The 56,801-nt window shown below is 73.5% G+C and carries 51 protein-coding genes and 2 pseudogenes (1 of these 53 running past the window's edge); 34 read left to right on the plus strand and 19 right to left on the minus strand.

Features of this window, described 5'->3' with window-relative positions:
• The first annotated feature begins 340 nt into the window (after nt 1-340).
• Nucleotides 341-2,677 (plus strand): SpoIIE family protein phosphatase, encoded by a 2,337-nt coding sequence (locus IE286_RS19055; protein WP_189798027.1) that lies wholly within the window; start codon nt 341-343, stop codon nt 2,675-2,677.
• Between the two features lie 162 nt (nt 2,678-2,839).
• Here the strand turns inward: IE286_RS19055 and IE286_RS27670 are convergent, their stop codons facing one another.
• The 6 genes from IE286_RS27670 to IE286_RS19080 all read right to left on the minus strand — a co-directional run bounded on the left by IE286_RS27670 (nt 2,840) and on the right by IE286_RS19080 (nt 9,765).
• A complete protein-coding gene (locus IE286_RS27670; RefSeq protein ID WP_267969701.1) occupies nt 2,840-2,974 on the minus strand; it encodes a hypothetical protein in 135 nt (44 codons plus the stop codon).
• A 64-nt stretch (nt 2,975-3,038) separates the two neighbouring features.
• Nucleotides 3,039-3,974, minus strand: a complete 936-nt coding sequence (locus tag IE286_RS19060) for an AfsR/SARP family transcriptional regulator (protein ID WP_189797972.1) — start codon at nt 3,972-3,974, stop codon at nt 3,039-3,041.
• Between the two features lie 230 nt (nt 3,975-4,204).
• Nucleotides 4,205-6,016, minus strand: coding sequence for a helix-turn-helix transcriptional regulator (locus IE286_RS19065; protein WP_189797973.1), 1,812 nt, complete (start codon nt 6,014-6,016; stop codon nt 4,205-4,207).
• A 262-nt stretch (nt 6,017-6,278) separates the two neighbouring features.
• The gene (locus IE286_RS19070) at nt 6,279-7,673 is read right to left on the minus strand and encodes an MFS transporter (RefSeq protein WP_229863143.1); all 1,395 of its coding nucleotides are present in this window, start codon (nt 7,671-7,673) and stop codon (nt 6,279-6,281) included.
• A 77-nt stretch (nt 7,674-7,750) separates the two neighbouring features.
• Complete coding sequence (locus IE286_RS19075) at nt 7,751-8,212, minus strand: hotdog fold thioesterase (RefSeq protein ID WP_189797975.1); 462 nt, start codon at nt 8,210-8,212, stop codon at nt 7,751-7,753.
• Nucleotides 8,209-9,765, minus strand: coding sequence for a class I adenylate-forming enzyme family protein (locus tag IE286_RS19080; protein WP_372462536.1), 1,557 nt, complete (start codon nt 9,763-9,765; stop codon nt 8,209-8,211). Before IE286_RS19080 ends, IE286_RS19075 begins: the two co-directional genes overlap by 4 nt.
• 333 nt (nt 9,766-10,098) lie before the next feature.
• On the opposite strand from IE286_RS19080, the gene IE286_RS19085 reads away from it, so the two are divergent.
• The 14 genes from IE286_RS19085 to IE286_RS19150 all read left to right on the plus strand — a co-directional run bounded on the left by IE286_RS19085 (nt 10,099) and on the right by IE286_RS19150 (nt 24,118).
• Complete coding sequence (locus IE286_RS19085) at nt 10,099-11,871, plus strand: AMP-binding protein (protein WP_189797977.1); 1,773 nt, start codon at nt 10,099-10,101, stop codon at nt 11,869-11,871.
• Complete coding sequence (locus tag IE286_RS19090; RefSeq protein WP_189797978.1) at nt 11,868-12,995, plus strand: beta-ketoacyl synthase N-terminal-like domain-containing protein; 1,128 nt, start codon at nt 11,868-11,870, stop codon at nt 12,993-12,995. The genes IE286_RS19085 and IE286_RS19090 overlap by 4 nt, the downstream gene beginning before the upstream one ends.
• 31 nt (nt 12,996-13,026) lie before the next feature.
• The gene (locus IE286_RS19095; RefSeq protein ID WP_189797979.1) at nt 13,027-13,998 is read left to right on the plus strand and encodes a beta-ketoacyl synthase N-terminal-like domain-containing protein; all 972 of its coding nucleotides are present in this window, start codon (nt 13,027-13,029) and stop codon (nt 13,996-13,998) included.
• Nucleotides 13,999-14,029: 31 nt separating this feature from the next.
• Nucleotides 14,030-14,290 carry an acyl carrier protein gene (locus IE286_RS19100; RefSeq protein ID WP_189797980.1) on the plus strand — a complete coding sequence of 87 codons (261 nt, stop codon included), beginning with the start codon at nt 14,030-14,032 and terminating at the stop codon, nt 14,288-14,290.
• Nucleotides 14,287-15,051, plus strand: coding sequence for a 3-oxoacyl-[acyl-carrier-protein] reductase (gene fabG / locus IE286_RS19105; protein ID WP_189797981.1), 765 nt, complete (start codon nt 14,287-14,289; stop codon nt 15,049-15,051). Before IE286_RS19100 ends, fabG begins: the two co-directional genes overlap by 4 nt.
• A 49-nt stretch (nt 15,052-15,100) precedes the next feature.
• Nucleotides 15,101-16,285 carry a 3-deoxy-7-phosphoheptulonate synthase gene (locus tag IE286_RS19110; RefSeq protein WP_189798028.1) on the plus strand — a complete coding sequence of 395 codons (1,185 nt, stop codon included), beginning with the start codon at nt 15,101-15,103 and terminating at the stop codon, nt 16,283-16,285.
• A gap of 26 nt (nt 16,286-16,311) precedes the next feature.
• Complete coding sequence (locus IE286_RS19115) at nt 16,312-17,082, plus strand: 2,3-dihydro-2,3-dihydroxybenzoate dehydrogenase (RefSeq protein ID WP_189797982.1); 771 nt, start codon at nt 16,312-16,314, stop codon at nt 17,080-17,082.
• Between the two features lie 36 nt (nt 17,083-17,118).
• Nucleotides 17,119-17,742 (plus strand): isochorismatase family protein, encoded by a 624-nt coding sequence (locus tag IE286_RS19120; protein WP_189797983.1) that lies wholly within the window; start codon nt 17,119-17,121, stop codon nt 17,740-17,742.
• Nucleotides 17,739-19,697, plus strand: coding sequence for an anthranilate synthase family protein (locus tag IE286_RS19125; RefSeq protein WP_189797984.1), 1,959 nt, complete (start codon nt 17,739-17,741; stop codon nt 19,695-19,697). The genes IE286_RS19120 and IE286_RS19125 overlap by 4 nt, the downstream gene beginning before the upstream one ends.
• Before the next feature lie 4 nt (nt 19,698-19,701).
• The gene (gene fabI, locus IE286_RS19130) at nt 19,702-20,481 is read left to right on the plus strand and encodes an enoyl-ACP reductase FabI (RefSeq protein ID WP_189797985.1); all 780 of its coding nucleotides are present in this window, start codon (nt 19,702-19,704) and stop codon (nt 20,479-20,481) included.
• A 153-nt stretch (nt 20,482-20,634) separates the two neighbouring features.
• Complete coding sequence (locus IE286_RS19135) at nt 20,635-22,191, plus strand: sodium:solute symporter family protein (RefSeq protein ID WP_189797986.1); 1,557 nt, start codon at nt 20,635-20,637, stop codon at nt 22,189-22,191.
• 95 nt (nt 22,192-22,286) lie between these two features.
• The gene (locus IE286_RS19140; protein WP_229863148.1) at nt 22,287-22,814 is read left to right on the plus strand and encodes a SigE family RNA polymerase sigma factor; all 528 of its coding nucleotides are present in this window, start codon (nt 22,287-22,289) and stop codon (nt 22,812-22,814) included.
• The gene (locus IE286_RS19145; protein WP_189797988.1) at nt 22,811-23,095 is read left to right on the plus strand and encodes a hypothetical protein; all 285 of its coding nucleotides are present in this window, start codon (nt 22,811-22,813) and stop codon (nt 23,093-23,095) included. The genes IE286_RS19140 and IE286_RS19145 overlap by 4 nt, the downstream gene beginning before the upstream one ends.
• Before the next feature lie 609 nt (nt 23,096-23,704).
• The gene (locus IE286_RS19150) at nt 23,705-24,118 is read left to right on the plus strand and encodes a Zn-ribbon domain-containing OB-fold protein (RefSeq protein WP_189797989.1); all 414 of its coding nucleotides are present in this window, start codon (nt 23,705-23,707) and stop codon (nt 24,116-24,118) included.
• A gap of 29 nt (nt 24,119-24,147) precedes the next feature.
• On the opposite strand, the gene IE286_RS19155 is transcribed toward IE286_RS19150, so the two are convergent.
• From IE286_RS19155 to IE286_RS19175, 5 genes are all read right to left on the minus strand, one after another.
• Nucleotides 24,148-25,488, minus strand: a complete 1,341-nt coding sequence (locus IE286_RS19155) for a glycosyltransferase 87 family protein (RefSeq protein ID WP_229863158.1) — start codon at nt 25,486-25,488, stop codon at nt 24,148-24,150.
• A gap of 430 nt (nt 25,489-25,918) precedes the next feature.
• Entirely contained in the window at nt 25,919-26,104 is a 186-nt protein-coding gene (locus IE286_RS19160; protein ID WP_125498309.1) for a hypothetical protein, read from the minus strand.
• Nucleotides 26,105-26,481: 377 nt separating this feature from the next.
• On the minus strand, nt 26,482-27,111 hold the full coding sequence (locus IE286_RS19165) for an MBL fold metallo-hydrolase (protein ID WP_189797990.1): 630 nt from the start codon (nt 27,109-27,111) through the stop codon (nt 26,482-26,484).
• The gene (locus IE286_RS19170; protein WP_189797991.1) at nt 27,111-28,196 is read right to left on the minus strand and encodes an S-(hydroxymethyl)mycothiol dehydrogenase; all 1,086 of its coding nucleotides are present in this window, start codon (nt 28,194-28,196) and stop codon (nt 27,111-27,113) included. Before IE286_RS19170 ends, IE286_RS19165 begins: the two co-directional genes overlap by 1 nt.
• A 110-nt stretch (nt 28,197-28,306) precedes the next feature.
• Nucleotides 28,307-29,215 carry a helix-turn-helix transcriptional regulator gene (locus IE286_RS19175; protein WP_189797992.1) on the minus strand — a complete coding sequence of 303 codons (909 nt, stop codon included), beginning with the start codon at nt 29,213-29,215 and terminating at the stop codon, nt 28,307-28,309.
• 118 nt (nt 29,216-29,333) lie between these two features.
• Between IE286_RS19175 and IE286_RS19180 the strand changes: the two genes are divergently transcribed.
• The 4 genes from IE286_RS19180 (at nt 29,334) to IE286_RS19195 (ending at nt 32,139) form a co-directional block, all read left to right on the plus strand.
• Nucleotides 29,334-29,924: a UbiX family flavin prenyltransferase gene (locus IE286_RS19180; protein ID WP_229863159.1), complete on the plus strand. Its 591-nt coding sequence runs from the start codon at nt 29,334-29,336 to the stop codon at nt 29,922-29,924.
• Between the two features lie 110 nt (nt 29,925-30,034).
• Complete coding sequence (locus IE286_RS19185; protein WP_189797993.1) at nt 30,035-31,459, plus strand: non-oxidative hydroxyarylic acid decarboxylases subunit C; 1,425 nt, start codon at nt 30,035-30,037, stop codon at nt 31,457-31,459.
• A 40-nt stretch (nt 31,460-31,499) separates the two neighbouring features.
• Nucleotides 31,500-31,745, plus strand: a complete 246-nt coding sequence (locus tag IE286_RS19190; RefSeq protein ID WP_189797994.1) for a non-oxidative hydroxyarylic acid decarboxylases subunit D — start codon at nt 31,500-31,502, stop codon at nt 31,743-31,745.
• Nucleotides 31,746-31,977: 232 nt separating this feature from the next.
• Nucleotides 31,978-32,139, plus strand: a complete 162-nt coding sequence (locus tag IE286_RS19195) for a hypothetical protein (protein WP_189797995.1) — start codon at nt 31,978-31,980, stop codon at nt 32,137-32,139.
• Between the two features lie 356 nt (nt 32,140-32,495).
• Here IE286_RS19195 and IE286_RS19200 read toward each other — a convergent pair whose 3' ends face one another.
• On the minus strand, nt 32,496-34,010 hold the full coding sequence (locus tag IE286_RS19200) for a sodium:solute symporter family protein (RefSeq protein ID WP_189797996.1): 1,515 nt from the start codon (nt 34,008-34,010) through the stop codon (nt 32,496-32,498).
• 480 nt (nt 34,011-34,490) lie between these two features.
• On the opposite strand from IE286_RS19200, the gene IE286_RS19205 reads away from it, so the two are divergent.
• From IE286_RS19205 to IE286_RS19235, 7 genes are read left to right on the plus strand one after another with little or no spacing between them, the layout of a single operon-like run.
• Nucleotides 34,491-34,994: a (2Fe-2S)-binding protein gene (locus tag IE286_RS19205; protein ID WP_189797997.1), complete on the plus strand. Its 504-nt coding sequence runs from the start codon at nt 34,491-34,493 to the stop codon at nt 34,992-34,994.
• Nucleotides 34,991-37,366, plus strand: a complete 2,376-nt coding sequence (locus IE286_RS19210; protein WP_189797998.1) for a xanthine dehydrogenase family protein molybdopterin-binding subunit — start codon at nt 34,991-34,993, stop codon at nt 37,364-37,366. Before IE286_RS19205 ends, IE286_RS19210 begins: the two co-directional genes overlap by 4 nt.
• The gene (locus IE286_RS19215; protein WP_189797999.1) at nt 37,363-38,217 is read left to right on the plus strand and encodes an FAD binding domain-containing protein; all 855 of its coding nucleotides are present in this window, start codon (nt 37,363-37,365) and stop codon (nt 38,215-38,217) included. The genes IE286_RS19210 and IE286_RS19215 overlap by 4 nt, the downstream gene beginning before the upstream one ends.
• 33 nt (nt 38,218-38,250) lie before the next feature.
• Complete coding sequence (locus tag IE286_RS19220) at nt 38,251-39,108, plus strand: AAA family ATPase (RefSeq protein WP_189798031.1); 858 nt, start codon at nt 38,251-38,253, stop codon at nt 39,106-39,108.
• Nucleotides 39,105-40,313 (plus strand): vWA domain-containing protein, encoded by a 1,209-nt coding sequence (locus IE286_RS19225; RefSeq protein WP_189798000.1) that lies wholly within the window; start codon nt 39,105-39,107, stop codon nt 40,311-40,313. The genes IE286_RS19220 and IE286_RS19225 overlap by 4 nt, the downstream gene beginning before the upstream one ends.
• The gene (locus IE286_RS19230) at nt 40,306-41,412 is read left to right on the plus strand and encodes an XdhC family protein (RefSeq protein ID WP_189798001.1); all 1,107 of its coding nucleotides are present in this window, start codon (nt 40,306-40,308) and stop codon (nt 41,410-41,412) included. The genes IE286_RS19225 and IE286_RS19230 overlap by 8 nt, the downstream gene beginning before the upstream one ends.
• Before the next feature lie 44 nt (nt 41,413-41,456).
• Nucleotides 41,457-42,194, plus strand: a complete 738-nt coding sequence (locus IE286_RS19235; protein ID WP_189798002.1) for an SRPBCC family protein — start codon at nt 41,457-41,459, stop codon at nt 42,192-42,194.
• Nucleotides 42,195-42,520: 326 nt separating this feature from the next.
• Here IE286_RS19235 and IE286_RS19240 read toward each other — a convergent pair whose 3' ends face one another.
• From IE286_RS19240 to sigJ, 4 genes and pseudogenes are all read right to left on the minus strand, one after another.
• Complete coding sequence (locus IE286_RS19240) at nt 42,521-43,030, minus strand: metallophosphoesterase family protein (RefSeq protein ID WP_189798032.1); 510 nt, start codon at nt 43,028-43,030, stop codon at nt 42,521-42,523.
• Between the two features lie 132 nt (nt 43,031-43,162).
• The gene (locus IE286_RS19245) at nt 43,163-43,627 is read right to left on the minus strand and encodes a cupin domain-containing protein (protein ID WP_189798003.1); all 465 of its coding nucleotides are present in this window, start codon (nt 43,625-43,627) and stop codon (nt 43,163-43,165) included.
• Complete coding sequence (locus IE286_RS19250; protein ID WP_189798004.1) at nt 43,624-44,556, minus strand: NADP-dependent oxidoreductase; 933 nt, start codon at nt 44,554-44,556, stop codon at nt 43,624-43,626. The genes IE286_RS19245 and IE286_RS19250 overlap by 4 nt, the downstream gene beginning before the upstream one ends.
• Before the next feature lie 200 nt (nt 44,557-44,756).
• Nucleotides 44,757-45,656, minus strand: a pseudogene (gene sigJ / locus IE286_RS19255) (RNA polymerase sigma factor SigJ).
• Nucleotides 45,657-45,789: 133 nt separating this feature from the next.
• Here sigJ and IE286_RS19260 point away from each other — a divergent pair.
• Together IE286_RS19260 and IE286_RS19265 are read left to right on the plus strand one after the other, a co-directional pair.
• Nucleotides 45,790-46,251, plus strand: a complete 462-nt coding sequence (locus tag IE286_RS19260) for a MarR family winged helix-turn-helix transcriptional regulator (RefSeq protein WP_189798005.1) — start codon at nt 45,790-45,792, stop codon at nt 46,249-46,251.
• A gap of 56 nt (nt 46,252-46,307) precedes the next feature.
• Nucleotides 46,308-46,892, plus strand: a complete 585-nt coding sequence (locus IE286_RS19265; protein WP_189798006.1) for a hydrolase — start codon at nt 46,308-46,310, stop codon at nt 46,890-46,892.
• Nucleotides 46,893-47,058: 166 nt separating this feature from the next.
• Here IE286_RS19265 and IE286_RS19270 read toward each other — a convergent pair whose 3' ends face one another.
• The 3 genes and pseudogenes from IE286_RS19270 to IE286_RS19280 all read right to left on the minus strand — a co-directional run.
• Nucleotides 47,059-47,424 (minus strand): DUF6479 family protein, encoded by a 366-nt coding sequence (locus IE286_RS19270; protein WP_189798007.1) that lies wholly within the window; start codon nt 47,422-47,424, stop codon nt 47,059-47,061.
• A 103-nt stretch (nt 47,425-47,527) separates the two neighbouring features.
• On the minus strand, nt 47,528-47,863 hold the full coding sequence (locus tag IE286_RS19275; protein ID WP_189798008.1) for a hypothetical protein: 336 nt from the start codon (nt 47,861-47,863) through the stop codon (nt 47,528-47,530).
• Between the two features lie 239 nt (nt 47,864-48,102).
• Nucleotides 48,103-48,414: pseudogene (locus tag IE286_RS19280) on the minus strand (pentapeptide repeat-containing protein); the annotation flags it as partial.
• A gap of 582 nt (nt 48,415-48,996) precedes the next feature.
• Between IE286_RS19280 and IE286_RS19285 the strand changes: the two are divergent.
• From IE286_RS19285 to IE286_RS19310, 6 genes are all read left to right on the plus strand, one after another.
• Nucleotides 48,997-49,212: a type A2 lantipeptide gene (locus IE286_RS19285; protein WP_189798009.1), complete on the plus strand. Its 216-nt coding sequence runs from the start codon at nt 48,997-48,999 to the stop codon at nt 49,210-49,212.
• Nucleotides 49,213-49,344: 132 nt separating this feature from the next.
• Nucleotides 49,345-50,151, plus strand: a complete 807-nt coding sequence (locus IE286_RS19290; RefSeq protein WP_189798010.1) for an HlyD family efflux transporter periplasmic adaptor subunit — start codon at nt 49,345-49,347, stop codon at nt 50,149-50,151.
• 22 nt (nt 50,152-50,173) lie between these two features.
• Entirely contained in the window at nt 50,174-52,408 is a 2,235-nt protein-coding gene (locus IE286_RS19295) for an NHLP family bacteriocin export ABC transporter peptidase/permease/ATPase subunit (RefSeq protein WP_189798011.1), read from the plus strand.
• Between the two features lies 1 nt (nt 52,409).
• Nucleotides 52,410-55,226, plus strand: a complete 2,817-nt coding sequence (locus IE286_RS19300; protein WP_189798012.1) for an NHLP bacteriocin export ABC transporter permease/ATPase subunit — start codon at nt 52,410-52,412, stop codon at nt 55,224-55,226.
• Between the two features lie 68 nt (nt 55,227-55,294).
• Nucleotides 55,295-56,317, plus strand: coding sequence for an iron-containing redox enzyme family protein (locus IE286_RS19305; RefSeq protein ID WP_189798013.1), 1,023 nt, complete (start codon nt 55,295-55,297; stop codon nt 56,315-56,317).
• A 54-nt stretch (nt 56,318-56,371) separates the two neighbouring features.
• Nucleotides 56,372-56,801, plus strand: the 5' portion of a protein-coding gene (locus IE286_RS19310; protein ID WP_229863160.1) for a HemK2/MTQ2 family protein methyltransferase. 221 nt of this gene lie beyond the right edge of the window; the window shows 430 of its 651 coding nt (coding positions 1-430); the start codon lies at nt 56,372-56,374; its stop codon lies off the right edge, out of view.

Here is a 56,801-nt window from a genome sequence, read left to right on the forward strand (position 1 = left end):
GCCGGCCCGGACGGTGCCCCCTCGGACCGAGGAGCACACGACGTCCCGGATCGGACAGAGGCCGGTGGATTCCCGGACCAGGCCCTCATCGGTCCCGGGGCGGGCCCTCATCGGTTCCGGAGCGGGTCTTCGCCGGGTCCCGGACCGGGCGCAGGGTGCATGGGCCCTGCCCCGGCGCGCTTCCGTCTCACACACTCCGATACGCCGATGACGTGATCCGACCGCCCGTGTGTGCGATGCTCGTCCCGTGGCGAGCGAACGGTGCTCCTCCTCGGCGTCGGGCGACGCGGTACCCGGTCTGGCGGAGCTCGCCGAGGTGGTGGCCAGACAGCGGGCCGAGATGGACCGGCTGCAGGAGCAGGCGGCCATCTCCGCCGTGGTGGAACGCGCCAAGGGCGCTGTGATGGCACTCACCGGCTGCACGTCCGAGGCCGCTCACGAGGAACTGGTCCAGCGGGCCAAGACCGCACGTCACACTCTGGTGGAGGAGTGCTGGATCACCCTCGGCAGCCTGGTCCCGCCGCCGGACTGGTCCCCCTCTCGTGCGTCCCCGGCGCAGGCCTCCGGCCCGGACGACACCCAACCGGCCGGTCACCGGCCGGCTCCCGTCGCGGCGCCGGCACCGGCGTCCGACGGGGACGACAGCGACGATTTCGCCGCCCTGGCCCTGCTCGGGCGGGCGCTGGTGCATGTCGGCAGCCCTCACGATCTGGCCCGCTGTGTGCACAGGCACCTGGCCGGGCCCGTCGGGGCGGACGCGGTGCTGCTGTACCGGCGGCTGCCGGGCGGAGGACTGGACCTGATCGGGCACGCCGGCATCGACGAGACACTGGCGCACCAGTGGCATCACATACCGCCCCTCAGCGATGTCGCCGCGTTCGAGGCCCTGGAGGCCCACGAGCCGCGCTGGCTGGAGGATCGCGTCCGGGACGGCAAGCGGTACCTGCTGATCAACTCCCCCGGACGGCACTGGTCGTCCCGGGCCTGGCTGCCCATGCGCGGCGACGGCCGGGCGGACGTGGCCATGGGGGTGCTGCGCACCCGCGACGGGCCGTTCGACCGGCACTCCCGTGCACTGCTGCGCGGCGCCGCGCGGTTGTGCGCCGGCCGGCTGCGTGCCCTGGACACGCGTCCCGAGCACGCCACGGGCGCACCTGAGGAGGTCCGTGCGCTGTTCTCCGGCCTGCCCGTGCCCACCGCGCTGCTGACCCCCCTGCGCTCCCCCTCGGGCGAGGTGGACGACTACCGCGTCGACGCCGCCACCCCGCAGACCGTGGACGTACTGGGGCGCAGCGGCCCCGACCTGGTCGGGCGGCGCGCCCTGGAGTGCTGGCCGACGCTGGCGGAGGAGCCGCTGTGGCAGGGCCTGCAGGGCACCCTCGACGACGGTGAGCCGTACGAGAGCGAGCCGTACGCGCAGCAGGAGGTCGCCGCCGGCGGACGGGAACTGTCCCTGTACTCGGTGCGGGCCTCGCGGGCCGGCGACGGGCTGCTGGTCACCTGGCTGCGCCAGGAGTCCTCGGACCGCCAGGTGCAGCGTCTGGCGGACGTGCAGCGCCTCGGGCGGCTCGGCTGGGCCACGTGGAACCTGGTCACCCGTGAGGCCGCCTGGTCCTCGCAGGCGTACGAGCTGTGCGACCGCTCCCCCGAGCAGGGCCCGATGCGTTTCGAGGAGCTGGCCCGCCTCCCCGTGTCCGACGACGCACCGGCGCTGGCCCGCGCGGTGCGCGCACTGCTCGACCACGGCGAGCCCTTCAGCGTGCTGTTCCGCAAGAAGTCCGGGTCCGGCCTGCGGCATCTGCGCATCGTCGCGGAAGCCGTCCTTGACGCCGACGGCACTCCGGTCCAGGTCCACGGCTTCGTGCAGGACCTGACCGCGCAGCGCAGCGCGGAACTGGCCCTGCGGGAGAGCGAGCGGGCGATCGCGGCGCAGCAGGGCGTCCTGCATGCCGAGCGGATGCTGGCGGGACGGCTGCAGCACGCGCTGCTGCCGATGCCGCGCCGGCCGCTGCGGCTGGCCGGACTGCGGGTCGACCTCGCCTACCTGCCCGCCCAGTCGGGCCTCCATGTCGGCGGTGACTGGTTCAGCGCGATCGACCTGCCGAACGGCGACGCCCTGTTCGTGGTCGGTGACGTGGCCGGGCACGGTCTGGACGCGGTGGCCACGATGGCCCAGCTCCGGTTCACCGCCAAGGGCATGATCCTCACCGGTTCCTCGCTGACCGACGCACTGGTTCGGCTGAACACGCTGCTGCTGCACTCCCTGGACACCAGGGGCACGGCCACGCTCGTCCTGGCCCATTACCAGCCCGCCGAACACCGGCTGGTGTGGGCGCAGGCAGGGCATCTGCCGCCGCTGCTGCTGCGGGAGGGCCGTCCGCGCTATCTGAAGCGTCCGCTGGGCATGCTGCTGGGCGCGACCGAGGAGCCGCCGTTCGAGGAGGCGGAGTGCCGGCTGCAGCCCGGTGACCGGCTGCTGCTGTTCACCGACGGGCTGGTCGAGCGGCCCGGCGAGGGCATCGGGACGGGCCTGGCACGGCTGGCGAAGACCGTGGCGGAGCACCACCGCACGGACGCGGCCGGCTCCCTGGATCCCCTGCTCACCGCCATGCTGCAGGGCGAACGCCGCGACGACGTGTGCGTGCTGGACATCCGGGTGCCGCGGGAGACGGCCTGACGCTCTCCCCTTCGACGGGAGGATTCCCGCCGTGCCGCCGCTGCGTCCAGGCGTCAGGCCGGGGGTGATGCGCTCGTCGTCGGTGCCGAGCACGGTACGGGCGATCCAGCAGGCGGAGAAGCGGTGGCCGCTCGCGTACGTGCGCAGCGCGGCCGGCAACAGTCATGCGGCGCCGATGTGTTCACCGCGGGAGAGGGCGAGCACCGCCCATCCCGCGGTCCCCGCGCTCATCACGCCGGTCCACAGCGCGGTACGGCGTACAGGGCTGCCGCGCAGGCGCCGCCCCTGGAGGATCATGCATGCACTGCTTCGGATGCGCGCCGGACGCCGCGGTGCTACGTGCCGGTGTGCTCAGCAGGTGCTACGTGCCGGTGTGCTCAGGAGCGGACGCGGAGGTCGCGCCGCCGCATGAGACACACCATGAGGTGGCGATCTGCTTCCGTTCCGCACGGAGTGAGGCGTTTTCACGTTGCAGCGCGGCCAGCCGGATGTAGGCGTCCTGCGGCAGCACGGTTTTGTGACCGCCGAGTTCCGGACGCTGTTCCAGAATTCTCTGTTCCAGGGCCCGAAGACGCTGCGACGGATCTAATCCGAGTTCTTCGGCGAAACGCCGTTTGACATCCCGGTAGACATTCAGCGCGTCCGCCTGCCGGCCCGCGTGATAAAGAGCCCTCATGAGCTGGGACTGGAGAGTCTCCCGGAAAGGATGCTCCGCGGCGCTCGCCATCAGCTCCGGAATGATGCGATGATGCCGGCCCAGTCGCAGCTCCAGTCCGAAGCAGCGCTCCAGTGCGCTCATGCGCTCCTCGTCGAGCCGGGCCGCAGCCGCCCGGACGAGCGGCCCGGTGAGCCCCTCGGCGGCGGGACCGCGCCACAGGCCGAGCGCCGAGCGCAGCAGCCGTACCGCCTCCGCATCGTCCCCTGCGGCCTCGGCCCGGGCGGCCCGGTCCACCAAGGCGGTGAAGCGCCGCACGTCGACACGGTCTTCGGGAACGGTAAGGCGGTAGCCCTGACTCTCGGTGCTGATCACATCCGGCAATCCGCCCTCGGCCAGCACGCGCCGCAGCCGGGAGACGCAGATCCTCAGCTGCACCTCCGCGGTCTGCGGAGCCCGGCCGCCCCAGATGCCGTCGATCAGCCGCGCGCCGGTGATCGTCTTGCCGACGTCCAGCAGGAGCAGCGTGAGGAGCGTCTGCTGGCGGGCCCCCGCGACAGCGATCTCCTTACCTGCCGCAATGATTTCCAGCGGGCCAAGGATATTGCAGGAAAACTCGCCGTCAGCGATGTCCGGTCGCATTCCACTCCCCCTCCTTGGCGATGCTTCGGGCGACGCAACGCTACCCTGCTACCGGTCAGTAACAGCCTGTGACGAGCGCCATGAAAGAAAGTTGCGTGGCACGGTAAACCAGAGGGGCGGGTCGGGCAACGTGAAGTCGGGTGAGGTGCAGGAAGAGCAATGCGCCGGTTGCCGAAATCCATATTCTGTGGACATAGTGTGCCGGTTCGGAAAAGGTGCCCGGCCGCGACTCAGCCCAGCAGCCGGGCCAGCTCGACCCGGGAGGCCACGCCCAGCTTCCGGAAGATCTGCCGCAGGTGGTAGTTGACGGTGTGCGGCGAGCACGACACCCGCGTCGCCACCTGCTTGTTGGTCAGCCCCTGCGCGACCAGCCGCGCGATCCGGTGCTCGGCCGCCGTCAGCGTGCTTCCGGCCGGTGCGCCGGCCTGCTCCGGGCGGGCCGCGGGCTCGGCACCGGCGGGCCGCTGCCGGCCCTGCGCGCTCTCCCGGAGCAGCGCTTCCAGGCGGGCCACGGCGGCGTGCGCGCCGATCGCGTGGTATCGCTCGGCCGCGGCCCGCAGATGGCGGCGCGCCATGCCGGTGTCGCGTCCGCGCCGGCCGAGCAGCAGCGTCCCCAGGTCCTCGCTCGCCGCGGCGGCGGCCCAGGGCGCCCGGTGCTCGGCCGCCGCGTGCTCCAGGGCGTCGGGGTCCTCGTGCAGCAGCCCCCGGGCATGGGTCGCGGCGGCGGCCAGGCCCGGGTGCGCGGGGTTCCGCTCCGCGAGCCGCTCGACGCGCCGGGCGACCGCGGCGGCCAGGGAGTTCTCCTCCGCGGCCAGGCTCAGCCGCACCAGCTGGGCCGCGGCTGCGGGGTCGCGCACGAACAGCGACGGCCTGGTGAGCAGATCGGGGTAGCGCTCCACCAGCAGGCCGACGGCGCCGCGCGCGTCCATGCCGGCCGTGGCCACCTGGAAGTCGGCCCAGGTGTGCCGCAGGGAGAGGAACGAGCCGGGCTGGGCGACGAGTTCCATCCGGGCCCGCCACACCTGGTCGGCGGCCTCGCCCCGCCGGCCGCGAGCCAGTGACAGCAGCGACAGCAGGGACAGGCCTTGCGAGGCGGTCAGCCGGGCGTGGGTGCGCTGGGCGAGCGAGACCCCGGAGGAGATCTCGGCCTCCGCGGCCTCGGTGCGGCCCGCCCCGAGCAGCAGCCGGCCCCGTACGATCGCCGCCTCGGCCCGGGCCCGCTGGTGCCCTGGGCGCTCGGCCAGCTCGCTCGTCCGTGTCAAAGCCGCCTCCGCCTCGGCGAACCGGCCGAGCTGGGTCAGCTTCACGGCCAGCGCGAGCGAGGAGTACGGGCGCCAGCCGGGCGGCAGGACGGCCTGGTCCGCAGCCAGCGCCTCGCGGGCGCACCGGAGCGCCTCGTCCAGATGTCCCGCCGCCCACTCCAGGTTGGACAGCACCACGGCGGCGACGACCGGGACGGCCCCCGGTCCGCCCGCCCGGACCATGGCCCGGGCGCGCTCCCGCCGCCCCTGCTCGTCAGGGCCGAACAGCGAGAGGACCCGGGACGCCTCGGCCTGGGCGGACGCGGGGTCACCGGTGAGGGAGAAGCTCTCGGCCAGGGCCTGGTGGGCCGCCTCCGCGGTCCGCGGGTCCAGTGGGCCGCTCGGGTTGTCGTGCGACAGGAACAGGGCGGACACCAGGGCGTCCGGGGTCGCGTGCGCCTCCGTGGCCGGCTGCCCCGACGGCCGGGCGGCCTGTGCCCCGCGCAGCAGAGTCCGGCGCACCGGTGCCGGGATCCGGGCGTGCAGCGCCATACGGACGTCGCGGGACCGGAAGGCGAGGCGGTCACCGGAGAACCGGATGAGCCCGGCCTCGACCGTCTCCTCCAGGGCGGGCAGCATCGACAAGGTTGTCACCGACTGCAGCCGGGCGATCTCCTGCAAGGTGAACACATCGCCGACGAGCGCGGCTGCCTGGGCGAACTGCCAGGCGGACTCGGACAGTTCAGCGTAGACCGAGGCCGCCTCGAGTGGTGCTTCGTGGGGGACTGCGTGGTCCAGCATGCGGGTTCCATCAGCTTCGCTCGGCCGAACTCCTGGGTCGTCCCGAGAGTCTGCGGGCCGGCGGGGAAGCCGGACAAGCCGGAACGGCCGTACCGGGCGCCGCGGATGCCGCGGTGATACGCCCGTGATACACGGCGGATACACGATCGTCACTGCGCACGGGCCACCGTGGTCACCCGATGCCGGCAGCACGGGGAGAACGACACGGTGGCCCGGCGGGTTCGTATACGAACAGGCGAACGGACGGACGGAGGAGCCCGTCTCACGCCTCGGCGGTCTTCTCCTGAGCGGCGATCCGCCGGAAGACCCCCATCATGCCCATCACGACCAGCACCATCGCCAGGCACACGGAGGTGGCCGTCACCATCGCGTCCGGGTAGCCGGTACCCGGCCTCTCGTCCCCCGCGACGGCGAAGAACACCGCACCGACGGCCGCGACGCCGGCCGAACTCGCGAACTGCTGCGCCGTGGTCAGCGCACCCGACGCCATGCCGGCCTTCTGCGGCGGCACGCGCAGCAGGGCCGCGCCGATCAGCGAGGGCAGGACGACACCGTTGCCGAGGCCGACCAGGCACAGGCAGCCGCAGATCCAGGCGACCTCGGAGTCCGCGCCGGCCGCCTGCACCCGCAGCAGCAGCGCCAGCAGCCCCAGGGCGATCACCGCAGAGCCCCCGATCAGAGCGTTCATGCCGAAACGGGCCGTCAGGCGCTTGCCCACCAGCGACGACACCATGTAGCTCGCCCCCATCGGCGTGAACGTCAGACCGGCTTCGACGGGGCTGAGCGAGAGGCCGCCCTGGAGCAGCAGTGTCAGCGTGAAGATGAAGCTGCCGAAGTAGATGTAGAAGGCCGCGCTCGCGATGATGCCGGCCCGGAACGACGAGCCGTGGAACAGCGTCAGGTCGAGTACGGGGGAGCCGCCGCGCGTCCCCAGCGCCCGCTCCCACCACAGGGTCAGCGCGCCGAGCAGCACACCGCCCGCCATGGACAGCCAGGTCCACACCGGCCAGCCTGAGGAGTGACCGAGCGCCAGCGGCACCAGAAGCAGGGCGAGGGCGGCACTGAGGCCGACCGCGCCCACCGGGTCGAGGCCGGCGCCCCGGCCGGAGTGCGCCGGGGGCAGCACCCGCGGGGCACACAGCGCGACCAGCGTGCACACCGGCACGTTCACCAGGAAGATGACGCGCCAGCCCAGTCCCGCGATGTCGGCGTCGAGCAGCAGCCCGCCGAAGAGCTGCCCGGCGATCGAGCCGATGCCCGCCGTCACGCCGTAGGCGGCGATCGCCCGGGGCCGCTCCGCCGGGGCGAACGTCGCCGTGATGGTCGCCAGCACCTGGGGCGCCATCAGCGCCGCGGTCAGCCCCTGGAGCAGCCGGGCCGCGATGAGCTGCCCCGGGCTCACGGCGATGCCGCACAGCAGCGAGGCGAGGCCGAACCCGGCCATACCGATCGTGAACAGCCGCCGGTGACCGTACAGGTCACCGAGCCGGCCGCCGGTGACCATGCCGCTGGCGAGGGCGAACGCATAGCCGCCTACGATGAGTTCGAGGGCCGTGGCACCGGCCCCGAGGTCGCTTTGTAACGACGGCGCCGCCACGTTCACGACGAAGAAGTCGAACTGGGTGACGAAGGTGCCCGCCAGCAGAACGGTGAGCATGGCCGCGGTGGACGCTCTGCGCGGTGACGTCCCGTCGGGCGTGTGGGTGTGCGCGCGGGTGGATGGAGCCGCTTCGGTCATCTTTTTCCTCGTTGCATGCGCTGAGCGGTGTTGGGGGCAACGGTGATCCGCGCGGTGCACGTACGCCGGCCCGCCTCATCGGTGATCACCACATCGTACGAGGCAAGGGTCGGCCCGAGGGCCAGTGCGGTCGCCACCGCGGTCACCACACCGCTGCGCACCGGCCGGTGGTGCGTGGCGTTGACATCGACCCCGAGGGCGATATGGCCACCGCCCGCGTGCATGGCCGCGCCGATGGACCCGAGGGTCTCGGCGAGCACCACGGACGCGCCCCCGTGCAGCATGCCGTACAACTGCTTGTTGCCGTTCACCGGCATGGTGGCGACGAGCCGTTCGGGCGACGCCTCGACCAGCTCGATGCCCATGCGCGCGGCGAGGGTCTCGGGGCCGCCGGGCCGGGTGATCCACGCCGACAGGTCGGCGCTCTCGTCCGGCCCGGCGGCGGAGGACTGGGTCATCGGGCCGCCGCTTCCTTCGTCTCGGTGGCGAACCGGCCGGTGGCCGAGGCCGTGTAGGCGTCGAGGTCCGCGTACTTCTCCCGTAGCTTGCGCTTGAGCACCTTGCCGGTGGGGCCGGTCGGGATGGCGGCCTCGTCGAGGGCCGTCTCCAGCAGCGCCAGCGGCGGCTGGCCGGCTTCGCGCAGCGCCGCGTTGGCCCGTGCCAGCAGCTCGGCCGGGTCCGCGTCGGCGGGCGCCCGGACCACCGCCACCGGCACCTGGACGCCCGCGCGCCCTCCCGCGGCCACCGCGCAGTCCGCCGCCTCCGGCAGGGCGAGCAGCAGGATCTCCTCCATCAGCACCGAGTAGCCGGCGCCCTCGGGGGTGTGGATCGTGTCCACCGCGCGGTCCACATGGAAGAAGTCCTCGCCCTTCCGGTAGGCGAGATCACCCGACAGCCAGTAACCGGCAAGCTTGCTGCGGTAGTACGTGTCGGCGTCGTTCCAGTACCCCGGGATGACGGACTTGCTGCGCAGCCCGAACAGGCCGACCTCGCCGTCGGCGGCCGGGGTGCCGTCCTCGCGCAGCACCGCGACCTCGCCGGCCGGCACCGGGTTGCCCAGGAAGCGGGGGCGCGGCGGGGTGTCCTGGGTGACATAGCGGCGCAGCGTCGCCCAGCCCAGCTCCGACGATCCGAGGCCGTCGCTGAAGACCGAGCCCGGCCGGCGCTCGCCGTCCACCACATGGTGGCCGTACCGGATCAGCTTGCGGATGTGCGCGTCGTGCGCCGAGTCACCGGTGTTCTGCCACTCCCGGACCGAGGCGAAGTCCTCCGGGTCCAGCTCCATGGAGGCCAGCTCCGAGTACGTCTGGTTGAACGCCAGGATGCGGGTCGGACGGTGCTCCCGGGCACCCCGCGCCACCCCGGGCCCGGTCTGGTCGGAAAAGGAGATCAGCGGCAGGCCGCACAGCAGCGAGTAGAAGGTGTACGCGATCGCCGACGAGTGCGACTGCGGCACCGCCGACAGCATCACCGTCGGGTCCTCCGGCACGGACAGCCGCCAGCCCGGACCGGCCAGGCTCTGCCGGTGCGCCCAGATGACCGGCTTCGGGGTGCCGGTGGTGCCGGAGGAGTGGCACAGGAACACCGGGTCGTCGTCGCCGTGCCGGTACAGCGCCCGGTCGGGCAGGCTCCGCCGGCCGAGGACCCGCACGTCGTCGGCGGTGACGGTCCAGCGCAGCGTCCCCAGCTTCTCCTGGCGGCCGTCCAGCAGTGCCAGGTGAGCCGCGTCGGTGTACAGCCCGACCGGGTCGGTGCGCGCCATCAGACCGAGGGCCGGCTCCGGGTCCATGCGCCCGTTGACGAGCAGCGGTATCGCGCCGATCCGGGCCAGGGCCGCCAGATGGACCTGGTCGTCGAAGGAGTCCTCGATGTAGACCGCGACCCGGTCGCTGCGCCGCACCCCGCGGTCCCAGTAGAACGACGCCCAGGACTCGGCCAGTTCGTCGAGCTGCCGCAGATTGAATTCCGACTGCGGCACACCGTCGACATTCATGACCGGGCGATCGGCCACAAGGCAGGTCAGGTCCGGATGCGGACTGAATTCGAGCGCCTTTCTCCACGCATTCCCGCCGCCCACGGACGTGTCTTCGTAAATGCGCCGGCGGGCGTCCTGATCGAGCATGGATCGCGTCGTGAGCGGCATGTTCACCTGGCCTTGGTCGGGTGCAGGGAGACGCGCGGCGAGGGGGCGCGCCACGTCGGTGACGACGGTAGACGCCGGCCCTTGGCGGCCGTAACTACTCGAACGAGTAGGTGAGTCGGTGGGGCGCCTACTCGTTCGCGCGGTGTGCGGGCACCAACTGCCGGGCTAGCTTCTCGGACATCGGCAGAAGGGAATCCGCCAGTGACCACGCAGAGGAACCTCGCGAGCGAAAAGCTACGCGAGATCGTGGCGACAGTTCTGGAACTGGAACCGTCCGAAGTGGGCGAGTCCGCCCCCTGGGTGGATGAACTCGGCATGGCGTCCCTCGAAAAGGTCGAGGCCATCACACGCATTCAGGAGACCTTCGGCACCGCCCTGACACCGCAGCAGGCGGCGGCGATCGGCTCGGTGGCCGACGCGCTCGCCGTCCTCGCCCCGGAGGACGCCGCGGCCGGGCAGGCCGCCCTGGTCGGGCGTCTGGTGCGGCACCGGATCGACGCCGGAGAGGGTGACCGGACAGCCTACATCGACCCTGACGTGGGCCGGGTGTCATACACCGGGCTGTACGCGGCGGCCCGTGACTACGCCGCCGAGCTGCGTGCGACGGGCGTCCGGCCCGGGGAGCGCGGCGTGGTGATCGCCGAGGACTCCGTGGCCACGGTGGCAGCGGTCCTCGGTCACTGGTGGCTCGGTTCCGTGCCGGTCGTGGTGAGCCCGCTCCTCGACGACGCCGACATCGCCTTCGCGGTCGAGGACTGCGGGGCCCGCGTGGTGCACGTCGACGGCTCCGACGCCAAGCGCGCCGCCCTGCATGAAACGCTCGCGCACCTCCCGCGCGTCGACGGCGAGGACACCCGCCGCAGGATGTCGGAAGGCCGCGCGCCCGCCGACGACATCCCGCCGCCGCACACCGGGCCCGCCGACGCCGAGGCCCTCGTGCAGTACACCTCCGGCAGCACCGGCACCCCCAAGGGCGTACGGCACTCGGCGGCCGGTCTGCTGGCCATGATCGACGGCTTCGGCGGCGTCCTGGGGCTGCGCCCCGACGACACGCTGTTGACCACCGCCCGTCTCTCCTTCGGCTACGGCTTCGGCAACGCGGTGCTCTGTGTCCTCGCGGCCGGCGCGAGCGCGGCCCTGATCCGCGGAGCCGTCGACCCGTACACCGCGGCCGAGGCCCTCGCCACCCACCGGCCCACCGTCTTCTGCTCCGTACCCCGGCTCTACGCCGCCCTGACCCAGCTGCCCGGCCAGGACAGCGCCGCGTACGACGCCGTACGGCTGTGCACCACGGCCGGGGAGAACTGCCCGCCGGCGCTCGCCGAGCGCATCCGGGCGGCCTTCGGCGCCCCGCTCGTGAACTGCTTCGGCGCCACCGAACTCATGCACGTCGCCCTGGTCGCACCGGCCGACCGCACACCCGAGGGTGCGCTCGGCTTCCCCGTCCCCGGGGTCCGGGCCACCGTCCGCGACACCGACGGCACCGAACTGCCCGACGGGCAGGAGGGCCGTCTGCACATCGCCGGCCCCACCGTCGCCCTCGGCTACGTCAACCGGGCCGAGGCCGAGCGGGCGGCCTTCGCCGACGGCGGCGCCTACACCGGCGACCTGGTACGGCGCGCCCCGGACGGCTCCTTCGCCTACCTGTGCCGGACCGACGACATCCTCAACATCGGCGGCTACAAGGTGGTTCCGGCCGAGATCGAGGGCGTCCTGCGCGCCGTCGAGGGTGTCGCGGCCTGCGCGGTCGTCGCCGGCCGCGACGCCGACGGCCTGGAGCAGGCGGTGGCCTGCGTCCAGCCGGCGGACGGTGCCGACCCGGCCCGGGTGCGCCGCGCCGTGATCAGCGCCGCGCGGCGCGGGTTGCCCGCGCACAAGCGGCCCTCCCGGGTGGAGCTGTTTCCCGAACTGCCGACGACCGCCAGCGGCAAGACCGCGGCCCACACCCTGCGCACCCGGGTGGCCGAGATATGACCTGGGACATCATCGGCCTGGGCGCCGTCAGCAGCGTCGGCGCCGACGCCCGCGCCACCTACGACGCGCTGTGCGCGGGCCGCGACGGCCGCGCCCCGGTCCGCGTCTTCGACCCGGCCTTCTACCAGGCCCGGTACGCCTACGAGATCGACGACCGCGGCCCCGGCGGCGACCGCCCGCTGCGCGCCACCGGCTGGCTCCTCACCGCGGTGGAGCAGGCCCTCGCCGACGCCGGACTCGACGACGACCTCAGCGATGTGCCTGTGCTCGTCGGCACCACCCTGCGCGAGCAGCGCAGCGTGGAGCTGTGGTGGAGCGAGGGCGCTCGACTGGCCACCGACGAGCTGCACTTCGGCAACGCGCTGCGCCGCCGCTTCAACGCACGGACCAGCTACACCTTCGCCAACGCCTGTGCCGCCTCGCTGTACGCCCTCGGCATGGCCGCCGACCTGATCTGCCTCGGCCAGGCCGACACCGTCGTCGTGGCCGGCACCGACTCCATCGCGGAGTCCACCTTCGCCGCCATGGACCGGGCACAGACCCTGGTACCGGATGCCGCACGTCCCTTCGACCGCGGCCACAAGGGCATGGTCATGGGCGAGGGCGCTGTGGCCGTGGTCCTCACCCGGGCCGGAGCGCGGCGCACGGGCGTCGCGGCCCGGCTGCGCGCCGTCGGCCTCAACTGCGACGCGGGCCACCCCACGGCGCCGGACCCGGCGGGAGTGGAGGCCGGCATCCGCGACGCCCATCAGCGGGCCGGGGTGCGCCCCGGCGACATCGACCTGGTGATGCTGCACGGCACGGGCACCGCCCGCAACGACGAGACCGAGGCGGCGGTCATGTCGCGGCTCTTCACCGACGCCCCGGGCCCGCTCATGACGGCCGTCAAGTCGGGCGTCGGGCACACGTTGGGCGGCTCGGGGCTGCTGAGTCTGGTGACGGCCGTGCTGAGCATGCGGCACGGCGCCGTACCGCCGGTCATCGGACTGACCGACCCCATCGAACAGGCGGCGGAGCTGCGTCTGGTGCAGGGCGCCGCGGCGCCCGCCCGGATCGCGCTCGCCCAGGTCAACGCGTTCGGGTTCGGCGGGATCAACGCCGTCGCGGTAGTGGAGAAGGCGTGAACAGCGAACCGACAGCGGGGGTGGAACAGGCGTGAACAGCGAATCGACGGCACACCCGACCTCGGTGGTGGTCACCGGAGCCGGGCTCGCCGTACCCGGCATCGCGGGCCCCGCTGACCTCCTGCACCGCGACCGCGGCGGCACGCCGTTCGACCCGGAGACCGGCCTGAAGGGCCGCGAGCTGCGGCACAAGGACCGCGCCACCCGCCTCGCGCTGCGCGCCGTCGAACCGGCGCTGCGCGACGCGGGGCTGTACGGCCCGAACGGCCCGGACCTCGACGGCGCCCGCGCCGCCACCGTCGTCAGCTCCAACACCGGCAACTACGACAGCGTCTGCGCCTACGTCGACACCGCGGCCCAGCACACTTCGCGGGCCATCAGCGCGACCGGTCTGCCGCAGACGTCCACCAGCGCCATCGCGGGCTGGATCGCGGCCGGCTACGGGCTGCGCGGGCCCGCGGTCACGCTGTGCAACGGAGCGACGAGCGGACTCGACGCCCTGCACTGGGGCCGCAACCTGATCGCCGCGGGCCGCGCCGACACCGTCGTCGTGACCGGCGTCGAACCGGCCAACGAGGTCGTGGCCGAGCTGCTGGGCGCCGATCCCGTGGACGGCGCCGCCACGATCGTCCTGGAGTCCGCCGCGCACGCGGCCGGGCGGGGCGCCCGCGTCCGCGCCCGGTGGCGGGGATACGACCGCGGGCACGACCACGCGGAGGTCCTGCGCGCCGCGGCCGACCCGCGCGCCGAGCCGATCGGCCTGTGGCTGAGCGGAGCCCCCCGGGCCGACCGGCCGCACCTGCCGGAACGGGCCCGACTCACCTGCCTGGCCGACCGGTTGGGTGAGTGCGGCGGAGCCCTCGGGGTGCTCCAGTGCGCCGCCACGGTCGCCTACTACGACGACGGCGGTGACGGCCTGGTGCTGGCCACGGCCCGCGGCACGGACGCGTCGGCCGCGGTGGCCTTCCTGCCGCCCCGGGCGGCGGCCCGCACCGCCCTGTGACCCCACAGCCTCCCGAGAAAGGAACACGACCGTGCCCGACAGCACCTCCGTCTCCGTCGACCTGGAAGAGCTGCGCGCCCTGATGGCCGTCACCTTCGAACTGGCGCCCGAGGAGGTCACCGACGACGCCCACTTCACCCAGGACCTGGGCATGGACTCCCTCATCACGCTGGAGATCGCCACCCGGCTCGAGGACCGCTACGGCATCGACGTCACCGACGACGAGCTGAAGACCATCAACACTCTGGCCGGCGTGCACGAGCTGGTCCGGCAGAAACTCGCCGCCGCATGAGCGCGCCGACCGCCCCGGAGGGCACCGGCCGGCCCGTGGCCCTGGTCACCGGCGGCTCCCGCGGGATCGGGCGCGCCGTCGTGGCACGGCTCGCCCGGGAGGGACACGACGTGGCCTTCTGCCATCGCTCCAACGAGTCCGCCGCGAAGGAGGCGGCGGACGCCGCGGCCGAGGCCGGCGCCCGCGTGCTGCACCGCACCCTCGACATCGCCGACCCCGAGCAGGTCCGGCGGTTCGTGACCGAGACCGAACGCGAACTCGGCCCGGTGCGCACGCTCGTCAGCGCCGCCGGCATCACCCGGGACCGGCCCCTCGCCCTCATGTCCGACGACGAGTGGCACGACGTGCTGTCCACCAACCTGGACGGCACCTACGCGGTCTGCCGCGCCGTGATCACCCGCATGATGCGCCGCAAGGCCGGCTGCGTCATCACCCTGTCCTCGGTCGCCGGGGTTCACGGCAACGCCCACCAGACCAACTACTCGGCGTCGAAGGCCGGGATCATCGGCTTCACCCGGGCCCTGGCCAAGGAGTGCGGCCCCTACGGCGTCCGCGCCAACGTCGTGGCGCCGGGCTTCATCGACACCGACATGACCGCGGCACTGACGGACACGGTGCGCGAGCGGCTCAGGGAGCGGATCCCGCTCGCCCGGTTCGGCCGCCCCGACGACGTCGCCCACCTCGTCGCCTTCCTCGCCTCCGACCGCGCCGCGTACATCACCGGCCAGGTCCTCGGCGTCGACGGCGGACTGGTCGTGTGACCGGCCCCCCGACCGCAGTACGCCCGCACCTCGCATGGGAGTTACATCAGTGGACAACGCCCTGCTCGACCTCCGTCACCAGGAGGCCCGGCAGCAGCCACCCTGGGAGGACCTGGCCCAGCTGGCGCGGGTGCGCCGGGCCCTCGCCCAGCGCCCCGCCCTGGTCCGTGCCGAGGACGTCGCCGTCCTGCGCACGCTGCTCGCCGACGTCGCCGCGGGCAAGGCCGAGATCGTCCAGGCCGGCGACTGCGCCGAGGACCCCGACGACTGCACGGCCCGGCACGTCGCCCGCAAGTGCGCCGTCCTCGATCTGCTGGCCGGCGCGCTGAAACTCACCACCGGCCGGCCCGTGGTCCGGGTGGGGCGGATGGCGGGACAGTTCGCCAAGCCCCGCTCGCAGCCCACCGAGACCGTCGGCGGACGGGAACTGCCCGTGTACCGGGGCCACCTGGTCAACGGACCGGAACCCGACCCGGAGAGCCGCCGCCCGGACCCGCTGCGCCTGCTCACCGGGTACATGGCCGCCGCCGACATCATGGGGCACCTCGGCTGGACAGCAGGCCCGCGGCCGGCCGGCGGCGCCGAGGCCGTGGTGTGGACCAGCCACGAGGCGCTGCTGCTCGACTACGAACTGCCCCTGCTGCGCCGCACCGAGGACGGCGCCCTGCTGCTCGCCTCCACGCACTTCCCGTGGATCGGCGAACGCACCCGCGGGCTCGACGGCGCCCATGTCGCCCTGCTCGCTGAAGTGGTCAACCCGGTGGCCTGCAAGGTCGGTCCGGGCATGACCCCCGACGAGCTGGTCGCCCTGTGCGAGCGGCTCGACCCTCTGCGGCAGCCGGGCCGGCTCACCCTCATCGCCCGCACCGGCGCCGACCGGGCCGCGGCCGTGCTGCCCCGCCTGGTCGCCGCCGTCCGGGCCGAGGGCCACCCGGCGATCTGGCTCACCGACCCCATGCACGGCAACACCGTCACCGGCCCCGACGGGCGCAAACGGCGGCACACGGACACCATCCGGCGGGAGATCGAGGCGTTCCAGACGACCGTGCGCGAGGCGGGCGGTGTGGCCGGCGGGCTGCACCTGGAGACCACCCCGGACGACGTCCTGGAATGCCTGCCCGGCGACCCGTCCACCGCCACCGGCGCGCCGGCCCGCGGCCCGTACACCAGCCTGTGCGACCCCCGGCTCAACCCCGCCCAGGCGCTGGCCGTCGTGGCCGCCTGGCGGCCCTGAGACATCCCGGCAGCGAAAGGAAGAACATGCAGGACAAGACAGCCATCGTCACCGGAGCCGCAGGCGGGATCGGCGGCGCGGTCGTCGCCGCCCTGGTCCGGGCCGGCGTCCATGTCGCCGCCGTCGACCGCGAGGCGGACCGGCTGCACAAGCGCGCCGACGAGGTGACCGGGGGACCGGGCACGGTCACGCCGTACCCCGCGGACGTCACCGATTCCGGCGCCGTCCGCGACCTGGTCGACTCCGTCGAACGGACGCTGGGCCCCGTGGACTTCCTCGTCAACGCCGCCGGGGTGCTGCACGTGGGACCCGTCGTCGGATACGGCGACGAGGAGTGGGCCCGTACGTTCGCGGTGAACGCCACCGGTGTCTTCCTCATGTCCCGTGCGGTGGCCGAGCGGATGGTGCCCCGCCGCTCGGGCGCCATCGTGACCGTGGCCTCCAACGCGGCCCGCACTCCGCGCGCCGAGATGGCCGCCTACGCCGCCTCCAAGGCCGCCGCCGCCCACTTCACCAAGTCGCTCGGCGTCGAGCTGGCGCCGTACAGCATCCGCTGCAATGTGGTGGGCCCGGGCTCCACCGACACGCCGATGCTCACCTCGATGTGGCGGGACGAGTCGGACCGCGAGGCCACCCTGCGCGGCCGCCCGGAGACCTATCGCCTCGGCATCCCGCTGGGCCGCATAGCCCGGCCCGAGAACATCGCCGACGCCGTGCTGTTCCTGCTGTCCGACGCCGCCGCGCACATCACGCTGCACGACCTGACGGTCGACGGCGGAGCCACCCTCGGCGCCTGACGCCCTGCTCCCCGCCCGCCCTTCGAGAGGACCGCCATGCCAGGCATCCCGCCCATCACGCCCTACCCGATGCCGACCAGCGGCGAGCTGCCCGCCCGTATCCCTCGCTGGACGATCGACCCCGCCCGCGCCGTGCTCCTCGTGCACGACATGCAGCGGTACTTCCTGCGCCCGCTGCCCGACGCGCTCCGCGCCGAACTGGTCCGCGGCGTCGCCGCGTTGCGCGACCACTGCGCCCGGGCCGGCATGCCCATCGCCTACACCGCGCAGCCCGGCGGGATGACCCCCGAGGAGCGCGGACTGCTCAACGACTTCTGGGGGCCGGGCATGCAGGTCAGCCCGGCCGACCGGGAGATCGTCGAACCGCTGGCCCCGGCCGGCGCCGACTGGGTGTTCACCAAGTGGCGCTACAGCGCCTTCTTCAAGTCCGACCTGTTGCAGCAGATGCGCGGGGCCGGACGCGACCAGCTGATCGTCTGCGGTGTGTACGCGCACGTGGGCGTCCTGATGAGCGCCGTGGAGGCCTACACCCACGACATCGAGACCTTCCTCGTGGCCGACGCCGTCGCGGACTTCAGCGCCACCGACCACCGCATGGCCCTGGAGTACGCGGCCCGCACCTGCGCCGTCGTCACCACCACCAAGGAGGTCCTCGGATGACCGGTGTGCCCCCAGCCGATCCGCTCGGCCGCGTCCTGTCGCCCGAGCCCGGACCCTTCGCGCTGCTGCACCGTCCCGGCTCGGCCGGCCCCGGTGTCGTGGATGTGATCCTCGGCAAGGTGTCCACCCCCGGCACGCTCGCCGCACTGCCGCTGCCCACGACGCCCCGGCAGCCCGGAGCCCACCACGAACTGCTCACTGTCGTGCCCTTCCGGCAGGTCGCCGAGCGGGGCTACGCCTGCGCCGACGACGGGGCACCACTCATCGCGCTGGAGGTGCGCGAGCAGGCGGCCGTAGCGCTCACCGACGTCCTGACCCGCGTCCCCGACCGGGGGATCCAGCTGTCCGGCGGGGACTTCGACGTGTCCGACGAGGCGTACGCCGACATCGTGAGCAGGGTCGTCGCGGACGAGATCGGCACCGGCCAGGGCGCCAACTTCGTCATCAAGCGGTCGTTCGTCGCCGAGATCGCCGACTACGGCGTGGCCGACGCACTGACCCTGTTCCGGCGGCTGCTCGAGCGCGAGTCGGCCGCGTACTGGACCTTCGTGATCCACACCGGTGAGCGCACCTTCGTCGGTGCCTCGCCGGAGCGGCATGTGAGCCTGCGCGACGGCACCGCCGTGATGAACCCGATCAGCGGCACCTACCGCTATCCGGCGGGCGGACCCACCCTCTCCGGCGTCCTGGACTTCCTCGCCGACCGCAAGGAGGCCGACGAGCTGTACATGGTCGTCGACGAGGAACTCAAGATGATGAGCCGGGTCTGCCCGGACCAGGTGCGCGTCGTCGGCCCTCATCTCAAGGAGATGTCCCGGCTCGCGCACACCGAGTACTTCATCGAGGGGCGTACGACCCGAGCCCCTCAGGAGATCCTGCGCGAGACGCTGTTCGCCCCCACCGTCACCGGCAGCCCGCTGGAGAGCGCCTGCCGGGTGATCGCCCGGTACGAGCCCGGCGGCCGCGGTTACTACAGCGGCGTCGCCGCGCTGATCGGCCGGGACGCGCAGGGCGCCCGCACCCTGGACTCCGCAATCCTCATCCGGACCGCCGACATCGACCGCACCGGACGGCTCGCGATCGGCGTCGGCGCCACCCTCGTCCGCCACTCCGATCCGGCCTCCGAGGTGGCCGAGACCCGGGCCAAGGCGGCCGGTCTGGTCGCCGCGCTGCGGGACGCCGCGCCGACGGGCTTCCGGGACCACCCGCAGGTCCGCTCGGCGCTGCTCCGGCGCAACGACCCCCTCGGCAGGTTCTGGCTGGCCGACCGCGCGGAGCCGGCCGCCGAGGGCGCCCTGCTCGGCGGCCGGCGGGTCCTGGTGGTCGACGCCGAGGACACGTTCACCTCGATGATCGAGAAACAGCTGCGGTCGCTGGGCCTGGAGGTGACCGTACGGCGCTTCGACCAGCCGTACGCCTTCGACGAGCACGACCTCGTCGTCATGGGGCCCGGCCCCGGCGATCCACGCGCCACGGCCGATCCGAAGATCGCCCACCTGGACGGCGCGGTGCGTGAACTCCTGGGCAGCGGGCGGCCGTTCCTCGCCGTCTGCCTCAGCCACCAGGTGCTCAGCCGGGCGCTCGGCCTCGAGCTGATCCGCAGGGCGGTGCCCAACCAGGGCGTGCATCGGGAGATCGACCTCTTCGGCCGCCGTGAACACGTCGGCTTCTACAACACCTTCGCCGCCCGCAGCACCCGCGATGTCATCGACGGGCCGTACGGCGCCCGGGTGGAGGTCAGCCGGGACCCGCGCACCGGCGAGGTGCACGCGCTGCGCGCGGAACGCTTCGCCTCGATGCAGTTCCACGCGGAGTCGGTGCTCACCCGGCACGGCCCGCGCATCATCGGCAGCTTCCTGGCGGGCCTCGTGCGGGACACCGCGCCCGCCTCCCGCCGGACCCCCGTATCCCTGGCCGTCGCAGCCGCCGACGGCGTACCGAGCAAGGACCGTTGAGGACATGAGCGGAATACTCCACGGCAAGAACATCCTGATCACGGGGATGCTCAGTGAGAAGTCGATCGCCTTCCACGCGGCACGGCTCGCCCAGCGGGAGGGCGCGCGGGTCGTCCTGACCGCCTTCGGGCGGCGCAGCCTCGTCGAGCTGACCGCCAAGCGGCTGCCCGAGCCCGCGCCCGTCGTCGACCTGGACGTGCAGAACCAGGAGCACTTGGACACCCTCGCCGACCGGGTCGCCGAGCACCTCGGCGAGGAACCGGCGCTGGACGGCGTTGTGCACTCCATCGCCTTCGCCCCGCAGGACGCACTGGGCGGCAACTTCCTGAACACCGGCTGGAGTTCGGTCGCCACCTCGCTGGAGGTGTCGGCGTACTCGCTCAAGGCGCTGACCATCGCCGTGCTGCCGCTGCTCGAGCACCGCGGCGGAGCGGTCGTCGGCCTGGACTTCGACGCCCGGCAGGCCTGGCCGCACTACGACTGGATGGGCGTCAGCAAGGCGGCGCTGGAGGCCGTCAACCGCTATCTGGCCCGCTATCTGGGCGGCCGGAGCATCCGCTGCAACCTCGTCTCGGCGGGCCCGATCCGCTCCATGGCCGCCAAGTCGATCCCCGGCTTCGCGGAACTGGCGGAGGCGAGCACCTCGCGCGCGACGCTCGGCTGGGACCTGGAGGACCCCGAGCCGGCCGCCCGCGGGGTGGTCGCTCTGCTGTCGGACTGGTTCCCGAGGACCACCGGCGAGATCGTCCACGTCGACGGAGGCACCCACATGGTGGGGGCGTGAGCGCGGACTCCCCGCGCGATCCGGTGCGACCTCCCCCACACGCCCGGCGACACAACGGCCGCGACCGGACGACCGACAGAATGTCCGCGATGCGGAGATCTCGTCCCGGAGCCGCTTGCGCCGGGTGCAGAGGAACCCCTAGCGTCAACCGCCATGGCGTCTGTGAGTGGCAGTCCGTTGCCCTTCTTCGCCTTGGTGGTGACGGGCGTCGCGGTCGCGGCACGGGCGCTCTCCGGCCGCCGGGACCGCGAGGAGCTGCCCGATCCGGCCGGCTGGGCCCTGGCCCGGCGCGGCCTGGGCCTCGGCGCCACGGTGGTAATCCTCGGCGGCACGGTGTACACGGCGTACACAGTCGTCGCAGTGCCCGGACTGACGTACGCCACCGGCGGGTTCGGGCTCTACGCCCTCACCTACACCCTGCTGCTCACACCCGCCGCCCTCTTCGTGCTGCCGCGCCTGCACGCCATGGCGCGCCGGTACGACCTGCTCACCACCGCGGACTTCGCCCTCGCCCGGTACCGCTCGCACGCCCTGGCCCTGGCGGTGGTGCTGTCCGGGCTGCTGGCCACCATGCCGTATCTGGCGCTGCAGGTCGTGGGCCTGGGAGCGGCGTTGCGGGCGATGGGTGTCGACCTCGCGGACCCCCGGGTGGTGCTGGGGATCGTGCTCCTGTTCGCCCTGGTGACCGCCGCCCTGCTGCCGCGCGGCCTGCGGGTGTGCGTGCGCGTCGCCGGGTTCAAGGCGGTCCTCATGGCGGTGCTGCTGGTCGTCTCGCTGACGCTGGTGGCGCAGGGCGGCGCGGGCGCCGGACGGGTCTTCGAGGAGGCCGGACGGCGCCTGGCCGGCCAGGGGATGAGCCTGGTGCCGCCCGTGGGAACCCGTACCGCCTATGTCACGCTCGCCTGTGGCAGCGTGCTCGCCCAGCTGATGTACCCCCAGGTGCTCACGGTCGCCCTGGCTGCCCGTGGAGCGGACACCGTCCGGCGGGCGGTCCTCGCCCTGCCGATGTGGACCTTCGCCCTCGGCCTCTTCGCCTACCTGGGCTTCGCCGCGCTCGCCTTCGGCGTGACCACCCCGCCCGGCCACGCCGAACTCGCCGCGCCGGAGCTGTTGCGCCGGCTGGCCGAACCCTGGCTGGCCGGACTCCTCCTCGGCGGCCTCGCCGTCGCCGCCCTGCTGCCCGGCGCCGTCATGGCCGTCTCCATGGCCATGCTGGTCACCCGCAACGTCTACACCGAGTACTTCAACCCGACGGCGACCCCCAAGCACGAGGTGCGCATTGCCCGCTTCGCCGCCACCGCCTTCGTCCTGGGCGCCCTCGTCTTCGCGCTGCTGCTGCAACCGCAGGACGCGGTCAACCTGCATCTCCTGGGCGGCGTCTGGATCATCCAGACGGTGCCCGCCGTCGGATGCGCGGCCTACACCCGCTGGTTCCACCGCCGGGCCCTGCTGGCCGGCTGGGCGGTCGGCATGGCCAGCGGCACCCTGCTGACCGTCGTGGACGGCTTCGACTCCGTGGTGACCCTCGGCTCGGGAACCGGGCGGATCTCGCTCTACACCGCCCTGGTCGCACTCGCCCTCAACCTGGCCGTGGCTGTGCTCCTCACCCCGGTCCTGGACCGCCTGGGCGTGGTCCGCGGCCCCGACGCGCTCGCACCCGGCGACCCCGTGGCGCGGCGCGGCTCCCGCTTCGCCTTTCGCATCGACTGACCCTTCGAGCCGCGGTGAACCAGGAGGAGTAGCGGATGAACCCCACCAGACCACTCACCCGTGCCGATCACCGCGGGGAAGCGGAGGAGGGGGCGGTGGCCGAGCACACCGCCGCGGTCACGCCGGACACCGACCGGGACACCGCGGTCGCCGCCCTGTTCGAGACCCACCACGCCGGTCTGCTCCGCCTGGCCGTCCTGCTCGGCGCCGGGCCCGACGCGGAGGACGTGGTGGCCGAGGCCTTCTACCAGCTCCAGCGCCGCTGGGGACGGATACGGGACAAGGACGCCGCCGTCGGCTATCTGCGCGGGGTGATCCTCAACCTGACCCGGATGCGTTTCCGCCATCTGCGCGTGGTGCGCCGGCACGCCCAGCAGAACGTGGAGTTCACCGAGGACTCGGCCGAACAACACGCCTTACTCCGCGACGAACACCGGCACGTGGTCAGCGCGTTGCGCACCCTGCCGACCCGGCAGCACCAGGTGCTCGTGCTGCGATACTGGCTGGATCTGAGCGAAGCGGAGATCGCCCGGACCATGGGCATCTCCCAGGGCGCCGTGAAATCCCACGCATCCAGAGGCATGGCGAGACTCAGCAGCATCCTGAAGGGAGCCGAGGCATGAACGGGGGTACGGAAGAACGGTTGCGGTCGGCTCTCGCCGGGCTCGCGGACACGGTCCAGGAGTCACCGGACGCCTACCAACGGGCGCGCCGGCAGTGGCGCCGCCGGGACCTGCGGCGCCGCGCCCTCACCGTGGCGATCGTGCTGGTCATGGTCGTCATCGCGTGCGGAGTCGGCATCTGGGCCCTGTCCGGCGCCTCCCCGGCCCGGCACGTCATCTTCAACGGCGACCGGCAGGACTCCGCGCAGGACCGCAGCATCTACCCGCCCGGGTCCCCCTGAGGGCACCTGCGCCCAGCCGCGTCGGCCCGCCGTGACACCGGCGGGCCCACGACCAGGTCGGCGGCTCAGGCGAGCGAGACGGTCGCGTGAACGTGTGCTCTTCCGGCTCAGCCACGCCGCACCCTCGGACGATCACCGCCATGCCTCCAAGTTGCGTCCGACACCCGCATCGACAGCCGGTTCGTGGACCGATCGAGAGCCCTGCTCGCCTGCTCGCCCGGATCGCGCCGTGCGCACCGCCCCTGCCGTCGCACACCGCATCGCCCGATCACATCCCCGGCACCCACATCCCTGGCACCGCTCCCCCGCCCCGTGCACACCTCGCCCCGGTGCGCTGCCGGTGCGGTGTGCGCGATGTGCGGTCCCCTGGTTCTCCGTCTCCTTCCTGCTCGACGGCCGTGCGGCCGGGGCTGCCGTGCCTGCTCGACGGCCGTGTCGTCCAGGGCCGTCCCGGGCCGGGCACGCCGGAGGGTACGCAGTGCCTTTACCGGCGGCACTCAGTGCCATAATCTGATGGTGTGCACGGTGGCGCCGTCGTACCGCGCACACCCGTACGCGGGTGCTCCGCCGCGTGCGGGATCTCCGGCTCAGCGCAGGGAGTTGACCAGCGTGTACCACCTGTCAGGAAATGCCGCTCGTCCGGTGGCCGGCTCCGCGACCGGCCTGCTGGAGTCCGAGGCCCGCGACACGGAGGCCTTGTACTTCCAGCGCTGCACCTGGTGCGGTACGGCCATGTACCACCGGCTGCTGTGTCCGGTGTGCCGGGGCAGCGACCTGCGTACCGAGCGCAGCGAGGGCCTCGGCACGGTCCGCCACTCCACCGTGGTGCACCGCAACTCCCCGGCCGCGCGCAATGTGTCCCTGATCGAGATGAACGAGGGCTTCGTCGTCCGCGGCCGGGTCATGGGCCCGCCCATCGGCATCCACGGCGGTGACCGGGTGCGGCTGATCACGGCGAAGGACCCGGTGCGGGGCGAGCCGGTCTTCCAGCTCGTCGACGACCCGTCCCCCGCCCGGAACTGAACCGGGCCGCCCTGCCCGGCCGGTGCGGGTCAGGGCAGCGGCGAACGGTCGGGCGCGCGGTGCGGGCGAGAGGCGGCGGGGACGGCGGGGCGTCGCCGCCCGCTGTCGGCGCGGGCCAGCGCCAGGAGGGTGAGCACGGCGCACACGGCGTAGACCGTGCCGGGCCAGGCGAGCAGCGCCGGATAGGGATCGTGCCGCGGCAGGCCGTCCTCCACCCCGGTCAGCCGCGGCACCAGGCGGGTCACGGTGACCAGGGCCCACAGGGCGAGGGTGACACGGCTGAGCGTGTGCCCCCGGCCCGGCCCGTGGGCCAGCCAGATCATGGCGGGCACACACCAGATCCAGTGGTGCCCCCAGGAGATGGGGCACACCAGCAGCCCGTACAGCTCCACGGCGACCAGGGCGCCGAGCCGATCGCCCCGGCGCACGCAGGAGCGCAGCGCCCAGGCAGCGGCGAGCGTCACCCCGGCGAGCGCCGCCCACCACAGCGGTGAGGCGGTGACGTCCGGGCCGAGCAGCCGGGTCAGGGCCCCGCGCAGGGACTGGTTGCGCATCGTCCAGACCGGACCCACGCGGCGCGTGTCGGTGACCAGCTCCGTCCAGTAGCGCACCGACTCGTGCGGGGCGACGCACCAGGCCAGCACCACGGTCGCGATCCCCGTGCCGACGGCCCACACCGCCGCCCGCCACTGCCGGGTGACCAGCAGATACAGACCGGCGACGGCCGGGGTCAGTTTCACCGAGGACGCCAGTCCCACCGCCGCGCCCCGCGCCACCGCGCTGCGGCACAGTGCGAGACCGCCCAGGACGACCGCGCCCAGCAGCAGATTGACCTGCCCCTGGTCGAGGGTGTGGCGCACGGGCGCCGTCCACAGTCCGGCGGCGGCCCACAGCAGGGCGAGGTCCCGGGTGCGCCCGCCGGGGCGCGGGGTGAGCAGCCCGAGGGCGCCCGCCGCGAGGACGACCAGGGCGGCGATCGACAGCGCCTGCCACAGGGCGAGCAGCACCGTCCAGGGCAGCGGGGACAGCGGCAGGAACAGCAGGGCCGCGAACGGCGGATAGGTGAACGGCAGGACGGGGATCGGCGGCTTGGTGTGCAGCGCGTAGTCGTACAGGCCGCCGGTGAGCACATGCGGTGCACCCTCGCGGTAGACCCGCAGGTCCAGGGGTGCGGGCGGATGGGCGGCGAGGACGAGGGCGTGCAGCACCAGGGAGCCGGCGAGGACCCAGCCGGCGTGCCCGGAGAGCCACGCGACGCACCGGCGCCCTCGGTCCAGGGCCGCTCCGACCGGCTCGGCCCGGCTCGCGATACCGGTCCGTCCCTCGACTCCTCGGCGCTCGTCCGCGGCGCCTGCTCCCTCCGCCCTCACGCGCCCGCAGCCTAGCCCGTCGGACACGGCCCCGGGGTCCGTCGCACGAGGGATACGGGAGGGCCAGGCGTTGACGGAACCGGGCGACGGGGCCCGAGGCGCACGGTGGGCATGCCATCGGGAGAGACGAGCGCCTCGAGAGGCGGGCAGGCGCCCGGAGAAGCGGGCGCCTTCGCCGGTGCAGGCGGCGGGACGACTACGGACGAACGGACGAGCTGCGGATGCCGTGAGAACGGGAACAGCCCCGAAGGCCGGAGGAGCGGGCCTCGCCCGGGGACGGTGCGGGCGGACGACGCGGACCGCGTCCGCTACGGGGCCCGGCCGGGCCGTCGCACGGGCCGGGCCGGTGCGTCGGAGCACGGGCAGGCCATGAGGCCGGTGCGGGCCGGCCGCGTGCGCGACACAGACGCGGCGGGCACCTCGGCGGGACCTACGCGGCCCGGCCCGAGTGCCATGCGGCCGCGGCCCACTCCATGACCAGGCGCTGGTACTGCTCACGCTGCTCGGTGGTGAGCCTTCCGCCCGCCCGGCGCCACAGGGCACGGATCTCCTCGTTGACCTCCGCGGCCGATCGCTCGGAGGCGGGTTCAACAGTGATGGACATGCTGTGAAGCATATGCCGGTCGGCGTGAAGACGGCGTGAGTAAGTAGGAGTGATTCGGGCATATCGGACCGTGGTGCTCATCACGTCAAGGCCACTCCGCGAACGGGCAGTTGATGACCGGCCGCCGGGACGGGGCGGACGGGGGCAGTGCGGTGACAAGCGTCACGTGGGACAGCCCGGCAACGGCAGCGGGCTGCCCCGGCTCACCCGCGCACGGCGGCCGGCGGCGGCAGCCGGGCCCCGCGGACCGGCCGTCCACGACGGCCGCACCCCGTCCACCACGGTCACGGGTCGCCCGCGGCCGTCGCCGCCCCTGGTGCCGCTGCGGGGGCGGCCCTGATCCGCCGGACCGGGGAGCCCCGCCGTCGCATGCGGCGGCGCCGCCCGCCTCAGTGACCGCGGGCGATCCACTCGTCGAGGTGGGGTGCCTCGTCGCCGATGGTGGTGGCGTCGCCGTGGCCGGTGAGCACCCGCGTCTCGGGCGGCAGGGTCAGCAGGCGGTCGCGCACGGACTCGATGATCGTCGGGAAGTGGGAGTAGGAGCGGCCGGTGGCGCCGGGGCCGCCCTGGAAAAGGGTGTCGCCGGTGAAGACGGCGCCGAGACCGGGGTCGTACAGGCTCACCGCGCCCGGGGCGTGCCCCGGGGTGTGGATCACCCGCAGGTCGGCTCCGGCGGCCTCGATGACCTGACCGTCGCTCAGATGCTCGTCCGGGTCCCGGTGCGGGTGGGTCATCTTCCACAGCGGCAGGTCGTCGGGGTGCAGCCAGATCCGCGCGCCGGTCCGGTCGGAGAGCGCGGGTGCGGCGTTGACGTGGTCGTTGTGGGCGTGGGTGCACACGATCGCGGTGAGCCGGCGGTCACCGACCGCGGCGGCGATCGCGTCGGCGTCGTGGGCGGCGTCGATGACGATCACCTCGTGGTCGTCGCCGACGAGCCACACGTTGTTGTCCACGTCCCAGGTGCCGCCGTCGAGCGTGAACTGCCCGGAGGTGACGAGGCGTTCGATGCGGGCGGTCATCACAGCACCACCACCGAGCGCAGCACGTCGCCGTGGTGCATCCGCTCGAACGCCTTCTCCACCTCGTCCAGCTGGATGGTCTCGGTGACGAACTTCTCCAGCGGCAGCCGCCCCTGCTGGTGCAGGTCGATGAGCATCGGGAAGTCGCGGGAGGGCAGGCAGTCCCCGTACCAGGAGGACTTGAGCGCGCCGCCGCGTCCGAAGACGTCCAGCAACGGCAGTTCCAGTTTCATCTCCGGAGTCGGCACGCCCACCAGGACGACCGTGCCGGCCAGGTCGCGGGCGTAGAAGGCCTGCCGGTAGGTCTCGGGGCGGCCCACGGCCTCGATGACCACGTCGGCGCCGAAACCGCCGGTCAGTTCGCGGATGGCCTCGACCGGGTCGGTGGTGCGGGAGTTGACGGTGTGGGTGGCGCCCATGGAGCGGGCGGTGTCGAGCTTCCGCTCGTCGACGTCGACCGCGATGATCTTCGCGGCGCCGGCCAGGCGGGCGCCGACGATCGCCGCGTCCCCGACGCCGCCGCAGCCGATCACGGCGACCGAGTCGCCGCGGGTGACGTTGCCGGTGTTGATGGCCGCGCCGATGCCGGCCATCACGCCGCAGCCCAGCAGCCCGGCCACGGCCGGGGAGACGGACGGGTCGACCTTGGTGCACTGCCCGGCGGCCACCAGGGTCTTCTCGGCGAACGCGCCGATGCCGAGGGCCGCCGACAGTTCGGTGCCGTCGGTGAGCGTCATCTTCTGCCGGGCGTTGTGGGTGTCGAAGCAGTACCAGGGCCGGCCCCGCAGACAGGCCCGGCACTGGCCGCACACCGCGCGCCAGTTGAGGATCACGAAGTCGCCGGGGGCGACGTCGGTGACCCCGTCCCCGACCGACTCCACCACGCCTGCGGCCTCATGGCCCAGCAGAAAGGGGAACTCGTCGGTGATGCCGCCCTGTTTGTAGTGCAGGTCGGTGTGGCAGACACCGCAGGCCTGGACCCGCACCACGGCTTCTCCCGGCCCGGGGTCGGGCACCACGATCGTCTCGACCCGCACGGGCTCGTTCTTGCCGGGTGCGATCACGCCGCGTACGTCCTGCGCCATGAGGAGGTCCTTTCCCTCGGCCGTTGTCCGTTCCCGACACTACGCCGCAACTGATCGGTAAGGGGACGGATCGGCACGCGAAGATCGCGGAACGAGGGCGGCGGCCGGTCTCAGCGCCCGGTGCCGCGGGCCAGGGCCCGGAACGCCGCCGGGGTCTCGCCGGTGCGGCGCCGGAAGAAGCGTGCGAACACGGTGGCGTCCGGGAAGCCGAGCCGGTCGCCGACGGCCGCGGCGGGCAGGTCGGTGTGCCACAGCAGCCTGCGGGCCTCCAGCAGGACGCGGTCGTCGATGAAGCTCTTGGCGCCGGTGCCCACGGCCGCGCGGGTGGCCCGGGTGAGGGTGCGCACGCTGTAGCCGAGGGCCCGGGCGTAGTCCTCGACGCGGTGGGTGCGGGTGAAGTCCCGCTCCACGGCCCGTTGGAAGCGGCGGAACGCCTCGCCGCCGCTGCCGGCGGCGCGCTCCGCGCCCCGGGCGTGGGTCAGGCGCAGCACCAGGACGGACAGCAGATGCCGTACCACGTCGATGTGCACGGTCAGCGGCAGGCCGGTCAGCTGCCGGTACTCGGCCTCCAGCAGGTCCAGCACCCTGCGCAGTGCCTCCGCGTCCCGCCCGGTGGGGGTCAGCGGAGCCCGCCACACCGGCTGGTCGACCCGTGCCGCCTCGGCCGTGGCGGAGGTGAGGAAGCCAGGGGTGAACAGCACGACGGTGGCCTCGGCGGCGGTCAGGTCGGAGTCGTACTGGTGGACCTGTCCGGGGCGCACCCACAGCCAGTCGCCCGCCCGCAGCTCGTGGGCGCTGAAGTCGAGCGAGCAGCGCAGGGTGCCGCGGCGGACGGCGATCAGTTCGTGGAAGGCGGGCCGCTTGGCCGCGTACACGTCGAGTCCGTGGCTGCGGGCCCGTGCCTGCAGTCCGGGCAGGTCGAGCACCTCGGCCCCGGGCGGGGCGCCGGCGGCGGCACGGTAGGGGATCCGGGTGACGTCGGCCCGCCCGGCACGGCCCCGGTGTCCGTTTCTGTCCATGGCGTGTCTCCACGATACGCCGTTGTGCTCCGGATCCGCTCCTAACGTCGGATGGGTAAGGGCGCAGGTGACCGAAACGGTCGGCACGTGCCGTCTTCGGCGGAAGGAAGTCCTCACCGTGCGACTCATCGTGGGCATGACCGGCGCGGCGGGCGCAGTGTTCGGTGTCCGGCTGCTGCAGATGCCGGCCGAGCTGCCGGAGGTGGAGACCCACCTGGTGCTCAGCCGCTGGGCGCGCGCCACGATCGAGCTGGAGACCGGGCTGTCGGTCGCGGACGTCACCGCGCTCGCCGATGTCTCCTACGCCCCCGAGGACCAGGGGGCGGCCATCTACTCGGGCTCCTTCCGCACGGACGGCATGGTGATCGTGCCCTGTTCGATGAAGACACTGGCGGGCATCCGCGCCGGGTACGCCGACGGGCTGGTGGGACGGGCCGCCGACGTGGTGCTCGAGGAGCGGCGCCGGCTGGTCCTGGTGCCGCGTGAGACGCCGCTGAGCGAGATCCACCTGGAGAACAGGCTGTCCCTGACCCGCATGGGCGTGCAGGTGGTGCCGCCGATGCCCGCGTTCTACAACCACCCGCGGTCGGTGGACGACATCGTCGACCACATCGTGACCCGGGTCCTGGACCAGTTCGGCCTGCCGGCTCCGGCGGCCCGCCGCTGGGAGGGCATGCGCGCCGCCCGCACGCTGCGGCCCGCGGGCTGATCCCCGCCCGTCCGGCACCACCGGCCACCGGGCCCGGACAGCCACCCGCCGCTCCGTCCTCTCTTCGCTCCGACCACGAGACATGTCTCGGCACCGAAAGGCAGACCTTCATGCCGTACGACGATCTGCGCGGCTTCCTCACCGCGCTCGAGGACGCCGGCCAGCTGCTGCGCATCACCGACGAGGTGCGGCCCGAGCCGGACATCGCGGCCGCCGCGAACGCCGCGCCGCGCCTCGGTGACGCCGCGCCCGCGCTGTACTTCGACAACGTGCGCGGTTTCACCCATGCCCGTATCGCCATGAACGTGCACGGCTCCTGGGCCAACCACGCCCTGGCCCTCGGCCTGCCCAAGGAGACGCCGGCCAAGGAGCAGGTGGCCCAGTTCATCCGCCGCTGGGACGACTTCCCGGTCGCCCCCGAGTGGCGCGAGGACCCGCCGTGGGCGGAGAACACCCTGGAGGGCGACGACGTCGACATCTTCGAGGTGCTGCCGCTGATCCGCCTCAACGACGGCGACGGCGGCTTCTACATCGACAAGGCCGCGGTCGTCTCCAAGGACCCCGACGACCCGGAGAACTCCGGCAAGCAGAACGTCGGTGTCTACCGCATCGAGGTCAAGGGCAAGCGCAAGCTCGCCCTGCAGCCGGTGCCCGTGCACGACATCGCCCTGCATCTGCGCACCGCCGAGGAGCGCGGCGAGGACCTGCCGGTGGCGATCACGCTCGGCAACGACCCGGTGATCAGCATCGCCGCGTCCACGCCGATGAAGTACGAGGAGAACGAGTACGAACTGGCCGGTGTGCTGCGCGGCGCGCCCGCCCCGATCAGCCGGGCCCCGCTGACCGGCCTGCCGGTGCCATGGGGTTCGGAGGTCGTGATCGAGGGTGTGATCGAGGGCCGCAAGCGCGAGATCGAAGGTCCCTTCGGCGAGTTCACCGGCCACTACTCGGGCGGCCGCAGCATGCCGGTGATCCGCATCGACCGGATCTCCTACCGCACCGACCCCGTCTTCGAGCACCTCTACCTCGGCATGCCGTGGACGGAGTGCGACTACCTGATCGCCGCGAACACCGCGGTGCCGCTCTACAAGCAGCTCAAGGCCGACTTCCCGGAGGTGCAGGCGGTCAACGCGTCCTACACCCACGGCCTGGTGGTCATCGTGTCCACGAAGAAGCGGTACGGCGGCTTCGCCAAGGCGGTCGGGCTGCGGGTGCTGACCACACCGCACGGCCTCGGCTACGCCTCCACGGTGATCGTGGTGGACGAGGACGTGGACCCGTTCGACCTGCCGCAGGTGATGTGGGCGCTGTCCACCAAGATGAACCCGGCCGGCGACCTGATCCGGATCCCGAACCTGCCCGTGGTCGAGCTGGCTCCGCAGGCCCAGACCCCCGGTGTCGTCGACAAGCTGGTCGTCGACGCGACGACCCCGGTCGGAGCCGACCGGCGCGGCAACTACGGCACCCCGGTGCACGACCTGCCCGAGACGGCCGAGTGGCTCACCCGGCTGCAGGCCCTGGCCGCGCGCCGCTGACCGCCGACGCCCCGACGAGCCACGCATCGAGGAGATCACCATGTCCGCTGCCCCGACCGTCTGCCCGCGCTGCGCCCACGACGGCATCGAGCACGTGCACTCCTCGCCCGTGCCCGGTGTCTGGGAGGTGCTGCAGTGCGCGCGCTGCCTGTACATGTGGCGCACCAGCGAGCCCGCCCGGCGCACCGACCGCGACGCCTACCCGGCCGGTTTCCGGATGACCGCGGAGGACATCGCCGCGGCCACCGAGGTGCCCACGGTGCCGCCGCTGCGGCCCACCGCCTGACCGGCAGGTCCGCAGCTCCCCTCGCGGTGCCCGTCCGCCCTTCGTGGTGACGCCCCCGCAGCCGGACGCCCCCGTACCCGGACGCCCCCGCGCCGGCGACCGGTGCGGAGGCGTCCGGCTGCTGCTGCGTTTGCCGGGGCCGCCGCAGCGCAGCACGCTCGGAGGAGCTGGTGAGGAGAGTTCCGCCGGCGGGTCCGCTCCGGCCGGGCCGCCGGCCGGTGAGGAGGTGCCCATGGGGACCGCAACGGCATTCGTCGCCGGCCCCGGCACGCGCACCCCGCTGCGGGGCGCCGGGGAGCGCATGGCGTCCGCCCTGCTGCCGCCGTTGGCACAGGCTTTCGGCGCCCGCCGGGACCGCGCCGGGACGATCACGGTCCGGGCATGGCACGCGTAGGCAGAAAGGCCGCGCGGGTCCAGGTCAGCTCCCGGCTCACCTGGACCTTCTCCGCGCGTGCCGGGCTGGGCGGGGCGCACTCGGCCGGGCCGCGCCGCGCGCCGGCCGCCGGTGCCGTGCTCCGTCCGTCGGCCGCGGCCGTGGTGCGCGCGCTGCTGCGGGCGGCCCTCCCGCGCCGCCGTGTCCCGGCCCCGGGGATCCGCCGCAGACGGCGGGCCGGGGCGGTCCGTCTGGTCCCGGGACGCGCCCGGCGCCGGGCCCGCCGGGTCCGGGCCCGCCCGGCCGCCACCGTGCGGCGCCCGCGCAGGGTCGCTCTCGTGCCGCCGGCGACCTGCGCGGCCCCTGCCGCCGGCGTCCTACGCGGGCCGTTCGGTCACCGGGCGCGCCGCCGTGCCGGGCACCGGGTCCGGGCGGGAGACGGCCCGGACCACCGCGTCGGCGCGCTCGTCCGCCTCCGGCCACAGCAGGCCGAGGCCGGCGTAGACCACGAGCGAGGTGACCAGCGGGGTGACGACGACGGCGGTCTGGGAGGCGCCGTCGATGCCGTACTTGACGAGGAAGTACCCGGCGAGGCCGAGCGCCCAGGAGGTGAGGGCGGCCCGGGGCCCGCAGCGCCGGAAGGCCGGCAGCAGCCCCAGCAGCATGGGGATGGAGATCGGGCCCATCACGGCCGCGACCATGCCGACGATGATCCCGAGGACGCCGCCGAAGTGGTCGGCCTCGATGGCGACGACCATGGACACGGTGATGAACAGGACCGTGAACACGCGGGCCGCCCGCAGGCCGCGCTCGGTGCCGGCGTCACGGAAGGAGGGCAGGAGGGCGGGCAGGATGTCCCGGGTGACCACGGCCGAGATGGCGTTGGCGTCGGAGGAGGCCATGGCCATGGTGTGGGAGAACATGCCGGCCAGGGTGAGACCGACCAGACCGGCGGGCAGAAAGGACTGCGCCATCAGCGCGTAGGTCTGCTCCGGATCGGCGATGTGCGGCATGAGCACGGGCGCGGCGACCGCGGGCAGCAGCAGCACGGCCGGCCAGACCAGGTACAGCCCGGCCGACAGCGCTGCGGATCGGCGGGCGGCGCGCGGGGAGTCGGTGGCCATGTAGCGCTGGGCCAGGTTCCACATGCCGCCGTTGTACTCGAAGAGCTTCACCACGACGTACGCGGTGAGGAAGCCGGCCGTGTAGGGGCCGACGAGCGGGTCGGTGTGCCCGGCGGGCAGCCGGTGCCACAGGGTGCCGAGGGAGGAGATCCCGCCGAGCCGGTCGAGGACGATCCCCATCATGGACAGCGCGGCCACGCCCTGGATGACGAACTGGCCGAACTCCGTCAGGGCGTCCGCCCACAGGCCGCCGACCGTGCAGTACAGCAGGGTGACGGTGCCGGTCAGCAGGATGCCGTGGGTCATCGACATGCCGGTGAAGACCTTCAGCAGCACGGCCACCGACGCCCATTTCGCGGCGACGTCGAACACCTTCAGCAGAGCGCCGCTCCAGGCGAGGGCCTGCTGGGTGGGGACGTTGTAGCGGCGGGCGAGGTACTCCAGCGGGGAGGCGACCTGGAAGCGCCGGCGCAGCCGGTTCCAGCGGGGCGCGAACAGCCAGGCGCCGACGCCGGTGCCCAGGGCGAGCGGCAGGAACGCCCAGACGTAGACGGTGATGCCATAGGTGTAGGCGACAGCGGCGTAGGCGACGAACACGGCGGCGCTGTAGCCGGACATGTGGTGCGAGATGCCGGTCAGCCACCAGGGCATCTTGCCGCCGCCGGTGAAGTAGTCGGAGACGTCGGCGACGCGCCGGTGCGACCACAGGCCGATGAGCAGCATGATCAGGAAGTAGGCGCCGACGGCGGCCCAGTCGAGCCAGTGCATGGGGAGACCTTCTTCTCGCGGGGCGGGGAGGCGAGTCGACAGATCCGCCGGCCAGACCGAAAGTTTCGGCCTCGTGATCCGCCGAGCGCGACGACCGCACTCCCAAGGTGATCACATACATGAACGTGCATCAGAAATACGAATGACTCGTGGGAATCTAAGGGCGCGCGCTCACGAGGGTCAAGGGGTGCGCACAGGGGAAGCGGCGAGTCGCACCAGGGAGGGAACGCACCCGTCCTGCGGTCGGTACCGGCGCCGAAACTTTCGACTGGGAAGCCCCTTCGGTCACTCTGCTGGACACGGCACCGCCGCCGACGGACCGTCACCGCGCCCTGAACGGGCCGTCACCCGCGCCGCGGAGGAATCCCGGACAGTTCCCTTCACACCACTCGCCCTGCCCGCGGCCCGGCCATAGAGTGACGTACACCACGCTGGTCGCTGAACTCCCTCACACACGCCCATACGGTCCCTGGAGGGCACATGACCCATATCTCGGTCACGGTGGACGGCACGACGTACGAGGACGACGTGGAACCGCGCCTGCTGCTGGTCCACTATCTGCGGGACCGGCTCGGCCTGACCGGCACCCCGGTCGGCTGCGACACCTCCAACTGCGGGGCGTGCACGGTCGAGATGGACGGCGCGAGCGTCAAGAGCTGCACGGTGCTGGCCGTCCAGGCCGACGGGAGCGAGGTGACCACGGTGCAGGGCCTGGCCCGCGACGGCGCGTGGACGCCGTTGCAGCGGGCCTTCCACGAGCATCACGCGCTCCAGTGCGGCTACTGCACCCCTGGGATGATCATGGCCGCCCGTGATCTGCTGCGCGAGAACCCGCACCCCACCGCCGAGGAGGTGCGCGCCGGACTCGAAGGCAATCTGTGCCGCTGCACCGGCTACCAGAACATCGTCCGGGCCGTGCTCGCCGCCGCGGAGCAGTCCGCGGCCCCGGCACCGGCCGCGCCGGCCCAGGAGGTGACGGCATGACCGACCAGGCCGTCGAGCGCGAGGTCGGCCGGGCCCGGCTGCGCAAGGAGGACGCCCGGCTGGTCACCGGCCAGACCATGTGGACGGACAACATCACCGTCCCCGGGCTGCTGCACCTGGCGTTCCTGCGCAGCCCCATGGCGCACGCCCGCGTCGAACGCATCGACGTCTCCCCCGCCCTGCGGCGGCCCGGCGTGGTCGCCGCGTTCAGCGGCCGGGACCTCGCCGACGGGCTCGGCTCGCTGCCGTGCGCGTGGCCGGTCACCGAGGACATGGTGCTGCCCGCCCACCCGCCGCTCGCCGTCGACGAGGTGCGGCACGCGGGCGACCCGGTGGCGGTCGTGGTGGCCCGCGACCGGTACGCGGCCGCGGACGCGCTGGAGGCGATCGAGGTCGACTACGAGCCGCTGCCGCCGGTGATGGACCTCGAGGCGGCGCTCGCCGAGGACGCCCCGCTCGTCCACTCCGACAAGGGCACCAACCGCGCCTATGTGTGGCCGTTCGAGGCCGGCGAGGACTACGAGACGGTCAGGCAGCGGGCGGACGTCGTCCTCACCCGCCGCTACGAGCAGCAGCGGCTCATCCCGAACGCGATGGAGCCGCGCGCGGTCGTCGTCACCCCGCTGGCCGCCTCCGGGGAGTACACGGTGTACTCCGCGACGCAGATCCCGCACATCCTGCGGGTGATGCTGTCGACGGTCACCGGCGTGCCCGAGCACAAGCTGCGGGTGGTGGCGCCCGACGTGGGCGGCGGTTTCGGCTCCAAGCTCCAGGTGTACGGCGAGGAGGCCGTCGCCCTGGCCGTCGCGCGGAAGCTGGGCCGCCCGGTGAAGTGGACCGAGTCCCGCTCCGAGGGCTACCTGGCCACCCACCACGGCCGCGGCATGATCCAGGACATCGAGATCGCCGCGACCCGCGAGGGAAAGCTGCTCGGCCTGAAGGTGGACCTGCTCGCCGACATGGGCGCCTATCTGATGCTGGTCACGCCGGGCGTGCCCATCCTGGGGGCGTTCATGTACCCGGCGATCTACAAGATGGACGCCTACGCCTTCACCTGCACCGGCGTGTTCACCACGAAGACCCCCACCGACGCCTACCGGGGCGCCGGGCGTCCGGAGGCCACCTACGCCATCGAGCGGATCATGGACGAGCTGGCCGCGGAACTCGGGCTCGACCCGGTGGAGCTGCGGCGCCGCAACTGGATCCGGCACGAGGAGTTCCCCTACACCTCGATCGCGGGCCTGACCTACGACAGCGGGAACTACGAGGCGGCCACCGACAAGGCGCTCGCCCTGTTCGGCTACGACGCGCTGCGCGCCGAGCAGCGCGAGCGGATCGAGCGCGGCGACCGGGTGCTGCTCGGCATCGGCGTCTCGACGTACACCGAGATGTGCGGGCTCGCCCCGAGCCGGGTGCTGCGGGACCTGCGGTACTCGGCCGGCGGCTGGGAGGCGGCGAGCATCCGCATGCTGCCCACCGGCAAGGTCGAGGTGGTCACCGGCACCAGCCCGCACGGGCAGGGGCATGTGACCAGCTGGAGCCAGATCGCCGCGGACGTGCTCGGGGTGCCGTTCGAGGACGTCGAGGTGGTGCACGGCGACACCCAGGCGGCCCCGCAGGGCATGGACACCTACGGCTCGCGCTCGCTGGTCGTCGGCGGCGCGGCGGTGCACCGGGCGGCGCAGAAGGTGGTGGACAAGGCGCGCAAGGTCGCCGCCCATCTGCTGGAGGCCGGCGAGGACGACCTGGAGTTCAAGGGCGGCGTGTTCTCGGTGAAGGGGTCCCCGGAGGCCCGGAAGACCATCCAGGAGGTCGCGTTCGCCACGTTCACCTCGCACGACGTGCCCGACGGCATGGAGCCCACCCTGAACGCCGAGCACGTCCTGGACCCGGAGAACTTCTCCTACCCGCACGGCACCCACCTGTGCGCGGTGGAGGTGGACACCGAGACCGGGCACACCCGGATCCGTTCCTATGTGTGCGTCGACGACGTGGGCCGGGTGGTCAACCCGATGATCGTGGAGGGGCAGGTGCACGGCGGACTCGCCCAGGGCATCGCGCAGGCCCTGTACGAGGAGGCGGTGTACGACGCGGAGGGCAACCTGGTGTCCGGCACGATGGCCGACTACCTGGTGCCGTCCGCGGCCGACCTGCCCGAGTTCGTCACCGACCGCACGGAGACCCCCGCCACCTCCAACCCGCTGGGCGTCAAGGGGGTCGGTGAGGCCGGCACCATCGCCTCCACCCCGGCGGTCGTCAACGCGATCGTGGACGCGCTGCGCCCGCTGGGGGTGCGCGACGTCCGGATGCCGTGCACACCGGAGCGGGTCTGGCAGGCGATCCGCGCCGCGCGGAAGGAGGCCGCGGCATGATTCCCCCCGCGTTCGACTACGTACGCCCGGCCGGTCTGGACGAGGCCGTGCGCGCCCTCGCCGATGCCGGGGAGGACGCCAAGGTGCTGGCCGGCGGGCAGAGCCTGCTGCCGCTGCTCAGGCTGCGGCTGGCGTTCCCGGACCTCGTGGTGGACATCGGCCGGATCCCCGGGCTGCGCGGGGTGCGCGAGGAGGACGGCCGCCTCGTCATCGGTGCGCTGACCACCCATCACGAGGTGATGCGCGATCCGCTGGTGCGGCGGCACGCGGGTCTGCTGGCGCAGGCCACCGCCACGGTCGCGGACCCCGCCGTCCGGCACCGGGGCACCCTCGGCGGCTCCCTGGTGCACGCCGACCCGGCCGGTGACCTGCCCGCGGTGGCCCTGGCGCTGGACGCGGAGCTGGTGGCCGTGGGGCCGGGCGGGCGGCGCACGATCCCGGCGGGCGCGTTCTTCGCGGACTATCTGCAGTCCACCCTCGCCCCGGACGAGCTGCTGGTGGAGATCCGGGTGCCGAAGCGGGAGGGCTGGGGCTTCCGGTACGAGAAGTTCCACCGGGTCGCCCAGTCCTGGGCGATGGTCGGGGTGGCGGCGCTGGTGCGGCGGGAGAACGGACACGTCGCCGAGGCGCGGATCGGCCTGACCAACATGGGCGCGACACCGCTGCGGGCCACGGCCGCCGAGGAGGCGCTCGGCGGCGCCGGGGACGCGGAGGCGGTGGCGCGGGCGGCCCGGCTCGCGGCCGAGGGGACCCGGCCCTCGCAGGACGCCTCCGCCTCGCCCGAGTACCGGGCGCATCTGGCGCGGGTGCTGACCGAGCGGGCGGTGCTGGCCGCCGCCGGAATGGGGTGAGCGCCGATCATCGGTGTGGACAGCCCCGCACAGATGCGGGCCCGCCTGGAGGAGACCGGCTACCTCGTCGACGACGGGCTGGCGGTGGCGTGCTTCCTGGCGCTGAAGCTGCACCGGCCGGTGTTCTGCGAGGGCGACGCGGGCGTGGGCAAGACCGCGCTCGCCTCCGCCCTCGCCGAGGCACTCGGTGCCCCGCTGATCCGGCTGCAGTGCCACGAGGGCATCGACGCCTCCCAGGCCCTGTACGAGTGGGACTTCCCGCGGCAGCTGCTGCACCTGCGGGCCGCCGAGGCGGCCGGGGTGCGGGACGCCGACCGTCTGGAGCGGGAACTGTACGACCGCAGGTTCCTGCTGGCCCGGCCGCTGCTGCGGGCGCTGCAGACCCGGCCGTCGGTGCTGCTGGTGGACGAGATCGACCGTGCCGACGACGAGTTCGAGGCGTTCCTGCTGGAGGTGCTGTCGGAGTTCCAGGTGACCGTGCCCGAGCTGGGCACGCTGCGGGCCGAGGAGCCGCCGGTGGTCGTGCTCACCTCCAACCGCACCCGGGAGGTGCACGACGCGCTGAAGCGGCGCTGCCTGTACCACTGGTTCGGCCATCCGGACTTCGCCCGGGAGCTGGCCATCGTGCGGCGCCGGCTGCCGGAGGTCTCGGCGCGGCTGGCCGAGCAGGTCACCACGCTGGTGCAGGCGCTGCGCGGCAAGGAGCTGCTCAAGCCGCCGGGCGTGGCCGAGACCCTCGACTGGGTCCGTGCCCTGGACGCGCTGGGTGCGAGCGAGGTGGACGCCGAGCTGGCGGTGGCCACGCTGGGCGCGGTGCTGAAGTACCGGGAGGACACCGACCGGGCCCGGACGCTGGACTTCGCGGCCGTCCTCGCGGGGCGGGCGACATGAGCGGCGCGGCGGCCCCCGGCGGCGCGGCGGGCGCGGGCGAACGGCTTCGCGCCGATGCGGCGCTGCTCGGGTTCGCGCGGGCGCTGCGCGCGGCCGGGGTGGACGCCGGGGCCGAGCGGACGCAGGCGTTCCTGCGGGCGGTGGACGCGCTGCGGCCCGGGGTGCGGAGCGACGTGTACTGGGCGGGACGGCTGACGCTGTGCGGGGACCGGGACGATCTGGACCGCTACGAGCGGGTGTTCGCCGCGTACTTCGACGCCGCCGCCCCGCCGCGCCGCCCGCCGCGCCGGTCCGCTCCCCCGCCCCGGCTGCGCCCCCTGGTGCGCGAGGCGCCCGCAGGGTCGCGTCCGGGCGAGGGGGACCGTGAGCCGCAGGGGCCGCCCGTCGCCTCGCTCGCCAGCTCCGCGGAGGTGCTGCGCCACCGCGACGTGGCCACGCTGGACGCCGCCGAACGTGCGCAGCTCGACCGGCTGCTGGCGGCGTTCTCCCTGCGCGGCCGGTCGCGGCGCAGCGCACGCCGGCGGCCGGCCCGGCGCGGCGCCGTCGACCCGCACCGCACCGTGCGGGAGATGCTGCGGCACGGCGGCGAACCGGCGCTGCTGCGGCGGCACGCGCGGGTGGACCGGCCCCGTAGGGTGGTGCTGCTCGTCGACGTCAGCGGCTCCATGGGGCCGTACGCGGACGCGCTGCTGCGGTTCGCGCACGCGGCGGTCAGGGGGCGGCGCACCGAGGTGTTCACCATCGGCACCCGGCTGACCCGGGTGACCCGGGAGCTGTCCCACCGGGATCCGGACCTGGCGATGGCCGCCGTCGCCGAGGCGGTGCCGGACTGGCGGGGCGGCACCCGGCTGGGCGAGCTGCTGCGCGCGTTCCTCGACCGGTTCGGGCAGCGCGGCATGGCGCGGGGCGCGGTGGTGGTGCTGCTGTCGGACGGCTGGGAGCGGGGCGACCCGGCGCTGCTCGCCGAGCAGATGCGCCGCCTGCACCGGCTGGCGCACCGGGTGGTGTGGGCCAACCCGCTCAAGGCGCGGCCCGGTTACGCGCCGCTGGCCGCGGGCATGGCGGCGGCGCTGCCGAGCGTGGACGCCTTCGTCGCCGGTCACAGTCTGGCGGCGCTGGAGCGTCTGGCGGCGGTGGTGCGGGGCGCGGACGCCGGGCCGGCCCCGGTCCGCACGGCCGGCGGGAAAGGAGCGGAGTGTGCGTGACATCCTCCCGGTGCTGGAGCGCTGGTACGCCGCGCGCGTGCCGTTCGGTCTGGCCACCGTCGTCTCGGTGAGCCGCAGCGCCCCGCGCGATCCCGGCGCGGCGATGGCGGTCGGCCCGGACGACGAGGTGGTGGGCAGCGTCTCCGGGGGATGCGTGGAAGGAGCCGTGTTCGAGCTGGCCCGGCAGGTGGTGGCCGACGGCGAGGCACGGCTGGAGACCTTCGGCTACAGCGACGAGGACGCGTTCGCGGTCGGGCTGACCTGCGGCGGCGAGATCGGTGTGCTGGTGCGGCCGGTCACCTGGGAGTCGGATCCCGCCTTCGGGGCGGTGGCCGCGTCGGTGGCCTTTGGGGAGCCGGTGACCGTGGCCACCGTCGTCGACGGGCCCGCACCGCGCGGGGCGGTGCTGGCGGTGTGGCCGCAGACGGTGGCGGGCAGCCTCGGCAGCTCCGGGCTGGACGCGGCGGTCACCGCGGACGCCCGCGGCGAGCTGGCGCTCGGCTCGACGGGGCTGCGCCACTACGGGCCGCGCGGTGAGCGCCGCGAGGACTCCGTCACCGTGTTCCTGCAGTCCTTCGCCCCGCCGCCGCGCATGCTGGTCTTCGGTGCGATCGACTACGCCGCCGCGGTGGCACGGATCGGCTCTTTCCTCGGCTACCGGGTCACGGTGTGCGACGCCCGTCCGGTGTTCGCCACCCCGAAGCGGTTCCCGGACGCGGTCGAGGTGGTGGTCGACTGGCCGCACCGCTATCTGCACGGCACGGACACCGACGAGCGCACCGTGATCTGCGTGCTCACCCACGACCCGAAGTTCGACGTGCCGCTGCTGCGGGAGGCGCTTGTCCGGCCGGCCGCCTACATCGGGGCGATGGGCAGCCGGCGCACCCACCACGAGAGGCTGGAGCGGCTGCGGGAGGCCGGGGTGACCGAGGAGGAGCTGGCCCGGCTGCGGTCCCCGATCGGCCTCGATCTGGGGGCCCGGACCCCGGAGGAGGTGGCCGTCTCCGTCGCGGCGGAGATCGTCGCGCTGCGCTGGGGCGGCACCGGGGCACCCCTGACCGCGACCACCGGAGCCATCCACGCCAACGGTTCGGCCTGAGCGCCCCGCCACCACCGGTTCCGCCCGAGTGCCAGGAGGAAGTCATGGAGCTGCGCCACGAGTTCACCGTTCCCGTCCCGGTCGAGGACGCCTGGCGGGCCCTGCTCGACATCGAGGGCATCGCGCCGTGCCTGCCGGGTGCCACCGTCGAGGAGTACGACGGCAAGACCGTGACCGGTTCGGTGAAGGTGAAACTGGGCCCGGTCACCGTCTCCTACAAGGGCACGGCGGTCTTCGAGGAGCAGGACGCGGCGGCGCACCGGCTGGTGCTGACGGCCAGCGGCCGGGAGACCCGCGGCCAGGGCACGGCACGGGCCACGGTCACCGGCACGCTGACGGAGCGCGGGACGGGCACCGCGGTGACGGTCGTGACGGATCTGACCGTGACCGGCCGTCCCGCACAGTTCGGGCGGGGCGTGCTGGCCGAGGTCGGCGACCGGCTGGTGGGGCAGTTCGCCGACTGCCTGGCCCAGCGACTCGCCGGACCGCCCGCGCAGGCCCCGCAGGAGACCGGCCCCGAGGAGACCGGACCGGAGGAGACCGGTCCCGCGCCGGAGCCCGCGGCCGGCCGCCCGGAGAAGCCCAGTGGGCAGCCGGCCCCTGGTGCGGAGGCCGCCGCACGCACCCCGGCAGGCACCGGGCGGGCGCACGACGAGACCGAACCACTGGATCTCCTGCGTGCCGCCGGCGTCCCGGTGGCCAGGCGTGCCGCGGCGGCGGCCGGAGCCGTCGCGGCGGTGGCGCTGCTGGTGGTGTGGCTGCGGCGGCTGCGGCGCAGGTGACGCGGCACGCGGGCCCGCGCATCCCTGGACATCCGAGATCCGGGTGAATCGGGTGATTGAGGTGGCGCATCAGGGGTATGCGCGCACCGGCGGACGAGGTGGCATGCACGCCTCTGCCCGCACATGCGCGGCACACATCCCTGGAAGGAGGTCCGTGACAGCGCGATGTCGCAGTCACCGGGCCGATTCCGCGGACGGAGCGGCCCGGTTCTCGCCGGGAAGTCGCACACGAGAAGGGGAAGAGTGACCCCGGGGCGGCCCCTGACAGCGGGCCGCCCTCCGTACGGAGCCTCCGCATGAGTGCCCCCTTGGATGCCCGGGAGCGGTCAGCGTGCGGGGCGCGGCGGCAGCCGGTGGAGTTCGACCCCGGTGAGACGGCCGTCGGCGACGGTGGCGGTCATGTAGGTGCAGTACGGCTGGCGGCGGCGGTCGGTGGGCGATCCGGGGTTGAGCAGCCGCAGCCCTCCGGGAGCGACGCTGTCCCACGGGATGTGGCTGTGCCCGAAGACCAGGACGTCCAGGTCCGGGAAGCGGGCCGCGCAGCGCGCCTCACGGCCCCGGGCGGGCCCGGTCTCGTGGACCACGCCGAAGCGCAGTCCGCCGAGTTCCGCGCGGGCGACCTCGGGCAGGCGGGCGCGCAGCTGCGGACCGTCGTTGTTGCCGTGGACGCCGATCAGTCTGCGGCTGCGCTGCTCCAGCAGATCGAGCGTGGCCACGTCCACCCAGTCGCCGGCGTGGACGACGACATCGGCCCGCGGCAGGTCGGCCAGCAGCCGCGCGGGCAGCTGCTTGGCACGCTTGGGCAGATGGGTGTCGGACATCAGCAGCAGCGAGATACCCATGGGTTCACGCTAGGCCGTGTCCGCGCCCTCCCGCCTGCCACCCAGTGCCCTGCCGCTCATCGCCGTACCCGTCCGGGGCACGCGGGACCGCACACATGGCTCGTGCCGGCCCGGTGGGCGCCTGCCTCAGGGCTGCGGGTCGTCGACCTTGAGCGGGTCCCCGGTGTCGGAGACGAAGACGACGAGGAGCCTGGCCGGCTCGGTCCGGCTGGTGTTCTCCGTGAGGACGTGGTGGGCGCCCGGTTTCTCGACCCAGTTCTGGCCTTGGTGGTATGTGCGCAGGGGCTCGCCTTCGAGTTGGCTGCGCACGGTGCCCTCCAGGACGTAGGCGTAGACGAACGCCGTGCCGTGGCGGTGCGGCTTCGCACGCGCCCCGGGCGGGAAGTCGACGATCGACGAGGTGAATGTCTTGCCCTCGACGTTCGGCAGGGCCTGCTGGAGGAGGGGCTTGAGGGTTTCGGTGGGCTGCTGCGACGCCTCGGCCGCGGTGAGCTTCTGGGCGTGAGGCTGCTCCGGGGCGGAGCAGGCGGCCGTGGCCGTGGTCAGGGCGGCGACGGCCAGCAGGCCGCCGGCGATCCGCGATCCGATCATGAGGGGTCTCCTGTTCGGTCGTCGGCGACGCGGATGATCGTCTTGCCGGGGGTGCGCTCGGTGAAGGCGGCGGGTGCCTCGGCGAGCGGCCGGACGGTGCCGACGACGGGTGTGAGCCGGCCGTCCCTGACCCGCTGGGCGAGGTCGGCGAGCCGGGCGCGGTCGGGTTCCACGACGAAGAAGACGGCCCGGCCGTCCTGGGGCCGGATCCTGGGCGGCTCGGCGATGGTGACGAGTGTGCCGCCGGCTCGTACCAGGGCCGCGGAACGGTCGAGGATCTCCCCGCCGATCACATCGAACACGAGGTCGACCTCTCCGGCGTCCTGAAGCTTCTCGGCCTCCAGGTCGAGGAAGGTGTGCACGCCGAGACCGACCGCCCGCTCCCGGTCCTTGGCCCGGCCGGTGCCGATGACGCGGGCGCCGGCCTCGCGGGCGAGCTGGACCGCGAGCGAGCCGACGCCGCCCGCGGCACCGTGGATCAGGACGGTCTGGCCGGCGGTGAGACGGCCGTGGTCGAACAGGCCCTGCCATGCGGTCAGCCCGGAGATCGGCAGTGCGGCGGCCACGGTGTGGTCGATGTCCGCCGGGAGCGGTGCGAGGTTGCGGGCCTCCACCGCGACGTATTCGGCGAGTGTGCCGTTGCGGGCCCAGTCGGTCAGGCCGAACACCCGCTGTCCGATGCTCAGGCCGGTGGTTCCGTAGCCCAGCCCGACGACGACACCCGACACCTCGTGGCCGGGCACGCTCGGCGTCCGGTCGCGGCCGGCCCGGTCGGTCCAGGTAGCGGGCCAGTCCAGCTCGCCCGGGGTGAAGCCCGCGGCGTGCACCCGTACGACGACGTCGTTCTCGGCCGCGTGGGGGTAGGGCAGGTCGGTCAGGGACAGTCCGGCGGTACCGGCGTCACGGTCGTTCACCGTGATGGCTTGCATGACAGCTCCTCACTGAGCAGGCGGCGGCCACGAGCGCCCGTCCCGCGCGCAGCCGCAGATACAGCGTTGCGTGACCGGGAGCACACAGCAAGTGAGGGACGTCCGGTCATGACCGGTCCCACCTGCCGTCGCGCGTTCCTCCGCCGCCCTCTTAAGGGTTTACACCGAGGAGACGGGGCAGCCCCGGCAGGTGTGACAGCTCAGAGGTGCTGAAGTTTCTCCGGGTTGACGACCCTGCGGTACGCGGTGATCAGACCGTCGGTGATCTGCGCGGTGTCGACGGAGTAGACCCGGCCCTCCCGGTGGAAGACGAGGGCGAGTTCGCCGCCGACCTCGGCGAGGTCGATCCGGTCCGGACGCCACTGGCGTCCCACGCGCACCATGACCTCGGCGACCCGCTCGCCGCCGTGGATGAGCCTGCGGGCCGCCGGGACCTGGCCGCCGCCGTCGGTGACATAGACGACGTCCGGATGCAGCAGCCGGACGAGGCCGGCCAGGTCGCCGGCCTCGTAGGCGGCGCGGAAGGCGGCCAGCACCCGTTCGCGCTCCGCCTTGGGTGCCTGCGGTGCGGACTGCTTCGCCCGGGCCACCCGCCGCCGGGCCCGCGAGGCGAGCTGCCGGGCAGCCGGCACCGACACGTCCAGCACCTCGGCGATCCGCGCGAACTCCAGGCCGAAGACGTCGTGCAGTACGAACTACACCCGCTCCGGCGGGCTCAGCTCCTCCATGATCAGGAGCATGGCCGAGGTGACGGACTCGTCGACGAGCACCGGCTCGGCGGCGTCCGGGCCCGTCAGCAGCGGCTCCGGCAGCCACGGCCCGACGTAGGTCTCACGGCGGACACGGGCGCTGCGGAGGATGTCGTAGCACCGCCGCGCCGCCACCGTGACCAGCCAGGCCCGCAGATCACCGACCTGCCGCAGATCCGCTCCGGCCGCGCGCAGCCACACGTCCTGGGTGACGTCCTCGGCGTCGGCCACACTGCCCAGCAGCCGGTAGGCCACGCCGAAGACCGCCGGGCGGTATGTCTCCCACCCGGCCCCGAGCCTGTCCTGCTGCCCCGACGGCCCAAACGGCCCGGACGTGTGACCGTTGTCCATGCCGACGCACTCTCCTCCCTCGTGCGGGCCCAGCGTAACCACCCGGACACGTGCGTCGGCCACCGGGAAAAGAACAGGCAAACTGTTCAGTCACAACTGGACAGTCTTTCTACACATCCCTAGGGTGACGGGCATGGACCGGAAGCCCGACGAGGTGTCCGGAGGCATCTCCGTCTCCGCCGCGCAGGCCGCCCGCGACCTGCGGGTGACCGTCAGCCGGCTGCGCCGCCGGATCCGTGAGGTCGCCCGCGACGACGACCTCACCCCGCCGCAGGTGTCGGCGCTCACCCTGGTCGGCAAGCACGGAGTGGCCACGGCCAGCGCCCTGGCCTCGGCGGAGGGGGTCCGCCCGCAGTCGATGGCCGCCACGCTCGCGGCCCTGGAACAGCGGGGACTCGTCCGGCGGAGCCCCGACCCGGACGACGGACGGCGTCAGCTGGTGACGCTCACCGACAGCGGCCGCCGGCGCCTGGAGGGTGACCGGCAGGTCCGTGAGGAGTGGCTGGCCCGCACCCTGCAGGACCGGTACACCGAGGCGGAGCGGCGCACCCTGCTGGAGGCGTTCTCCCTGCTCGAACGGCTCACGCGGCCCTGACACCCGAGGCACCTTCCGCGTCCGCACCCGCACTTTCCCGAAAGGCCCGAACGTTCATGGCACTGACCACCCTCGACCCGCGTACCGCCCTCGTCGTGATCGACCTGCAGGCGGGCATCGTCGGCGCTCCGACCGCCCCCTACCCGGGCCCCGACGTGGTCGCCCGCACGGCGGAGCTGGCCGACGCATTCCGCGCCCGCAACCTGCCCGTGGTGCTCGTCCGGGTCTCCTTCGCCCCCGACTTCTCGGACGTGCCGCCGGGCCGCACCGAGGCGGCCACCTCCGGCGGCAGCCGTCCCGAGGGCTGGGACGTCATCGTGCCCGAGCTGGCCGGGCACCCGGAGGACATCGTCGTCACCAAGCACAACTGGGGCGCCTTCCACGGCACCGACCTCGACGTGCAGCTGCGCCGGCGCGGGGTGACGCAGATCGTGCTGACCGGCATCGCCACCAGCATCGGTGTGGAGTCCACCGCCCGGGCCGCGTACGAGCACGGCTACCACGTCACGCTGGCCACCGACGCCATGACCGACCTGGACGGGGACGCGCACGCCAACAGCGTGGCGTGGGTCTTCCCGCGTCTGGGCGAGACCGGCACCACCGAGGAGATCCTGCAGCTGCTGGCCAAGACCCACAGCTGACCGGCGGACACACGACGGACCGGGGCCCGGCGCCGCGTGCGCCGGGCCCCGGTTCCGTCCCTCAGGGCGCCCGTCCGTCCATGCGTCCGTCCATGTCTTGTATGCATGTCTTCGGGCAGCGTCCGGACAAGGTCTCCGGACATCGAGGCGTGCGACAGGCGGGCGGTCACCCGCCGCCGGAGCCGCCGCTGCCGAAGGAGCCGCTGGAGCCGGAGTCCCAGCGCGGGCGACTCTGGTCGTCGCTGCGCCGGCTACCGGAGGAGAGTTCGTGCGGCGACAGACGGCGGCCGGTCTCCCCGGCGTCGGGCACCTCGTTCGGTTCGCGCTGCTGCCGGGTCTCATGGACCGGACCGGAGGGCGGCGGCTTCGGGTGCCCGCTGTGCCGCGGGGTGGCCGATTCGCGCTGCATCACGGTGATGCCGAAGCGGAAGGCCCAGATCAGCAGGCCGACGACGACGAGGCCGCCGATCACGACCAGAGCGATCCCGGCGCCCGAACCGGCGGCGACTGTCTGATATCCGGTGGTGTCCATGCGCGCCGGGTACCCGCCGGGCTGCTACGGATGCCACCCGGTCTCCGGCCCGCCGGGCAGGACGGCCGGCGGGGCGGTCCGGCTCCTCGCACCGGCGGTGCGTTCAGTCCCCGGCCTGGTCCGAGGCGGCGCCGTCCTCCGTGTCCGCACCACCGTCCGCAGCGTCGCCCGGCCCGGCGGACCGGGCGGCCCGTGCCACCTCCTCCTCGACCTCGGTGCGGGGCCGTCGCTCGGCGCTCGCGTACTCGCCGAGCGCCGCCTGGAGGTCGCGGGCGAGGTCGCGCCAGGCCCGCCAGGCCGTCTCGTACGTCTCGCTCTGCAGCCCGGTCCACCGCTCCTGCGCGGGCGGGCCGTAGGTACGCCGGAGCTGCTCGACCCGGGTGTGCGCCTCGTCCGCCGCTCGCTGCAACGCCACCAGCTCTTCGAAGGTGTGTGACACAGCCAAGGACCCTAAGCACCGCGGCACGCACGGTCCCCGCGACCTGCCGTGACCGCGGCCCGGCACACACCCGTTAGGGGCAGTGCACCAGGGGCGGTGCGCAGGCGGGCGCGTCACCGGCCGGGCAGCGGTCCGCTCGCCACCTGCGGGCCGCTGCCGGCCGGCAGCACGGCCCACGCGTCGCAGCGGCCTCGGCCGGAGACGGCGGGCCCGGCCCAGGGTGACGGTGACCACCGGGTTCATCCCCGCGCCCGCCAGTGAGCGGGGCGGCTGGGCCCGGGGGCAGCACGGTGGCCGCGTCGCCCCTGGCCGCGTTCACCTGGGCCCGGGTGAGGAACAGCGGCGCCGGTGAGGTCCGCGCCGCGCAGATCGGCGTCGCGCAGACCGGCCCCGAGCAGGTCGGCGTCGCGCAGACCGGCCCCGCTGAGGTCGGCCGGGACGAGGAGGGCTCCGCGCAGGCTCCCTCCTTGGAGGGCGGCGCCGGACAGCTTCGCGCCCGGGCGGCCGGTGGTGTCCCGGGCGAGCGCCCGCCGCCCCGGTGCGCCGCCCCTGTGGCCGTTGTGTGCAGATCGCGCGTACCTGGTACGGATGCCGTGCCGCCCTGCATCAACCACCCGCCCCGCACGCGCCGGGCACCGAGGGTTCCACGTCCCCGGACACCACGGAACGAACACGGAAGGTGATCATCCAGACACCGATCGTCTCCGTCTCCCGGGTTTCGCGAAGCGGAAATCCGGCTCCAGTGAATCTGCACAGCGGCCACCCAACCGCCGCACCGCCATCGAGGGATCTGCACAACCGAAGCAGCGTCACACGTGTTACCGGCGCGTCACTCGCGCAGACCCGCGTCCCGGCAAGAGAGCGGACGCGTACATGCGGTGACGCATGTGAAGAACTGGCCGACGACTCGTGCCCAGGTGTGCACGCACAACGCTGCAGTGCATGCAACTTCCCTGGTGACAGGCGCCGTTGAGTGGAAGCGACGGGCCGTTGCGTGCTTTCATCCATCGCACCGCGGGGCCCGCCGGACATCCGGACCAACGGTGTCCGGGCCCGTGGGTCACGGCTGTACCGCCTTTCGGGCGAGGGCCGTCCCTCTTGTTGTGAAGTCCCATAGGAAGGGAAGTTCTGTCATGAACTCCACCCCCCAGGTCGAGACCGCTGAGATCTCCGACGCCGAGCTCGACAACGTCGCCGGCGGCCTGACCGTGAACACCCTGGGCACCGTCACCAACCTGGTGGACGGCGTCGCCCCGGTCACCGGCCTGGTCAACGGCGTCGTGGACACCGTCGAGGGCGTGACCGGCCTGAACACCGCCCCGGTCACCAACCTGGTCGCCGGTCTCTGACGGCAGCACACGCGCGTGGGTCCCGGAGCCGCTCGCCGGTTCCGGGACTCACCGGTGCCGTGACACACCCCCGACGTGCCGTGGCCGCACCCGCGGCTGCGCACCCCTTCTTCCGCAGGTGAGACAAGTTCCGTGCAGTTCCGTCAGCAGGCCCTCGCCAAGCTGAACGCACCCGAGGAGCTGGACCTTCCGGTGCGGCTCGCCCGGCCGCAGGGCTGGCTGGTGCTGTGTGTCACGCTCGTCGCCGTGGCCGCCGCCTGTGTGTGGGCCGTGGCCGGCTCGGTCGCCTCCACCGTCACCGCGCAGGCCGTCCTCACCCACGGGCAGGGCAGCTATGTGCTGCAGAGCCCGGTGGCCGGTCAGGTCACCGCCGTGCACGCCGAAGCGGGGCAGCGGCTGCCCGCGGACGCACCCGTCATCACGGTGCGCACCGCGCAGGGCGAGTCGGTCGTCAGGACCGTGGCCGCGGGCCGGATCACCGCGCTCGCCGCCACCATCGGGCAGATCATCTCCACCGGCGCGAACGTGGCGGCTGTGGAGAAGGTCGCCCACGCCTCCGACCCGCTGTACGCGACCGTGTACGTCCCCGCGCAGAACGCCGCCGGCATCGCCGAGGGCAGCGCCGTGGACCTGACCGTCTCCTCGGTACCGGCCGACCGGTACGGCGTACTGCGCGGCCATGTGAAGTCGGTCGACCGGGCCGCCCAGTCCGCCCAGCAGATCGCTGCCTTTCTCGGGGACAGCCAGCTGGGCGAGCAGTTCACCCGGCAGGGCCGCCCGGTGGCCGTTCTCGTCCGGCTGGACACCTCCCGTGACACCAAGAGCGGCTACCGCTGGTCCACCGACGGCGGTCCGCCCTTCCGGCTTCAGTCCATGACCCTGGCCACGGCCTCGATCCGCCTGGCCGACCAGCATCCCGTCGACTGGCTGCTGCCCTGAGCACGGAGCAGAACACACCCGCATGACCACCACTGAGGACACCCGCGGCCGCCGCGCAGCCCGGTCCCGGCGCCCGGTGCGCCCGCCCAAGGGCCGCCCGGGCCGCCGCCGCACCGTGCGCACCCCCACGGTGCTGCAGATGGAGGCCGTGGAGTGCGGCGCCGCCTCGCTCGCGATGGTCCTCGGCCACTACGGCCGCCACGTCCCGCTGGAGGAGCTGCGCATCGCCTGCGGCGTCTCCCGGGACGGCTCGCGCGCGAGCAACCTGTTGAAGGCGGCCCGCAGTTACGGGCTGACCGCCAAGGGCATGCAGATGGACACCGCCGCCCTCGCCGAGGTGCGGGCGCCGGCCATCCTGTTCTGGGAGTTCAACCACTACGTCGTCTACGACGGCATGGGCCGTCGGCTGGGCCGGCGCGGAGTGTACGTCAACGACCCCGGCAAGGGCCGCCGTTTCGTCCCCATGGAGGAGTTCGACACCTCGTTCACCGGTGTGGTGCTGGTGATGGAGCCGGGCGAGAACTTCACCCGGGGCGGGCGCAGGCCGGGCGTCCTCGGTGCCCTGCCGGCCCGGCTGCGCGGCACCGCCGGGGCGCTGCCGGCCGCGGTGCTGGCGAGCCTGCTGCTGGTGGCGGTGGGCGCGGCGCTGCCGGCGCTGAGCCGCACCTGGATCGACACGTATCTCATCGGCGGGCAGACCTCCCTGTTGGGGGTGCTGTTCGCGTCCATGGCCGCATGTGTCGTGCTGACGGTCGTGCTGACCTGGCTGCAGCAGGCCAATCTGCTGCACGGCCGGATCGTGTCCTCCACGCTGGGCAGCGCCCGTTTCCTGCGGCATCTGCTGCGGCTGCCGGTGACGTTCTTCGCCCAGCGCAGCCCGGCCGACCTGGTGCAGCGGCTGCAGTCCAACGACCAGGTGGCGGAGACGCTGGCCCGCGACGTGGCGGCGGCCGGTGTGGACGCGGTGGTCGTGGTGCTGTACGCGGTGCTGCTGTACACCTACGACCCGCAGCTGACGTTCGTCGGCATCGGTGTCGCGCTGCTGAACGTGGTGGCGATGCGCGTCGTGGTGCGGCTGCGGGCGACCCGGACGGCGAAGCTGCGGGCGGACACCGCGCGGCTGACCAACACCGCCTACACCGGGCTGCAGTCGATCGAGACGCTGAAGGCCACCGGCGGCGAGGACGGCTACTTCCGCACCTGGGCCGGGCAGCACGCCACCACCCTGGAGGAGCAGCAGCGGCTCGGGGTGCCCGGCGCCTGGCTGGGCGTGGTCGCACCGACCCTGGCCACGGTCAACAGCGCGCTGATCCTGTGGATCGGCGGGATGCGGGCGGTGGAGGGCCACATCTCGGTGGGTCTGCTGGTGGCCTTCCAGTCGCTGGTGGCCCGGTTCACCGCGCCGCTGACCCGGCTCAACGGCGTCGCGGGCCGCATCCAGGACTTCGCGGCGGACGTGGCCCGGCTGAAGGACGTGGAGAACTTCGGTGCCGACCCGCTCTACACCCGGCCCGGCGCCGGCGAGTCCACCCGGCGGCTGCACGGCCATGTGGAGCTGCAGAACATCAGCTTCGGCTACAGCCCCCTGGACAAGCCGCTGCTGACCGGGTTCGACCTGACGGTGGGTCCGGGGCAGCAGGTGGCGCTGGTGGGCGGCTCGGGCAGCGGGAAGTCGACGGTGTCGCGGCTCATCTCCGGGCTGTACACCCCCTGGGAGGGTGTGATCCGCATCGACGGGCAGCGGCTGGAGGACATCCCCCGGGGCACGCTGGCCGCCTCGGTGTCCTTCGTGGACCAGGAGGTGTTCCTCTTCGAGGGCACGGTCCGCGACAACGTGGCGCTGTGGGATCCGTCGATCCCGGACGACGCCGTGGTGGAGGCGCTGCGCGACGCCGCCCTGTACGACGTGGTGATGCGCCGCCCCGGCGGCATCCACAGCCGGGTCGAGCAGGACGGCCGGAACTTCTCCGGCGGGCAGCGGCAGCGGCTGGAGATCGCGCGGGCGCTGGTGCGCCGGCCGAGCGTGCTCGTCCTGGACGAGGTGACCAGCGCGCTGGACGCGGAGACGGAGCAGGTCGTCATGGACAACCTGCGGCGGCGGGGCTGCGCCTGCGTGGTGATCGCGCACCGGCTGTCCACGGTGCGCGACAGCGACGAGATCGTGGTACTGCAGCACGGCACGGTCGTCGAACGCGGACGGCACGAGGAGCTGCTGGCGCTCGGCGGCGCCTACGCGGCGCTGGTCAGGGAGCGGTGAGATGACGACCGTGGAAGACGGCGACCTGGTTCTCGGTGCGCTCGCGTCGGTGGGCACCCCGGTGGACTGCGCCGGCCTGAACCGGCTGGACCTGGAGGGTCCGCAGGTGCTGTGGCTGGTCGCGGCGGGCGCGGTGGACCTGTTCGCGGTGGACGCGGCCGAGCAGGGGCACTGGCACCACCTGGGCCGCCTGCGGGCGGGCTCGCTGCTGCTCGGCCCGGTGCCCGGCCCCCGGCACACCCTGGTGGCGCGTCCGCTGCGCGACAGCGTGGTGCGCCGGATCGGGCTGCGGGAGCTGTACCAGCCGGCGACCACGCACACCTGGTCGTACGACGAGTGGGGCAACCCGCAGTACGTGCCGCCCGCGAGCAGTCCGCTGGAGCACGCGCTGGCGCTGGGTGTGGGCCGCAGCATGTCCGTGCTGTTCCAGGCGCCCACCGCGCAGGACCGCACCACCCCGCCCGGCGACGACGACGTGTTCTGGATGCAGGTGCCGCCCGGCAGCGTGCGGTACGGGGCGCTGTACGGCGCCGAGGCGGCCGGGGACCTGCTGATGGACCCGGGTGTCTGGCAGGGCATGGTCGACCAGCAGTACCGGCTGCTGACCGCGCTGGACCGGTGGATCGAGGAGCTGGAGCGGGCCCACGAGACCCGGGCGGCGGCCGGCATCAAGGCCGGCGAGGCGGTCCGCGCCCAGGCCGACCGGACGCTGCTGGCCTCCATCGGGCGGGCCTCCGGCCGGCGGGTCACGGCCGCGGACGCCGACGCCACGTACGCGGCGTGCGCCCGGGTCGCCCGGGCCGCCGGGATCACCCTGGCGGACCCGCCGCAGACGGGCACGGTGAGCGAGCGGCTGGACCCGGTGGAGCGCATCGCCCTGGCCTCCCGGGTGCGCACCCGGGCCGTGCGGCTGCGGGGCCGCTGGTGGCGGGAGAACGCCGGCCCGCTGGTGGGCCGGCGGGCGCTGTCGGGGGCGCCGGTGGCGCTGCTGTGGCGGCGCGGCGGCTACGTCTCGGTCCATCCGGCGACCGGGCGGGAGACCCCGGTGGACAAGGGGAACGCCGGGGAGTTCGAGGACCGGGCGGTGATGTTCTACCGCCCGCTGCCCGACCGGCCCCTGTCCCGGCTGGGGCTGCTCCGCTTCAGTCTGCGCGGCAGCACTGGCGACCTGGTGAACCTGCTGGTCGCCGGGCTGGTGACGGTGGTGATCGGGGCGCTGGTGCCGATCGCGACGGGCAAGGTGCTCGGCCAGTACGTGCAGCGGGCGCAGACCGGGCCGATCACCCAGGTGTGCGTGGCGGTGATGGCCGGCGGCGTCGTGGCGGCGGCGTTCATGCTGCTGCAGAACCTGACCGTGCTGCGGGTCGAGGGACGGATCGAGGCGGCGCTGCAGCCGGCCGTGTGGGACAGGCTGCTGCGGCTGCCGACGGCGTTCTTCGCCCGGCGTTCCACCGGCGAGCTGGCGAGCGCCGCCATGGGCATCAGCGCGATCCGCCGGCTGCTGGCGGGGCTGGCTCCGACCGTCGCGCAGTCGGTGACCGTGGGCGTGGTGAACCTGGTGCTGCTGTTCTGGTACAGCGCCTCCATGGCGCTGGCGGCGCTCGGCATGCTGACGGTGATCGCGGCGGTGTTCCTGGCGCTCGGGCTGTGGCAGGTGCGCTGGCAGCGCCGTCTGGTGGTGCTCACCAACAAGCTGAACAACCAGGCGTTCCAGACGCTGCGCGGGCTGCCGAAACTGCGGGTGGCGGCCGCCGAGAACTACGCGTACGCGGCGTGGGCCGAGCAGTTCGCCCGCAGCCGTGAACTGCAGCAGAAGGTGGGCCGGATCAAGAACCTCACCGCGGTGCTCGGCGCGGTGTATCTGCCGGTGTGCACGCTGGTGATGTTCATGCTGCTGGCCGGGCCGGCCCGCGGCACCATGTCGGCGGCGTCGTTCCTGGCCTTCAACACATCGGTGACGATGCTGCTGACCTCGGTGACGCAGCTGACCGGCGCGTTCGTCTCGGCGGTGGCGGCGCTGCCGCTGTTCGAGGAGATCCGGCCGGTGCTCGACGCCAGGCCGGAGGTGCGCACGGGCAGCAACCGGCCGGGTCCGCTGTCCGGGGCGATCGAGGCGCGGCGGCTGTCGTTCCGCTACACCGACGACGGTCCGCTGGTCCTCGACGACGTGTCGTTCCAGGTGAAGCCGGGCGAGTTCGTGGCGATCGTCGGGCCGAGCGGCTGCGGCAAGTCGACGCTGCTGCGTCTGCTGATCGGTTTCGACCGGCCGCTGTCGGGGAGCGTGCTGTACGACGGCCAGGACCTGGCGGCGCTGGACCAGTCGGCGGTGCGCCGGCAGTGCGGGGTGGTGCTGCAGCACGCCCAGCCGCTGAACGGGTCGATCCTGGACGTCATCCGCGGCACCGAGCCGTGCTCGCCGGAGGAGGCGATGGCCGCGGCCGAGATGGCGGGGCTCGCGGAGGACATCCGGCGCATGCCGATGGGCCTGCACACGATCGTCTCCGGCGGGTCGTCGATCTCCGGCGGTCAGCGGCAGCGGCTGATGATCGCCCAGGCGCTGGTGCGCAGGCCGCGCATCCTGTTCCTGGACGAGGCGACCAGCGCCCTGGACAACGACACCCAGCGCACGGTCATCGACAGCACCCGCAAGCTGAACGCCACCCGCGTCGTCATCGCGCACCGTCTGTCGACGGTGCTGGACGCGGACCGGGTGGTCGTGATGGAGGACGGGCGCATCACCGAGCAGGGCACCCCCGCCGAGCTGCTGGCGGACACGAGCGGCAGGCTGCACGAGCTGGTCCGCCGCCAGATGGCCTGAGCGCACGGGCGGCGGGGGCGGCAGCACGCCGGAGGATCAGGCCGGCGGCGTGCGGGTACCCGCAGGCCATGAACGACGACCGTCGAGGACCCGGACTGCCCGCGGCCCGGGGGCCGCTGTCCGCCGCCGTCCTGGCGTATCTGTGCGACGGCGGTGCGCTGCCGCCCGTTGAGGCCGCCGCCGGTGCCCCGCCGTACGGCGACGACCTGCAGCTCGCCCTGTATCTGTGCTACGAGCTGCACTACCGCGGCTTCGCCGGTGTCCCCGCCGACCGGGAGTGGGACCCCGGGCTGCTGCGGCTGCGGGCCGCGCTGGAGCAGCGTTTCCTCACCGCCCTGCGCGCGGACACACCCGTGCACGGCAGCCTGGACGACGCGCTCGCCGCGCTGCTGGTGGAGCCGGTGCACGGCACCGGCGTGTCGCACTGGCTGCGGGACGAGGGCGAGCTGTGGCATCTGCGCGAGTACGCCGCCCAGCGCTCCCTGTACCACCTGAAGGAGGCCGACCCGCACGCGTGGGTGCTGCCCCGGCTGTGGGGCCGGGCCAAGGCGGCGATGGCGGCGGTGGAGTTCGACGAGTTCGGCGGAGGGCGCGGCGACCGGGTCCACGCCCGGCTGTTCGCCGATCTGATGGCCGACCTCGGCCTGGACACCTCCTACGGCCGTTATCTGGACGCGGCCTGCGCCGAGGCGCTGGCGGTGGTGAACATGATGTCGCTGTTCGGCTTGCACCGTGCCCTGCGCGGCGCGCTGGTGGGCCATTTCGCCGCGGTGGAGATCACCTCCTCCCCCGGCTCCCGGCGGCTGGCGGAGGCGATGCGCCGTACGGGGGCGGGCGCGGCCGCGGAGTTCTTCTACGACGAGCACGTGGAGGCCGACGCGGTGCACGAGCAGGTGGTGCGCCACGAGGTGATCGCGGGGCTGCTGCAGCAGGAGCCGCACCTGGCGGCCGACGTGACGTTCGGCATCGACGCGACGGGGCATCTGGAGGACCGGTTCGGCGAGCGGCTGCTCCGGGCCTGGCGCGCGGGCCGCTCGTCGCTGCGCGCACCGTGCGGCCCGCCCGCGGCCGCACCGGCGGCGGTGTCCTGAGTGCCGTCGTCGCCGTCCCGGGTGCCGCGCCCGTTCGGGGGTACCCGCGAGAGGGTGAGTCGGCTGCTGCTTCCAGGTGTGTACGCCCCGCAGGACGACACCGCGCTGCTGGCACAGGCGCTGGCAGGCGAGACGCTCCGGCCCGGTGCGCGGGTGCTCGACGTGGGCACCGGCAGCGGTGCCCTGGCGCTGGCCGCCGCGCGGCGCGGTGCCGAGGTGACGGCCGTGGACGTCTCCCGCCGGGCGGTGTGGACCACCCGGCTGAACGCATGGCGGGAGCGGGCCGCGGTGCACGCCGTGCGCGGGAACCTGTTCGCCCCGGTCCGGGGCCTGTCCTTCGACCTGATCCTGGCCAATCCGCCGTACGTCCCGGCGCCCGGCACCGGCTCCGGGCACGGCAGGTCCCGCGCCTGGGACGCCGGGTGCGACGGGAGATACGTGCTGGACCGGATCTGCCGGCAGGCGCCGGGAGTGCTGCGTCCCG

Origin of the sequence: Streptomyces thermodiastaticus, assembly GCF_014656135.1 — a bacterium.
GTDB lineage: Bacteria > Actinomycetota > Actinomycetes > Streptomycetales > Streptomycetaceae > Streptomyces > Streptomyces thermodiastaticus.

Coding starts and splice junctions, on each gene's coding strand:
- IE286_RS19125 (WP_189797984.1), top strand. CDS start 17,739: ATGACCGGTGTGCCCCCAGCCGATCCGCTCGGCCGCGTCCTGTCGCCC.
- IE286_RS19285 (WP_189798009.1), top strand. CDS start 48,997: ATGAACTCCACCCCCCAGGTCGAGACCGCTGAGATCTCCGACGCCGAG.
- IE286_RS19225 (WP_189798000.1), top strand. CDS start 39,105: ATGAGCGGCGCGGCGGCCCCCGGCGGCGCGGCGGGCGCGGGCGAACGG.
- IE286_RS19175 (WP_189797992.1), bottom strand. CDS start 29,215: ATGGACAGAAACGGACACCGGGGCCGTGCCGGGCGGGCCGACGTCACC.
- IE286_RS19265 (WP_189798006.1), top strand. CDS start 46,308: ATGGCACTGACCACCCTCGACCCGCGTACCGCCCTCGTCGTGATCGAC.
- IE286_RS19210 (WP_189797998.1), top strand. CDS start 34,991: ATGACCGACCAGGCCGTCGAGCGCGAGGTCGGCCGGGCCCGGCTGCGC.
- IE286_RS27670 (WP_267969701.1), bottom strand. CDS start 2,974: ATGATCCTCCAGGGGCGGCGCCTGCGCGGCAGCCCTGTACGCCGTACC.
- fabG (WP_189797981.1), top strand. CDS start 14,287: ATGAGCGCGCCGACCGCCCCGGAGGGCACCGGCCGGCCCGTGGCCCTG.
- IE286_RS19160 (WP_125498309.1), bottom strand. CDS start 26,104: ATGCTTCACAGCATGTCCATCACTGTTGAACCCGCCTCCGAGCGATCG.
- IE286_RS19190 (WP_189797994.1), top strand. CDS start 31,500: ATGTCCGCTGCCCCGACCGTCTGCCCGCGCTGCGCCCACGACGGCATC.
- IE286_RS19245 (WP_189798003.1), bottom strand. CDS start 43,627: ATGATCGGATCGCGGATCGCCGGCGGCCTGCTGGCCGTCGCCGCCCTG.
- IE286_RS19165 (WP_189797990.1), bottom strand. CDS start 27,111: ATGACCGCCCGCATCGAACGCCTCGTCACCTCCGGGCAGTTCACGCTC.
- IE286_RS19260 (WP_189798005.1), top strand. CDS start 45,790: ATGGACCGGAAGCCCGACGAGGTGTCCGGAGGCATCTCCGTCTCCGCC.
- IE286_RS19145 (WP_189797988.1), top strand. CDS start 22,811: ATGAACGGGGGTACGGAAGAACGGTTGCGGTCGGCTCTCGCCGGGCTC.
- IE286_RS19075 (WP_189797975.1), bottom strand. CDS start 8,212: ATGACCCAGTCCTCCGCCGCCGGGCCGGACGAGAGCGCCGACCTGTCG.
- IE286_RS19215 (WP_189797999.1), top strand. CDS start 37,363: ATGATTCCCCCCGCGTTCGACTACGTACGCCCGGCCGGTCTGGACGAG.
- IE286_RS19270 (WP_189798007.1), bottom strand. CDS start 47,424: ATGGACACCACCGGATATCAGACAGTCGCCGCCGGTTCGGGCGCCGGG.
- IE286_RS19115 (WP_189797982.1), top strand. CDS start 16,312: ATGCAGGACAAGACAGCCATCGTCACCGGAGCCGCAGGCGGGATCGGC.
- IE286_RS19235 (WP_189798002.1), top strand. CDS start 41,457: ATGGAGCTGCGCCACGAGTTCACCGTTCCCGTCCCGGTCGAGGACGCC.
- IE286_RS19065 (WP_189797973.1), bottom strand. CDS start 6,016: ATGCTGGACCACGCAGTCCCCCACGAAGCACCACTCGAGGCGGCCTCG.
- IE286_RS19055 (WP_189798027.1), top strand. CDS start 341: ATGGACCGGCTGCAGGAGCAGGCGGCCATCTCCGCCGTGGTGGAACGC.
- IE286_RS19090 (WP_189797978.1), top strand. CDS start 11,868: ATGACCTGGGACATCATCGGCCTGGGCGCCGTCAGCAGCGTCGGCGCC.
- IE286_RS19185 (WP_189797993.1), top strand. CDS start 30,035: ATGCCGTACGACGATCTGCGCGGCTTCCTCACCGCGCTCGAGGACGCC.
- IE286_RS19250 (WP_189798004.1), bottom strand. CDS start 44,556: ATGCAAGCCATCACGGTGAACGACCGTGACGCCGGTACCGCCGGACTG.
- fabI (WP_189797985.1), top strand. CDS start 19,702: ATGAGCGGAATACTCCACGGCAAGAACATCCTGATCACGGGGATGCTC.
- IE286_RS19200 (WP_189797996.1), bottom strand. CDS start 34,010: ATGCACTGGCTCGACTGGGCCGCCGTCGGCGCCTACTTCCTGATCATG.
- IE286_RS19120 (WP_189797983.1), top strand. CDS start 17,119: ATGCCAGGCATCCCGCCCATCACGCCCTACCCGATGCCGACCAGCGGC.
- IE286_RS19205 (WP_189797997.1), top strand. CDS start 34,491: ATGACCCATATCTCGGTCACGGTGGACGGCACGACGTACGAGGACGAC.
- IE286_RS19295 (WP_189798011.1), top strand. CDS start 50,174: ATGACCACCACTGAGGACACCCGCGGCCGCCGCGCAGCCCGGTCCCGG.
- IE286_RS19060 (WP_189797972.1), bottom strand. CDS start 3,974: ATGCGACCGGACATCGCTGACGGCGAGTTTTCCTGCAATATCCTTGGC.
- IE286_RS19070 (WP_229863143.1), bottom strand. CDS start 7,673: ATGCTCACCGTTCTGCTGGCGGGCACCTTCGTCACCCAGTTCGACTTC.
- IE286_RS19305 (WP_189798013.1), top strand. CDS start 55,295: ATGAACGACGACCGTCGAGGACCCGGACTGCCCGCGGCCCGGGGGCCG.
- IE286_RS19135 (WP_189797986.1), top strand. CDS start 20,635: ATGGCGTCTGTGAGTGGCAGTCCGTTGCCCTTCTTCGCCTTGGTGGTG.
- IE286_RS19220 (WP_189798031.1), top strand. CDS start 38,251: ATGCGGGCCCGCCTGGAGGAGACCGGCTACCTCGTCGACGACGGGCTG.
- IE286_RS19300 (WP_189798012.1), top strand. CDS start 52,410: ATGACGACCGTGGAAGACGGCGACCTGGTTCTCGGTGCGCTCGCGTCG.
- IE286_RS19170 (WP_189797991.1), bottom strand. CDS start 28,196: ATGGCGCAGGACGTACGCGGCGTGATCGCACCCGGCAAGAACGAGCCC.
- IE286_RS19195 (WP_189797995.1), top strand. CDS start 31,978: ATGGGGACCGCAACGGCATTCGTCGCCGGCCCCGGCACGCGCACCCCG.